The organism is Spongiibacter thalassae, from assembly GCF_012272835.1.
GTDB lineage: Bacteria > Pseudomonadota > Gammaproteobacteria > Pseudomonadales > Spongiibacteraceae > Spongiibacter > Spongiibacter thalassae.
This window is the reverse complement of sequence record NZ_JAAWWK010000002.1, coordinates 743,150-798,087: the sequence shown is the minus strand read 5'-3', so window position 1 is coordinate 798,087 and position 54,938 is coordinate 743,150. Positions and strand designations below refer to the sequence as shown.

Below are 54,938 nucleotides of genomic sequence, written 5' to 3'. Positions count from 1 at the left end.
GTGCCAGGCTCGTCAACATCGGGATTTTTCTGGGCGGCAAGAACAATTGCTTTGTCGCTGGCCATTGCCAGCTCCAGGGCACGAATAGACTTATCGCGACCAACAAACAGGGGAATTACCATGTGGGGGTACACCACTACGTCCCGCAGGGGCAGCAATGGAAACTCCAGATTTTCGCGCTTTTCAGCCATTAGTTCGCCTCGTGTCCGAAATGCAATACCACCAAAGCCACTGATGTTACGTTTATTGGCGGCGCTATGGTTCTAAGATGGGGATTTGGCTAGACAAATACAAGACTTGACTTGTAAAGAAACTGACAAAAAAGCCGCCCTTAAGGCGGCTTTGGTAGAACTGGTCAAATCCCCATCACTCTTCAGGGGCAACCTTGCGCTGATCGCTGTACACCAATATCGGCGCTGAATCTCCCTGAATAACCGAACTGTCGATAACCACCTTGCTGACATTGTCACTCGACGGCAAGTCGTACATGGTATCCAGCAGTACCGACTCCAGAATCGACCGCAGACCCCGAGCACCGGTTTTTCGAGTCATTGCCTTTTCGGCAACTGCACGCAAACCATCGTCGCGGAAATCGACTTCGACCCCTTCCATGTCAAACAGCTTCGCGTACTGCTTGGTCAGGGCGTTGCGCGGCTCGGTGAGAATACTCACCAGCGCGTCGATATCCAGCTCTTCCAGGGTTGCAATAACCGGCAAGCGGCCTACAAATTCGGGAATCAGACCGTAGCGCACCAGATCTTCCGGCTCAACCTCGGCCAGTACTTCGCCAACGTTGCGCTTTTCGTTCTTGCTTTTGACTTCTGCACTGAAACCGATACCGCCTTTTTCTGAGCGGTCGCGAATTACCCGGTCCAGGCCGGCAAAGGCGCCGCCGCAGATAAACAGAATGTTCGAGGTATCCACCTGCAAAAACTCCTGCTGCGGATGCTTGCGCCCACCCTGGGGAGGCACCGAGGCCACCGTTCCCTCGATAAGTTTCAGCAGCGCCTGCTGAACCCCTTCTCCGGACACATCCCGAGTGATCGACGGGTTATCGGATTTCCGTGAAATCTTGTCGATTTCATCGATATACACGATGCCCATCTGGGCTTTTTCTACGTCGTAATCGCACTTTTGCAGCAGCTTTTGAATGATATTCTCAACATCTTCACCAACATAGCCCGCTTCGGTCAAGGTTGTCGCATCGGCGATAGTGAAGGGAACATCAAGCAGTCTGGCGAGGGTTTCCGCCAGCAGTGTTTTACCACTCCCTGTCGGTCCCACCAGAAGAATATTACTCTTACCCAGCTCTACGTCATCCTTGCCGTTACCGCCGTGGCGCAGGCGCTTGTAGTGGTTGTACACCGCTACAGCCAGCACCTTTTTCGCGCGGGATTGGCCAATGACATATTGATCGAGGGTGCTGTTGATTTCCTTCGGGGACGGCAGCTTCTCACGGCTGGTTTCGCCGGTGGATTCCTGCACTTCCTCGCGGATAATATCGTTACACAGATCTACGCATTCATCACAGATAAACACGGAAGGGCCAGCAATCAATTTGCGTACTTCGTGCTGACTTTTGCCGCAGAAAGAGCAATACAGCAACTTGCCGTTGTCGTCTGCGCCGTCTTTACTACTCATTAATTTCCACCTTGTCGACTTTTAGGGCGAATTTCCACCTGATTATAAAGATGACCCCTTTTGCCCTGATTTGCAAGTTTAGCGGGCGCAGCGTACTGCGCCCTGGGCATTAACGCGAGGTTAATACCTCGTCAACCAGGCCGTAGTCACAGGACTGCTGAGCGTTCATAAAGTTGTCGCGCTCAGTGTCCCGGGCAATGGTTTCGTAGTCTTGACCGGTGTGCTCCGCCATCAGGCGGTTGAGGCGCTCGCGGATAATCAGAATTTCGCGGGCTTGAATATCGATATCTGTGGCTTGCCCTTGGGCACCGCCGCTAGGCTGGTGAATCATGGTGCGCGCATTGGGCAGAATAAAACGCTTGCCCTTGGCCCCACCACTCAGCAAAAACGCGCCCATGCTGGCCGCCTGACCAATACACATGGTGCTCACGTCAGGCTTGATAAAACGCATGGTGTCATAAATTGACAGCCCCGCAGTGACCGAGCCACCCGGCGAATTGATGTACAGATGGATATCCTTGTCGGGGTTTTCTGACTCGAGGAAGAGCATCTGCGCCACAATCAGGTTGGCCATGTGATCTTCAACCGGGCCCACCATAAAAATTACCCGCTCCTTGAGCAGACGGGAATAAATGTCGTAGGAGCGTTCGCCGCGAGCGGTTTGCTCGACGACCATTGGGATAAGACCCAGGCTGGTGATAGTGCTGTTGCTGCTTCCGTCAATGGAGTTGCGGGACATATACTCAATTCTCTTCGTGGCGTGAACTGACTGTTAAGTTATGGCATCCCAGAAAAAAATCAAGCGACGGAGCCGGAGCCCAGTCGCTTAACGAAGACCACCAAACAGGTGAGTTTAGTCTTCTTCATCTTCCTTCGCTGGTGGCGACATAACTTCTTCGTAACTCAAAGTTTCTTCGCTAACCTTCGATTTTTCAAGTAGTTTTTCAACTACTTCTTCTTCGATGACCATGCCTTCGATCTGCTGTAGCTGCTCGGGCTGGCTCATATACCAGTTGATCACCTCTTCCTTGTCCTCATAGCTCGACGCCATTTCTTCAAGGGCCGCGCGCACTTTGTCGCTGTCGGCGGTGATTTTTTCCGAGGTAATCAGCTCATTCAGCACCAAACCCAGCTTGACGCGGCGCTCGGCATTTTCACTGAACAGCTCATCCGGCAGAATGTCCTTGGGGTTGATCTTTTCTGCCAGGGCACCGAATTGCTGCATTTGCTGGTTGCGCAGTGCGTCGATTTCCTGAGAAACCAGCGCCTTGGGCACCTGCAGGTCAGAATGCACTTCAAGCACTCCATCCATCACCTGGTTTTTAATACGCATTTTCACGGCGTTTTTCAGTTCGCGCGCCATGTTCTTTTCAACTTCAGCGCGGAAGGCCTCTTCGCCACCCTCTTCAACACCGAACATTTTGAAGAACTCATCGTTCAGCTCGGGCTTGATACGTTCATTGACCGAGTTCACAGTAATTTTGAACTCAACCGCAGCGCCTTTCAGCTCTTCGCTGTGGTAGTCCTCGGGAAAAGTCAGTGCCAACACTTTCTCTTCACCGGCAGACATACCGACAATACCGTCTTCAAAGCCAGGAATCATACGCCCGGAACCCAGTTCCAGATCAGTGCCCTCGCCCGCGCCGCCGTCAAAGGCTTCGCCATCTTTGGTACCAAGGAAGTCGATATTAACCTGATCGCCTTCCACTGCGGCGCGCTCAACAGCCTGCCAAGTGGCGCGCTGCTGACGAAGGTTGTCGATCATTTTATCCAGGTCAGCGGCGGTGATTTCAGCTACCGGCTTTTTCACTTCAATACTGCTGTAGTCTTTCAGCTCGATCTCAGGAAACACTTCAAAAGTCGCAACGAACTCGATGTCCTTGCCTTCTTCCATGCTCTTCGGCTCGATCTCGGGGCGGCCAGCGGGCTTCAGGCCCTGCTCGCGAATCGCCTCATAGAAAGAGTCATTCATAACCTGGCCCAGCACTTCCATGCGAACGGACTGACCGAAACGCTGACGCACCACTTTCATGGGAACTTTGCCTGGACGGAAACCGTTCAGTTTGACGGTTTTGGCGGCTTCTTGCAGGCGGCTGTCCACTGCACTATCAACACGGGATGACGGGACACCGACGATTAAGCGACGCTCGAGACCAGAGGTCGTTTCAACTGAGACTTGCATGGAAGTTCCTCAAAAGCGATCTAACATACAGGCAGTGATATAGAGAGGCTGCCCGTTATCAATAAGAATTCTTTGAAATGGTGCGGATGGAGAGACTCGAACTCTCACGCCTCGCGGCACCAGAACCTAAATCTGGCGTGTATACCAATTTCACCACATCCGCACACCACAAACCGTCTAAGTATTTGAATTAACACGGTTTAAGCGTGAATTATCCAACCACGGCTGAATAAGGTCGCAAATTGTGCCACAGGGCCAGCCCGCGATCAAGCGTAGCCCTGTAACTCCGGCCAAGAAAGGCCGGAAAGGTGAGTCGAGCGCTTAAACGCGCTCGATGATCGTGCTGATACCCTGCCCCATACCAATACACATGGTAGCAAGGCCGAGGGTCGTGCCCTTTTCTTCCATCACGTTCAGCAGAGTGCCGGTGATACGGGTACCGGAACAACCGAAGGGATGACCGAGGGCAATAGCGCCACCATACAGATTGACCTTATCGTCCATCTTGTCGAGCAAACCCAGGTCCTTGAGGACAGGCAGGGCCTGTGCCGCGAAAGCCTCATTCAGCTCGACAGTGTCGATGTCGTCCATGGTCAAACCGACCCGCTTCAAGGCTTTTTGGGTAGAAGGCACCGGGCCATAGCCCATAATAGAGGGATCAACACCCGCCACCGCCATGCTGCGGATTTTAGCCCGCGGCGTTAAACCCAGGTCCATTGCACGCTGGCCAGACATGATAATCATGGCAGAGGCGCCGTCGGCGATCTGTGAGCTGGTGCCTGCGGTCACCGTACCGTTTTTGGGATCGAAGGCCGGACGCAGCTGTGCCAGGCTTTCCAGGGTCGTTTCCGGACGGATAGTGGTGTCAGCCTTGACCAGCATCTTGCGACCGTCTTCGTCGTGACCGGCGATAGCAATAATTTCCCGGTCCAGATGCCCTGCTTCCCGCGCCGCTGCCGCCCGCAGGTGAGAGCGCAGACCGAACTCATCCTGCTGCTGACGACTTATGCCATGCAGCATGCCCAGAGCCTCGGCAGTCATCCCCATCATGCCCGCTGCCCGCGCAACGTACTTGCTGGCCTGGGGGTTGGGATCAACACCATGATTCATGGCCAGATGGCCCATGTGCTCCACGCCGCCGACCAGGAAAGTATCCCCCAGACCTGCGGAGATAGAGGCCGCCGCGGTGTGCAGCGCTGACATTGAGGAGCCACACAGACGACTGACAGTTTGAGCAGCCACTTCGTGGGGCAGCTTGGTCATCACGGACATCATTCGAGCGATATTCCAGCCCTGCTCATTGGTCTGGTTAACACAGCCCCAGATCACGTCCTCGAACAAGGCCGGATCGACACCGGGGTTGCGCGCCAACAGGCCATCAACCAATTCCGCTGACATGTTTTCCGCACGCACATTGCGGAAAACACCATTTTTGGAACGCCCCATTGCTGTACGGGCGTAATCCACAATCACTACATCATTTGCTTTGAAGTTCATGTTCCAGTCTCCGCCCGATTATTTAAAGAAAGATTCGCCGTTAGCCGCCATCGCACGCAGGCTGTCTGTCACCTGGTACAAGGGACCGAGGTCGGCATAGCGATCGGCCATCTCGACAAAGGCCTTCACCCCCATCTGGTCTATGTAGCGCAGCGCGCCGCCACGGAAAACCGGGAAACCTATTCCCATAATCAAGCCCATATCGGCATCAGCCGGGTTGCGCACGATGTTTTCATCGAGGCAGCGTACCGTTTCAATGCACATTGGAATCAGCATGCGGGCCAGAATGTCGTCGTCGGAAACCTCAACTGTCTGCTGCTTAGCCTCTGCCGCCATCGCCAGCGCGGTGTCGTCCTCAGTTTTCCTGGGCTTGCCACGCTTGTCTTCTTCGTATTTGTAGAAGCCGATGCCGTTTTTCTGGCCAAAACGGTTGGCCTCGAACATCATCTGGGAAATGCCCTTGAAGGGATGACGCATGCGATCGGGGAAACCTTCTGCCATCACTTCGGCAGCGTGGAAGCCGGTATCGATACCGACAACATCCATCAAGTAGGCCGGCCCCATGGGCATGCCGTAACGCTCCATCACTTTATCAACATGGCGGAAGTCAGCACCGTCGCGCACCAGCATGTCGAAGCCTGCAAAATAAGGGAACAACACACGGTTGACGAAGAAGCCCGGGCAGTCATTCACCACAATGGGAGTCTTGCCCATTTGCAGGGCGTACTTCACTGTACGCGCCACCGTCTCGTCGCTGGTTTTTTCGCCGCGAATGACCTCAACAAGAGGCATGGCGTGCACTGGATTAAAGAAGTGCATTCCACAGAAGTTCTCAGGTCTTTCAAGTGCTTCTGCAAGATAACTAATGGATATAGTAGAAGTGTTCGACGCCAATACAGCGTCTTTGCGAATATGCTTTTCGGTCTCAGCCAGAACGGCGTGCTTGACCTTCGCATTCTCAACGACAGCCTCGACAACAACATCGACGCTATCAAAGCCGTCGTAGGTGAGCATCGGACGAATACTGCTCAACACAGACGCCATTTTATCCGGGGTCATGCGGCCTCGGGAAACACGCTTGGACAGCAGCTTGCCAGCCTCCTTCATACCCAAAGCAAGGCCGGATTCGGCGATGTCCTTCATCAGAATTGGCGTGCCTTTATAAGCTGACTGGTAGGCGATACCACCACCCATAATACCGGCGCCCAATACCGCCGCCTGCTTGACGTCGCCGCCCTGCTTGGCCACGGTTTTGGCGTACTTGCTTACGCCCTGCTCATTCAGGAACAGACCGATCAATGCGTTGGACTGGGGCGTGCGAACCAGCTTGATGAAGTGCTCGATCTCGACCTCAATGGCCTCTGCGCGATTCAAGCCACAGTTGCGCTCCATGGATTTCACCGCAGTGAGAGGCGCAGGCATGTTTTTACCCGCTTGCTGGGCCACCAGTGCCTTACCAGTGGTAAACGCCATCATGCGCTCGATGTCGTTCAGTTTCACCGGCGTGGTTTTCTCTACGCGGCGAGCCTGGTAGTCAAAGTCTCCGGCGATGACCTTTTTCAACAGGTCAATCGACGCGTCCTTGAGCAGTTCCGGCGCAACAACCGCATCCACACCGCCGTCTTTCAGCGCCGCATCGGGTTTTTGCTGATTACCGGTTGCCACCCACATTGTCGCGTTATCGCAGCCGATCAGGCGTGGCAGACGCACGGTGCCGCCAAAACCGGGGTTGATGCCCAATTTAACTTCCGGCAGACCAACAATGGCAGAGGACGACATCACCCGGAAGTCGCAGGCCAGACACATTTCATAGCCGCCACCCAGAGCAACGCCGTTAATTGCAACTACAGTGGGCACCGGCAGGTCTTCAAAGGCATTGAAAACATCATTGGCCTTGCTGGCCCATTCGCGCAGTTCTTCGTCTGGCAGTTGAAACAGTTCGGTAAATTCGGTGATGTCGGCCCCGACGATAAAGACATCCTTACCGCTGGTAACCACCACGCCCTTGAGCCCGGGAGCTGCTGCCAAGGCACTGGTCGCCTCGCCGAGTTCCTGCAGGGTTACGCGGTTAAATTTGTTGACAGAGTCGCCTTGAAGATCGAAGCAGAGCTCCGCGATACCGTCTTCCAGAAAGCTTGCGCTTAACGCCTTGCCTTGATAAATCATTGTTTTCCCTCTGTTCGAGTAGTGGGCGGCGGCATTTGCCTGAAGCAACATGTTTACCATGTAAACATTCGGGAGCTAAAGCTACCGGAATCTGCGTTTCATGGCAAGCGCAACGGGCAAAGGCCGTGTCAATTAGCTATTCAGTCAAGCACTCAGGATCGAAGCGGTAGCCCTCACGCAGCCAAGTGGCCAGCTCCACCGCAGCGGGATGGGCTATCTCATCACACCGGGCCGCTAGCACTTGCTTTTCGGCGCCGCTCATCCCATCCAGGCCACGTCGCTGAAAATCCTGCCAGTGTCGCTGTAACAAGTCCGCCAGTGCGCCGGGAAGTGATGCCAACGCGCTGGCCAGGCGCTCGTCAAAGGACTCCGCCTGTGCAGTATAGACCTTTGGCAGATCCTGCAAGACCGGAAGGGATAAATGGAACTGATTCATTGGGTTGACGTAGTGGCCACTGCACAACCGGGACAGGGCCGCCGGGCGCCCCTGAAAAGGAGAGATATTCAAAAAACGGCTGCTGCGCCGACCGTCATTCACCGGATAGTTATCCCACAGCAGTGGCAGCCGGCCGAGTTTATCGGCGGCAGCGCGCATATCCTGCTCACTGTAGGCCTCGCTGATAACCCTGGAGCCAGTCCACAACAGGTCAATATCGGCGCTAAGGCCGTCAGATAAGTCGGCAAAATACCCCTGCGGGCAGGCACCGAACAATTCTTCAAGTATCGGATCGTCGCTGTAGTAACTGGGGCACACGGCGAGCTGCAACTCAGGACAGTGATGGCGCACTGTATCAACCACGGCCAATTGATTGGTGGCAAGATGGGGATTCCCCGCCGGCAGATCATCAAACAAAATCCACAGGCGGTTTGGCGACAACACCTGAATTTCATCCAGTTTTTGCCGCAAGGCATCGCGGTCACCCTCCCGATAGTCCGCCTGAAGGCCAACCGGAGACAAGCCCAAACCCCATTCAATGCCAGTTTCGCAGCATGCCTTAGCCAGGGCGGCGAGATTTTCTCGCTGGACCGGGGTAAAGGGAGTGCGCCACTGACTGCGCAAACTGGTGTCGCCCTTGGGCGCATAGAGATAGCTGCGATAGCCCCAGGATTTCAGCAACGGCGGCAACGACAAGCGCTGCGCCCAGCTCCATTGACGGCCGTAGAATCCTTCTATGACCCCCAAGTGAAAGCTCACTGTTCACCCCCGGAAATAGCGAGAGGCAAAAAATGCAGCCTTGCGTACACTGACGGGAATGGCCTTGCCGCGCACGCTGGCAAAGACCGACACTCCGGCGTTCAGCGCCTCGGTGCTGATGTAGGCCATGGCAATTGGTCCACCGACGCTTGGACCGAAGCCTCCGCTGCACACCCGCCCCACCTTTTGACCGCCTTCGTCAATGATGTCGCTGTCTTCACGTACCGGCGCCCGCCCTTCAATATCCAGCAGCACCCGTTGTTGCTTGATTTTATCGTCATGCAGCAATTGTGCTTCAACAGGCTGATCGCCGATATAGCCCCCGGCCCGCTCACCACCGGGTCGGCGAATTTTTTGTATCGACCACAGCAAGCCCGCTTCAACCGGTGTAATCGATTGATCCATATCGTGACCATACAGGCACAGCCCCGCCTCCAAACGCAGAGAGTCCCGCGCACCGAGACCTATCGCTTCCACCTCGGGCTCCTCGAGAAGACGGCGGGCGAATCCTTCCACATGGGCATCGGCAAGGGATATTTCAAATCCATCTTCCCCGGTATAACCCGAGCAACTCAGCCATAGCGGCAGGCCCTGCCACTCCATGAAAGCGGTATCCATAAAGGTCATGTTCGCCACGCCGGGCAGCAGCCGCGTCAACGCCTCTCGTGCCTTAGGCCCCTGCAGGGCGATCAACGACTGCCCACTTAACAACTCCAATTCGATATTGGCCGGCAGATACTGGCGCAGCCACTGTGCATCGTCTTCCTTACAGGCAGCGTTCACCACCAGCAGGTAATCGTCGCCCCGATTGGCGATCATCAGGTCATCGCGAATGCCGCCCTGTTCATTCAGTAGCAAGCCATAGCGTTGCCGACCAACCGGCAGGCCAATCACATCCTGAGGAAGTATGGCCTCAAGTGCCTCGGCGATCCCCTGCCCCGTCAATCTGATCTGCCCCATATGCGACACGTCAAACAGCCCAGCCTCAGCCCGAGTATGCAGATGCTCTTTTTTGACGCCCAAGGGATACTGCACCGGCATGTCGTAGCCGGCAAAGGGCACCATCCGGGCACCCAGTTCGCGGTGCAAGGCGTTGAGCGCAGTGGCTTTCAGGGCGGTATCAGTCAAGGGTAAATCTCCAGCCAGGGGTGGCAAATGATTAGTTTAAAGGGCAAACAGCTGATTGAAATTGGCTGTCGTGCGCTCGGCAACTTCTTCCAGGGTCAGCCCTTTTATCTCGGCGACACAGGCTGCGACCTCACAGACATACTTTGGTTCGTTCTTTTTACCGCGAAAGGGCACCGGCGCGAGATAGGGAGAATCGGTCTCGACAAGCAGCCGATCCATCGGCATTTTTTTTACCACATCGCGCAGTTCCTGGGCATTTTTAAAGGTGATGATGCCGGAAAAAGACACGTAATAACCCATTTCCATGGCCGCACTGGCCATTTCCCAGGACTCGGTAAAACAGTGCAATACCCCTGCGGTGGCCGGGTCGCCGTGCTCGCGAATCAGCGCCAACGTATCTTCCCGCGCCTCACGGGTATGCACGATGACAGGTTTGCCACACTGCGCTGAAGCCTGTAAGTGGTGGGCAAAGCTCTCTTGCTGGGCGGACTTATTGTCGCTGCTGTAATAGTAATCCAGCCCGGTTTCACCGATCGCCACGACCTTGTTCTGCGCGGCGAGCTCCAGCAGGGTCGACACCCCACAGACCTCATCACTGATATCCAGCGGATGAATACCGACAGAAGCATAGATATTGTCGAACTGCTGGGCAATTTCCACCACGCGACCGGCATTGTTCAGGTCAATACCGATACACAGCATGCGCGAAACACCGCGCTCTTCCGCCGCCGCAATGGCGGCGCCCAAATCGCCGTTATAGGGAGATAGATCGATACGATCCAGATGACAGTGACTGTCTACCAGCATAGAAAACCTGACAAGTAATGAAATTTATAGGAGTTACATGGTGTGAGTCGGTTTTTCCGACTCGATGATACCGGCGAGATAGGATTCGATTTTCTTGTTGGCCTGCAATTCATCGCCGATAAATTGTACGCCGATGCCCGCCGCCCGATTACTTTGCGCACCGCGAGGGGTCACCCAGACCACCTTGCCTGCCACCGGGATTTTCTCACCCTCGTCCATCAAGGTCAGCAACATAAACACCTCGTCGCCAACCCGATAGGGCTTGGTCGTGGGCACAAACAGCCCACCATCGCGAATAAATGGCATGTACGCCGCATAGAGCACTGCTTTATCACGAATCGTCAGCGATAATATGCCGTTGCGAGCGCCCTGTGGTCCACTCATTACACTACCCCTTTGCCGTCTTCACTCGCCATTCTAGCATACCCCGCGACACCTAGCGCCGCAGGGCAAACCACTCCAGTAGCAGCTTTTCTACCATCAGCCGCTTGTTCAGGTTTGCACCCCGTTGAATTTTTGCCCGAAGCTGCAGGGCCTCATCGTAGTGCTCAAATACCGCCACCGGCGGAATACCGAGAAACGCCTGCCAGCCCTCTGCAACCGGCTCGCCGGTATTGTGGTGACGAATCAGCGCAACCAGGCGCCGCAACCACCATTCCAACAGTGTCAGGGGTTCGCCTCCCTGCCACTCCTCAGCCAATTGCAGCACCGACTTGCTCCCTGCCGCAACTGCAGACAGCCCCTGGTCGAACTGAAGGCTTTCGTTCAAGCTGTCATTTTCGAACATCGCCCGGGCCGCCAGCGGCCGCCCTCCGGCCTCGGCAAGCACGACCCTGGCCTGAGCGTCGTCACCCACGTAGTTCTTTAACCAACTCAGCGCCGCCGCTTCAGGAGGAATACCAAAGTTCATTTGCAGGCAGCGGGAGCGGATCGTCGGCAATAACTGGCTGGGGGCGTGGCTTAGCAGCACAATTACGGTGTCGCCTGCGGGTTCCTCCAGGGTCTTCAACAGGGCGTTTGCGGTAAAGGCGTTCATCGCTTCGGCCGGGTATACCAGTACGAGCTTTTTTCCGCCCTCGCGAAAGGCGCTCTGACCGGTAAACTGCTGCAGCACACGAACCTGATCAACACCTATCTGCCGTTTGCCCTCGTGGGGGCAGATGACCTTCAGGTCGGGGTGGCTGCCCTGGCTGCGCAAATTACAGCTTTTGCACTCTCCGCAGCACAAATGCTGACGGGGCTGTTCACACAACAAGCCCGCCAGCATCGCATCGGCAAAACGTTTTTTGCCGGTATCCGCCGGCCCGGAAAACAGCAGCGCATGGGGCAGGCGCTGTTCCTCCAGCAACTGGCAGACCTGCTGCCACTGGGGCATTTGCCAGGGATAGGCCATTACCGCGTCGCTCATGCAGACGCTCCCGATCCGTCGACAAAGCGCTGCAATACCTGGCCAATGTCTCGTTGCACATCGGCCAGCGGCTGACTGGCATCGATAATGCTAAAGCGTTGGGGGTCGGCCTCGGCCAGGGCCAAATACCCGGCCCGCACCCGCTCAAAAAAACTGTGCTGTTCCTGCTCGAAACGGTCGAGCTCTCCCCGCTCTCCGGCGCGGGCCATTCCCACCTCCACGGGTGCGTCCAGCAGCAGGGTCAGATCCGGGCGCCGCGCGCCCTGAACCATCTGCTGCAGCTGCTCAATAGTGTCCCGGGAAAGTCCTCGGCCATAGCCCTGGTAAGCAAAGGTGGCATCGGTAAAGCGGTCGCAGAGCACCCAGGTACCGGCCGCCAGAGCGGGCTCAATTTTGGTGTGCAGATGCTGCGCCCGGGCGGCGAAGACCAGCAACAATTCACTCAACTCTGTCATCCCCTCGTCCCGAGGCCGCAGTAATAACTCGCGAACCTCCTCCGCGAGGGGGGTCCCGCCGGGCTCACGGGTCTGGATAAAGGGAATACCGGCATCGGTTAACCAGTCAACAATAAAGGCAATATTGCTGGACTTACCGACCCCCTCGCCGCCTTCAAGGCTGATAAAACGTCCGCGCAGTTCCCCCATCATTCTTTCCCATCCTCACTGACCGGCGGCGGACTCGAACGGTAATCCCGACGACGCCCCCGCTTTTGGTAGCGATCTACCGCAGCTTCGTGCTCTGCCAGCGTTCGGGAAAATTGATGACTACCATCACCACGGGCAACGAAGAACAGTGTTTCGCCATCGGCCGGGTGCAGTGCGGCGTGAATAGCCTCTCTGCCGGCCAACGCAATCGGGCTGGGCGGCAAGGCGTCGATGCGGTAAGTATTGTACTCATTGCTGCCGTCTTTTAAGTCGCGACTGCGCAGGTTCCCTTGATAGCGATCACCCATGCCGTAGATAACGGTTGGGTCGGTTTGCAGGCGCATACCCAGATTCAGACGGCGAACAAACACCCCCGCTATCTCCGCGCGCTCAGCGGCCACCCCGGTCTCTTTCTCCACGATCGAAGCCATAATCAACGCCTCATAAGGGTTTGCATAGGGCAAGTCGGGACTGCGCGCCTGCCACTCTTCCTCCAGTACCGCAACCAAACGGCGGTAGGCACGACGTAAAATCAGACTGGGGCTATCGCCCCGCCGATAATCATAAGTATCCGGGAAAAACAGGCCTTCCGGGTGTTCTGCCAAGGGGTCGTCAATACCCAGCTGGGCCCAAAAGCCCTCGCCCGGCGCTAGCGACTCCTCGGCCAACAGTTCCTGTGCCGACAAATAGCTCAATACCTGCTGCAGATTCCACCCCTCTACCAGCGTCAGCTGATGACGCACGACATCGCCATCGCGCATCATATCCAGCCACTGGCGCACGGTGGTGCCGCTGCTGATCCGGTATTCCCCGGCGCGAATTCCGGTTTGCTCCGGGAACAGACGACCATAGATTTTCAGCACGCCTTCCTGTTGCAGCCAGCCGCGCCGGGCCGCTTCGTTCATCGTCGCCGAAAAGCCGGTACCGGGTTCCAGAATAAAGGTTTCCTGGTCCCCCGATATCGTCAATTCGCGGTCAAAGTAGGCATCCACGTAGTAAGCGGCATACAGCACGGCAAAAATCGCCGGAAATAATAGCGCGCCAAAAAGACGAATAAATTTAAACATGAAAACTGGATTCAAAGCTGGCTTGCAGTTGGCGGCTCACAGGGCCGATTTCCTTATGTACGCAGCCAACGGATGTGACTGGCCAAATTCCGAACACACTGTTACATAGAAACAATTCATCCGCACTGACAATATGGGACGGAAAGAGCGTACACACCTTAACAGGCTGCGACAAATCCGCCGCAGCCGCGATGATTTTCTCGCGCATAATACCGCGGACGCCACTTTTGAGCAGTGAGGGGGTCAGCAGAATACCGTCACGCACGGCAAACAGATTGCTGCGCCCGCCCTCAATCAAGGCGCCGCTGGTATCGAGCATTAACCCCTCGTCGGCCCCGGCGCGCTGAATTTCCCTGGCCGCCAGCACCTGCTCGAGGCGATTGAGGTGTTTGATGCCGGCGAGTTGATAGTTTTCCGACAGACGGGTGGTGCAAAGAATGACCTTCGCCCCATTACGCCACACCGCAGACACCGGGGCCGGCCACAGGCTCAACAGACGCTCGCTCGCTCCACTTGCACCGTGGTATCCACGGCCTCCAGCGGCGCGAAACAGTTGAATTTTGAGCACACCGCGTCCCTGACTGCGGCGACTGACGGCTTCGACCTCTGCGCCAATTAACTGCTCGTCGCAATGCAGGCCCAGTTTGGCCGCTGCCTGCGCCATGCGGCGCAGGTGCTCAGTGGACCACAGGGGTTTGCCGTCGATCACCAGCAGTGTTTCAAACACGCCGTCGCCATAGGCCAGCCCACGGTTTTCCGCCAGTTCCGGCGCCGCCGCTAGACCATTGTGCAAACAGTACTGAACCGTCATCGGCTAACGCCGCCCGAGGGTCAACATCAGCTCAGTCGCCCAAACAGCAGGCTGCCGTTGGTACCGCCAAAGCCGAAGGAATTCGACATCGCATAGACGATCTTACGCGCCTGGGCCTGGTGGGGCACATAATTTAAATTGCAGCCATCGTCGGGATCGTCCAGATTAATTGTCGGGGGAGCGACCTGATCCCGAATTGACAACACCGAAAAAATCGCTTCAACAGCGCCCGCCGCACCCAGCAGGTGGCCAATCATCGATTTGGTCGAACTCACCGCAACCTTTGCCGCCGCTGTACCCATCAACTCGCTGATAGCGCGGCTCTCAGCGACATCGCCTGCAACCGTCGATGTACCGTGGGCATTGATGTAATCCAGCGCCTCGGCATTGACCGCGGCATCGCTCAACGCTGCTTGCATCGCCGCGCGGGCGCCACGCCCGTCCTCCGGCGGTGAGGTCATATGAAACGCGTCGCAGCTCATACCGAACCCACAAAGCTCGGCGTAAATATTGGCGCCGCGAGCCTTGGCGCTTTCCATTTCCTCCAGCACCATCATTCCCGCGCCATCACCCAGCACAAAACCATCGCGCCCCCGATCCCAGGGGCGACTGGCCGCCTCCGGGTCGTCGTTGCGGGTAGACATCGCCCGCGCGGCACAGAAGCCCCCCAAGCCCACAGGGGTGGTCGCCATTTCAGCCCCGCCTACCAACATGGCATCGGCGTCGCCATAAGCTATCATTCGCGCCGCCATGCCAATATTGTGGGTACCGGTGGTGCACGCAGTGGTAATTGCAATACTGGGCCCTTGCAGGTTATGGCGAATGGCCAATACCCCGGCAATCATATTGATGATGGCTCCGGGCACCGTAAATGGCGACAGCTTGCGCGGGCCGCTGCCCTCAATGGTCATGCGGCTCTGTTCAATCAATCCGATTCCGCCAATACCCGAGCCAATGGCTGTACCAATGCGCGGAGCACTCTCATCTGTAATATCGAGCTTGGCATCGGCGAGGGCCTGTTCAGCCGCTGCCACGCCATAGTGAATAAAGGGGTCAAAGCGCTTGGCTTCCTTGGCTGCCATGTAGTCAGCAACGGAAAAATTTTTGATCGACGCACCGATCCTGGTCGAGAACTGGGATACATCGAAACCGGTAATCGCCCCAACACCGCTGCGCCCATCAAGTATGTTTTTCCACGTTTCTGCGACTGTATTTCCCAGAGGACTCACCATCCCAAGGCCAGTTACCACTACTCTACGCTTTGACATGCACGCCCCCTAATCATGTACAAAATTATTCATGCCCAATACGATAAAAACTTGCCCTTGCGATTCGCAATCAGCTCTCAAGGCTGATTTATTGCGTCAATCGCAGGCATAAAAAAAGCCGCCCTATCTTCATAGCAACGGCTTTTACAAACGGCAACGCCGTCAGAGATTGCGTATTACTGCAGATTTTCTTTGATGTAATCGATAGCGAGCTTCACAGTTGTGATTTTCTCGGCTTCTTCATCAGGAATCTCAGTTTCGAATTCCTCTTCAAGTGCCATTACCAGCTCAACGGTATCCAGAGAATCCGCGCCCAGGTCTTCAACGAAAGAGGCAGACTCTTGTACGTCGTCTTCCTTAACACCGAGTTGCTCTGCAACGATTTTCTTGACGCGCTCTTCAATGCTACTCATGGTCGTAAATGACTCCTAATTAATTTTAAAGTTTGTAGTGCCCCATTTGCCGCCCCGCATAGCGGTCAGGTCAACCGGGGCACTCACCGAAATCGTGATGCCTAAGCTCAGCACTTGGGCGCTAATTCTACCTCGACTACCCATGCTTGTGCATAGCAAATTCTGAAAATTTCACATTTTGACAAATAAATGCTTAATTAACAGAAGTTTACGCCATATACATGCCGCCGTTTACATGAATGGTTTCGCCGGTTATGTAGGCCGCCGCATCGCTCACCAAAAAGGCAACAACACCGGCAATTTCCTCTGGCTCACCCAGGCGCTGCAGGGGAATCTGACCCTTGAGCGCATCGCGCTGGTCATCGCCCAATTTTTTGGTCATATCGGTATCAATAAAGCCCGGGGCAATACCATTTACAGTGATGCCCCGTGAACCGATTTCCCGCGCCAGTGCGCGGGTAAACCCGTCCATCCCGGCTTTTGCCGCAGCGTAGTTGGACTGCCCGGCGTTACCCATCGCGCCCACCACAGAGCTGATATTTACAATACGGCCCCAGCGCGCCTTGGTCATACCGCGCAGGCTCGCCTTGACTACGCGATACAGCGAGTTCAGGTTGGTGTCGATCACATCGAACCACTCGTCCTCTTTCATCCGCAGCATAATATTGTCTTTGGTGATTCCGGCATTGTTCACCAGAATGGTTGGCGCACCAAATTCCGCAGAAATCGCTTTAAACACTTCGTCTACCGACTCTGCAGACGCTACGTTAAGCATCATGCCACGACCCTTGATCGACGCGCCGGCGAAGGTTTCGCTGATGGCCTGAGCACCCGCTTCTGAGGTCGCAGTACCAACAACCGTAACCCCGGCATTACCCAGCGCCAGAGCGATGGCCTTACCAATGCCACGACTTGCGCCAGTGACCAGTGCTACTTTATCTGTCATGAGAAATTCCTTGTTCAAGCGTTTATAGCGGCCAGCGTCGTTTCGAGCGATGCCGGACATTCAATATTCAAACAGGTCAGTGATTTTTGTACGCGCTTATTCAAGCCGCTGAGCACCTTACCCGGACCACTTTCCACTGTCGTGGTCACGCCGCTGGCGGTCATCGCTTCAACGCAGGACACCCACTTGACCGGGCTGTAAATCTGCTCAACCAGCAGCTGCTTGATCTTTGCGGGATCGCTCTCGGTTTGCGCGTGAACATTGTGCACAACCGGAATTTGCGGCGCAGCAAAGCTGATATTTTCCAGTGCCTGCTCAAGCTTTTCGCCTGCCGGACGCATCAGAGAGGTATGGAAAGGCGCGCTGACGGGAAGCAACATTGCGCGCTTGGCGCCCGCTTCTTTGAGGGCAGCGGTGGCGGCCTCAACCGCCGCCACATGACCAGCGATAACAACCTGGCCGGGAGAGTTGTAATTCACCGCCTCGACAACACCGCTGGTTTCTGCGCAGATTCGCTCAATGTCGCTGTCGCTCAAGCCCAATACAGCGGCCATAGCTCCCTCGCCAACCGGCACGGCGGTCTGCATAAACTGCCCACGAGCACGCACCAGACGCACTGCATCGGCAAAATTGATGACACCGGCACACACCAGCGCCGAGAACTCACCCAGGCTATGTCCAGCCATCACTGCCGGAGACATACCGCCCTGCTCGCCCCACAGACGCCATACCGCCACACTGGCGGTCAACAGCACAGGCTGGGTCGTTTCGGTCAGATTCAGTTGCTCCTGTTGCCCGTTTTGCACAAGATCCCACATATCGTAGGACAGGGCTTCCGAGGCTTCATCGAAGGTGTGCTTGACACTCGGGTAGGCCGCAGCGAGGTCGGCGAGCATACCCACCTTCTGCGACCCTTGGCCAGGAAATACAAAAGCAAGAGATTGCTTATCCATAACAGCATCCTTTTTGTTTATCGCTGAGATTTATCATTACTTATCTACGGCAGTGCGCCATAGTTTCTGTATACACACTATTGCGCGACGGGCGTTGGCGGATTTTCCTCAGCCAACTCCGCCGCGATCTGTCGGGAAAGATCGACACTGACTGCACGAGCAGCCTGGCGCAGGGTGGTCAAAAAGCTCTGGACATCGGAGCCACCGTGCCCCTTAACCACCAGCCCCTTCAAGCCCAGCAACACCGCGCCATTATAACGCCGGGGATCGTTGGCCCGCTGCATACGCCTCAGCACCGGCTTTAACAACATACCGAGCACCGCACCCATGACACTCGCTGACAATTGCGCCTGCAAGCGCCTGCGAATAAATGAGGCAACCCCTTCACTGACCTTCAGCGCCACGTTTCCCACAAAGCCGTCGCAGACCACCACATCGACACCATCGCCAAAGATATCCCCCCCTTCCACAAAGCCGATATAGTTCAGGTGGGGGTTCGCCGCGATCAAATCACCCGCCTCACGAACCACCGGGGTACCTTTTATTAATTCGGCGCCAATATTCAGCACACCAACGCGGGGGGCGGCCCGGCCGTCGATCACCCTCGCCAACGCCGACCCCATTACCGCAAACTGGGCCAGATCCCGCGCAACACACTCGGTATTGGCGCCAAGATCCAGCATATAGGTATGGCCGTTATCAGAGGGAATCGGCGCGCACATCGCCGGTCGGCGCACATTGTTCATGCGCTCCACAATAATGCAGCCCATGGCCACCAGCGCTCCGGTATTACCGGCGCTCACCACCGCCGAGACATCGCCGTCGCGGAGCAGACCCAGCGCAATCGCCATAGAGGACTCACGCTTTTGACGCAGAGCCACCGCGGGCTTTTCGTCCATGGCAACGGAATCTTTGGCGTGGAGGATATCGAGACGAGAGGAATCGTAGCTCTGCGAGCGCAGGGCTTCAGCAATTGCTGTGCGATCACCGACAAGGGTGATATGAAGGTCTGAATTCTCGTTCAGCGCAAGAACGGAGGCGGGAACCGTAGAACGGAGACCGAAGTCTCCGCCCATTGCATCAACAGCTAGGCGCAGTGATGCCACGCAAATATTAGTCGTCTTTGCCAGCGACTACTTTGCGGCCGCGGAAAAAACCGTCCGCAGTAACATTGTGACGCAAGTGCTTCTCACCGCTGGTCTGATCGACCGACAGTGCTGCGCTGGTCAGTGCGTCATGTGAACGACGCATACCGCGACGAGAACGGGTCTTTTTACTTTTCTGAACAGCCATGGTCTAACAATTCCTCGTTAACTAATCTCGGGGTTTAATGGACCCCAGCACAGAAAAAGGCGATTCGCTTTTTTCTTCACTTCCGGCGCCTTCCGGCGCGGGGTATTCTGTTGGCCCTGTGGCTTTGCAATCAGCGATATCGTGATAGTTGACAAAGGGCGTGCTGATAATCAGCTCGTCCTGCAGCAACTCCTCAAGATCCAGCAACTCCTCTCCCAAAATAACTGCATCCAGATATTTGGGCAGAGCCTTTGCCTGCTCTTCGGTCCACACTATTGCCAATGCAAATTCCGACACAACCTCAATGGGCATCGCTGTAAGGCAGCGTTCACAGGTAACTTCAACCTTTGCCAGCGCGTGTCCATCGATCCGGTAAAACCCCTGCTCCCCCCGGAACAACTTGAGTTCTGCGAGTACCTCACCTTCAGAAGAAGCGAGGCCCTCGGCAAAACGGCCAAGTTGCTGAACGGTTGCAGTCGCGTTAATTTCCGCATTTGTGATACACAGTTTGCGGGCATCAACCTGCTTTGGCAGAGGCTGTCTTTGCATAAGCGCGCAATCATAGGGATTCACCCCAGAGTTGTCAAAACAAAATGCCGTGTTTTTAGGTGCTTAGCGGCGCATTTCGCGCGATCAGCGGTCAATTGTCAAAAAGCTGGCGCCACTACAGCAATACGCGCCACAATCGCCTTTCAAATCACGATCCCGACACCAACCAAAACGACGCCATAACAATGACGCAAACACCCACTCCCTCTATTATTCTGGCCTCTGGCTCGAGCTATCGCCGCGCCCTGCTGGAAAAAATAGGCCTTGCGCCGGAAATACAGCCTGCGAACATTGACGAAACTCCGGCAGCGAACGAACCTCCCGCCACACTTGCACTACGCCTGGCTCGGGAAAAAGCGGCCCACGTCGCCCAGTCCCGGCCCGCAGGCCTGATCATCGGCAGCGACCAGGTAGCGGACTTGAACGGCAGCCCGCTGGGCAAGCCGGGCACCGCTGCCAATGCGATAGAGCAACTGCACAGCTGCTCTGGACAAACGGTTATATTCCACACGGGATTATGTGTCATAAACGCGCAAACCGGGCGAATTCAGCAGAGTTGCGAACAGGTCGCCGTACACTTTCGCACCCTGAGCAGCGAACAGATCAAGCGCTACGTTGCCGCGGAACCCGCACTCGACTGTGCAGGCAGCTTCAAGGCCGAGGGGCTCGGCATCACCCTGTTTCACCGCATCGAGGGGACAGACCCCAACACCCTTATCGGCCTGCCCATCATCCGATTGGTGGAATTTCTCGCCAATGAAGGCGTTGCCCTTCCCTAGCCCTTGCCAACAGGCCGTCGAGCAATTCAGCGGCCGCGATCAACATAGGCAAGCAAGCCATCGAATTGATCCACCACTCCGAGTGGATTCCAGCGCCGCAGCCGTTCTGGCTCATGGGCGCCATAGGCAACACCCACAGAGGGCATCCCTATGCGGGCTGCCATTTCCAGGTCGTACTCGGTGTCACCCACCATCAAAGCTGCCTCCGGGGCCACAGAGAACTCATCGCACAGCTCTTGAAGCATCAGCGGATCTGGCTTCGACGCCGTCTCATCAGCGCAGCGACTCGCTGAAAACAGCGCTGCCTGGGGAAGATGGGAAAACACTCGATTCAAGCCCTTGCGGCTTTTTCCCGTCGCCACACACAACTGATGGCCACGCCCTGCCAACTCCGCAAGGGTTTCTGCCACTTTGGGAAACAGCGAGCAGGGCTGCTGGTCCGCCGCCACAAAGCTGTCCACATAGCCAGCGCGAATCGCCGCCACCCCCTCCGCCGACTCACCAGGGAAAAGTTGCTGAATCGCCAGGCTCAACTCCAGGCCGATAATATTGCGCACCGCCGCATCGGCGGGCGGCTCAAGCGAACAGGACAGCGCCGCATCACGCATACTGGCAAGAATCTTCTGCTCGGAATCCATCAGCGTGCCGTCCCAGTCAAAAATCAGCAGCATCAGAACTCCTCTCCGACATCACCCAGAATCCCTCTCAGCTCCGCAGGCAGTGGCGCGGTAACGGCAATTTTCTTGCCAAACAATTCAAAGGACAGAGCATGTGCATGTAGAAACAAACGCCGCAGACCCCGCTCACGAAACAACAGGTTTTGCTGATCGTCGCCATATTTATCGTCACCGAGAATGGGATACCCAGCATACTGGCAATGCACCCGAATCTGATGGGTTCGACCGGTGATCGGTCGGGCCTCCACGAGACTGGCCCCCTCTATTCTGGCCCGCACCCGGTATTCGGTCAGGGAATATTTACCCTCAAGCCCCGCCCTGACCATGCGCTCACCGGACTGCAACACGTTTTTCTGCAAGCGCACCTTCACCTGCTCCTTACGCACCGGCCAACTACCCGCTACCAAGGCAAGATAGCGCTTATCAACCGAATATTTTGCCTTCAGAAGCTCATGTAACTCTTTGAGATGCTTCCTTTTCTTTGCCACCATCACACACCCGGAGGTATCGCGATCCAATCGGTGAACCAACTCCAGTTGACGCTCGTCGGGAAAAACCTGGCGCAGCGACTCAATCAGCCCCAGCGATATCCCGCTACCACCGTGAACTGCCAGCCCCGAGGGCTTGTCGATCACCATCAAGCCCTCATCTTCGTACAAAATACGGCTGCGAATATCCTCGGCCAGCGACACCGGCACCGCCGCCACCTCTCTTTCGGCCACCCGAACCGGAGGAATACGCACAACATCCCCCGCCAACAGCTTGTAGGGCGGCTTGGCCCGCGCCTTGTTTACTCGCACCTCGCCACGGCGCAAAATGTTATAAATCCGAGACTTGGGAACGCCTTTTAATTCTCGCATTAAGAAATTATCCAGGCGCTGCCCGGCAAAATCTGCAGAAATTGTCACGAATCGTACAGCCGGGTTTCCGGCTACGTCAGAGTCCACTTAAAATCCTCTATAAATCATTGAGATAACAATGCATAACTGCTATATTCGCGACGGTAGCCGTTGGGTCCGGTTCCCGCCACAGCAGGGCTGTGTTGCAAGGGAAAACCGCCGACCGCCTACCCCAGAAGGCCACTATGCCGGGATTATGGCAGGGCCTCAAAATTTTTGAACAAGCAGTGTACCGGCGGCATTCTAGCTTTTAGCGCAGTGCCGGTACATAAACAATGTGCTGCCGCGATTTGCCAGCACCGCAGATGTGATAGAACTCTGTTAAAGCGACGTACATAAGACGTTACCGATATTTGGCGCGTATACCCTGGTGCCTACTGTATTAGACGAACGACGATCAGCGCGAAGTCGCGCCGAGTAAGAGCGGCAAAAGAACGCCGCAAACCAATGAGAACACTGCCAACATTGGCCAGCCGCCCAAAAGGCGCGCGCAACTCATTGCAACGCTTATAGATGCTCAATCACATGAGCGGCCTGTTAAATCCCGGCTTTTGGGATTTTTTAGCTCATGAAAAGAATGTTAATCAACGCGACTCAACCAGAAGAGTTGCGTGTTGCCCTCGTTGACGGGCAGCGTCTTTACGATCTGGATATAGAAAACCGCACCCGCGTACAAAAAAAGGCCAACGTCTATAAAGGCAAGATCACCCGCGTAGAACCCAGCCTTGAAGCCGCCTTTGTTGATTTTGGCGCCGAGCGTCACGGTTTCCTCCCCCTCAAAGAAATTTCCCGCGAATACTTTTACCGCGCCCCCTCCGACGTTAATGGCCGCGCCAAAATCAAGGATCTGGTCAAGGAAGGCACTGAGGTTATTGTTCAGGTCGAAAAAGAAGAGCGCGGTAACAAAGGCGCTGCACTGACCACGTTTATCAGTCTTGCCGGCCGCTATATGGTGCTGATGCCCAATAACCCCCGCGCGGGCGGCATCTCACGTCGCATTGAGGGCGAAGAACGCGCCTCCCTGCGCGACGCACTCAACAGCATTAATATCCCGGAAAGCATGGGCGTTATCGTGCGCACCGCGGGTATCGGTCGCAGCTCCGAGGAGCTGCAATGGGACCTGGATTACCTCCTTCACCTCTGGTCAGCCATCAAGCAAGCCGGCGAAGACCGCAAGGCACCGGTGCTGATCCTGCAGGAAAGCAACGTCATTATCCGCGCCATTCGCGACTATTTACGCGACGATATCGACCAGGTACTGATTGATTCCGACGAATCCTACGACGAAGCCATGCACTTCGTCGAACAGGTCATGCCACACTTCAAGAACAAAGTACGGCGCTATCAGGACGCGGTCCCCCTGTTCAATCGCTACCAGATCGAATCGCAGATCGAGTCGGCCTTCCAGCGCGAAGTTTCCCTGCCCAGCGGCGGCTCTATCGTTATCGACCCCACTGAAGCTCTGGTATCGATCGACATCAACTCCGCCCGCGCAACCAAGGGTGGCGATATCGAAGAAACCGCCCTGCAGACCAATCTCGAAGCCGCGGACGAAATCGCCCGACAGTTGCGATTGCGGGACATAGGCGGCCTGATCGTCGTCGATTTCATCGACATGATGGCGGCAAAAAATCAGCGCGAAGTGGAAAACCGCATTCGCGATGCCATGGAAGCCGACCGCGCACGTATCCAGATCGGGCGCATTTCACGCTTCGGCCTGCTGGAAATGTCACGTCAGCGGTTGCGCCCCTCTCTGGGTGAAACCAGTGCCAAAGTCTGCCCTCGCTGCAGCGGTCAAGGCACAATTCGCGACACCAAATCCCTTGCACTTTCTATTCTCCGCCTGGTTGAAGAAGAAGCCAACAAGGAAAAAAGCGCAGAAATACGCGCGGTTGTCCCGGTTAACGTGGCGTCCTATCTGCTTAATGAGAAACGCACCGCTATCTACGCCGTTGAACAGCGCTCCAATGTTCGCGTCGTCGTAATCCCCGCGCCGCACCTGGATACTCCCCATTTTGAAGTGATGCGCCTGCGCGAGAACGATATCGAAGGCGAGAGCGAAGTCAGCTACAAAATGGCTCCCGAAGCGGAAACAGCAGAAGAAGTCCACGCCAATGAACTCGGCGCAGCACCCGCTGCCCCAGCCGCAGTAGTGAGAACACTCGCACCCAAGGCTCCTGCCCCCACACCCGCCGCAAGCGCCCCGGAGGCACCTGTTGCCGCGACAGAAACCCCGCAGCAGCCCGGCTTTTTCAGCAAACTCGGCAAAGGGCTGGCAGCCTTCTTTAAAGGGGAAGAGCCCGCCCCCGAACCGGAAGTCAAACCAGAACCCAAGCCCGCGCCCCGCAATCGCGGCGGCAACAACAACGGCAATCGCGGCGGTAACAACCGCAACCGCAATCGCAATCGTCGCCCAGGTGGCGACCAGCGCCAACGCGGCAACCGCCGTGACAATGACGAAATTGTTGATAACCGCCAGAGTGACAAATCCGGCAATGCCGGCAACGAAGGGCGTAACGAAAGCCGCAACAAATCTGGCGACGAGCGCAACGAAGGACGCAACAACAGTCGCGGAGAGCGCCGTCCACGCAATAATGACAACCGCCAGGACAAAGGCAATCGCAACGAGCGCAACGACAATAGCAACGAAACCAAAGTAGACAACACCGACACCGGTAACAGCAACGACACCGGCAATAGCGAGAACAGCTCTGGCGGCAATCGCCCCAAACGCCGTGGTAACCGCAAGCCACGCGGCCCGCAAGAGCGCAAGCGCACGGCGGCACCGGTTGAGGATAGTACCGAAACCAACAACGCCCCCAACGATGCCGGGCAAGCGCCTCAAGCTGAGCGCGCACAGGAAAGCAAGGCTGAGGTGAAACAAAACACCGCCGCCGACAACCGCGACCAGCAACCCAAGGCATCAGCACTGACGCAGGACGGAGCTGAAAGCGTTGCCAGCAGCAAGGTAGACGAGACCCCTGCCTCGGCAGCAACACCAGCCGCCGAAGCAAAGGAAGCGCCGAACGCCGCTACTGACAAGCCCACCGAGGCTGCCGCAGCGCCAGAAGCCCCCAAGCCCGTCGAAGCTCCCAAGCCTGCCGAAACCGAGGAAGCAGCGGCTGCTGACGAGGAAGCGCCGGCTCCAGCCAGCGAGCCCGAGACGGTAGCAGAAGTTCCTCAGGAGCAGGCCGCACCAGCGGAGCCCAAGAAGAAAGAAGCCCTGCCGGAAGCGGTCAATGACAGTCCCGCTGTCGAAGCCCGTAAGCCGGCACCTGCTGCCAAGGTCACCCTGCAAAATCAAGGGGAACAGCCCGGCAAGGCCGAACTTGTGCGCCCGGAAGGCCGCGCGGCCAATGATCCAAGGGTCGCCCCCAAACCGATTACCGAGGTCAAAATTGACACCGGCAGTCCTCAGCCACCGGTTCTGGACCCCAATGTGATGGCGCAGCCGGACCCCAATCGTCCGAAAATGCCACGGGCCGCCAACGATCCCAGAAACTGATCGAGTCGCGACCTCAGCAAGCGTAGTTCGCGGCACTCGCCACGGACTGCGCCGCTACCCGAACCCGGCCCAGCGCCGGGTTTTTTCGCTCAAAATTTCGCCACATCAAACTGATTTATAAGTCTTTTTTGCAATACCGCTTGTTTCGGAAATAAACCTATGTATAATCTCGGGCTTCTGCGGAGGGGTGGCTGAGTGGTCGAAAGCACCGGTCTTGAAAACCGGCGACGGGCGACCGTCCCAGGGTTCGAATCCCTGCCCCTCCGCCATTTAATCCCCTTTCAATACCCCTCTCGCTCAGCGTAAATTCAACGTCAACACCATCACCCCCATATTGAATTTTCAGCTTCTGCCCCCATCTAATGAATATCTATAAGTAGTACTGGCAGCCCGTGGGTAACGCTTGATTTAAGCCCCCCGGTGACAGACTATATAGACTTCTGAAAGGCTCTTTCACTACGGAGATCAACATGCAAGAGAAATCAGTATTTCAATCGACCGCCGCAATAGGCCAGCAGTCTGTTGAAATCAGCAAGGTACTGCGCAACACCTATATGCTGCTCGGTTTGACGCTGCTTAACAGCGCTGCGTTTTCAGCCATTGCAATGGCTCTGAACCTCGGCCGCGGCACCGCGCTGGTATTGTCTCTGCTCGGTTTCGCTATGCTGTTCGTGGTAAACGCCACGGCCAACTCCAGCAAGGGCCTCGCCGCCATCTTTGTTTTCACCGCCTTGATGGGTGCCTCCATTGGCCCGATGCTGCAAATGTATCTGGCACTGCCCAACGGCGCAGAACTGGTAATGCAAGCCCTCGGCGGCACCGCATTGGTCTTTTTTGGCTTGTCTGCCTATGCCCTGACCACCCGCAAGGACTTCTCCTTCCTCGGCGGCTTTTTGATGGTCGGACTGCTTGTTGTGGTAGTCGCGAGTATTGCCAACATCTTTTTTGCGGTACCAGCGGTTTCCCTGGCTATTTCAGCAGCAGCGGTCTTCATTATGTCCGGCCTGATCCTGTTTGACACCAGCCGTATCATCCACGGCGGTGAGACCAACTATATCCGCGCCACCGTCGCGCTGTACCTCGATATTTACAACCTGTTCGTCCATTTGCTGCACCTTCTCGGTATTTTCGGCAGCGACGACTAAGGCCCCACCCCACCCCGTCATGGGGTGGGGACTCCCCCTCTTTCTCCCATGTCTGTCTTTGCACTGATGGTCAGCGCTCATCCCAACGATCGAGCCAGTCTTCATGCCCTGCAACTGGCCCGCGCGGCCTCCGCTGGAGGCCACTCTCTGGCGATGGTGTTTTTCATTCACGATGGCGCCAACATTGCCGACAACCGCCGCGACACCCCCCTCAGCGACCAGTGGCGAGCGCTGGCTGAACAAGCGCACTGCGAATTGGTGGTGTGCAGCGGCAGCGCCAATGAGAGAAATATTCTAGACACCCCTTCCGCCCGCCGGCAGGGTTTGGCACAAGCCACGTTGCGGGAGGGCTTCGTCATTGGAGGTCTGGCCCAATGGCAGGCCGCCGCATCGACCGCCACTCGAACCCTCAGACTGGGGGCTTGATGCTTATTCTGATAAGCCAGGCGAAACTGGCCAAACCGGCAGCGGACCTTGCGTTGACCGCCATCGCCTTTGGCGAGACCGTCGACCTCGTGCTCTGGTCTGCCGCTCTGGAAGCCCTGCATCAGCAGGAAATCACGACGCGACTTGCTGAATTTGGTATCGACCAGCTCTACATCCTTTCCTTACCCGGCGAGAGCACATCGACGGAGGACAGCGTTGCACCGCTCCGTCTTTTACCCCTGTCCGCAGAAGAGCTTCGCAGTAAGATACTCGCGAGCGACCGCATAGAGGCCTTTTGACTTGATATTGCATATTATCCAGTCTTCCGAGGGGTTCCGTCGCGGCCTAGCGTTATTCGCCGAAGACGATACACTGGCGCTACTCGGAGAGGCGGTCACCCTGCTCAATCATCCGACGACCCTCGACTGCCTGGGCAGGTCTGTTTACGCCCTTGCCACAGAGCTCGAGGAATTCTCCATTGCCCCCCACTCGGGGATTAAAGCCATCGATTATTCCGTACTGATCGACCTTTGCGAACAGCACAGCCATTGCTTGAGCTGGTAGAATCCCTCCCTCGCACTATCGCTTTAACTACCCCAGGATTGGACAACTCTATGACAGAACATCCCTTCGCCCCCTATGTGCGTATTCTCGGCAAGGGCAAGTCCGGCGCCCGTTCGCTGACCCGCGAGGAGGCCAATATCGCGATGGGCATGATTCTGCGCGGCGAGGTCGATCCAGTGCAGCTGGGTGCATTTCTGATGTTATTGCGGGTCAAGGAAGAAAGCGCCGAGGAACTGGCGGGCTTTGTCACAGCCGTACGCAGCCACTGCAACGCTCCGGAAATTGCCATCGACCTCGACTGGGCCAGCTATGCCGGCAAACGTCGCCAACACCCCTGGTATTTATTAGCAGCCCTCGCACTGGCCGATAGCGGATTGAAAATCGTCATGCACGGCGCCGCGGGCCATACCGCTGACCGCGTGTACAGCGAACACCTGCTGCGGGAGCTGGGCGAGACAGTGACCGACAACTGGGAAGACTGCGCGGTGGCGGTTGCCGAGCGCCGCTTCGCCTATGTTCCCCTCCGTCAGGTTTCTGCGCCGCTGCAAGATATTATCGAATTACGCAACCTGTTCGGTCTGCGCTCCCCTGTACACACTCTCTCGCGGCTGCTGAATCCGCTTAACGCCCCCTACTCTGTGCAAAGTATTTTCCATCCTGCCTACGGCGACAGCCACCAACGCGCGGCGCAACTGCTCGGGCAAGCTCATGCGGCGGTCTTCAAGGGGGAGGCAGGGGAAGCCGAGCGCAAACCCGAAGCCACCTGCACCGTTAAATATGTACACAACGGCGAACTCAGCGAGTGTGAGTGGCCGCGGTTGTTGGAGGGGCGCCAGCCCTGGCAGGAACAGCTGGATGTGGGCACCCTGCGCGCAGCCTGGTGCCACAACGACCTCAGCGACTATGGCCATAACGCCATTCTCGGCACCATCGCGATTGTCCTGCAACTGCGAAACCCCGACTGTTCGCCCGATGAATGCCTGCAACAGGCCGCTGAAATCTGGCAGAACCGAGATCTGCAGCGCCTTCAAACGAGCAACTGATAATGAGCATTACCCCTATTCAGCCCGAGGCATATCCGCAGTTGCTGGCAGATAAAGTCAGCGACTTCGCCAGTTTATTTGCCGACCTTGGACTTCCTGCCCCAAAGGTTCATCCCTCCCCGGCTGAGCATTACCGCATGCGCGCGGAATTTCGTATCTGGCACGACAACGACGAGCTGTACTACGCGATGTTCGATCCCGCCCAGCCGAAAATTCCGGTGCGAATCGATTATTTTCCCACCGCCTCCGCCAGCATATGCAGGTTGATGCCGGTGCTACGCCAAGCCTTGCAAAATAACGAACATCTGCGCCACCGGCTGTTTCAGATTGAGTTTCTCAGCACACTCAGCGGCGACATGATGGTTACACTGATTTATCACCGCAAACTTGACGACACCTGGCAGGCCGCAGCCGAGGGTCTTGCACAGGATCTGAACATCACCATCATCGGACGCAGCCGCAAACAAAAGCTGGTACTAAGTCGTGACTATGTCGAGGAATGCCTGCCGATCGCTGGCCGGGAGTATCACTACCGTCAGTACGAGGGCGGCTTTACTCAGCCCAATGCACACATCAATTGCGCGATGATTGAGTGGGCTCTGGCCCATCTGGCGGGCAGCGAGTCCCGTGACCTCGTCGAGCTGTACTGCGGGAATGGCAACTTTACCGCCCCTCTTGCCGGGGCTTTCCGCCGCGTGTTGGCGACAGAAATATCGAAAACTTCAGTCAAGGCCGCCCGGGAAAATTTTGCACTGAACCACATCGACAATGTGGAGATCCTGCGCATGTCCAGCGAGGAATTTACTGCGGCATTAAATGGCGAGCGGGAGTTTCGCCGTCTGGAGAATATCAATCTTGCGGACTACACCCTCGACACCATTCTTGTCGATCCCCCACGGGCGGGCCTCGACGACGCCACCCGCGCCCTGGTCGCCCGCTTTAAACGTATTCTGTACATCTCATGTAACCCGCACACCCTGCATCGGGACTTGCAACAATTACACAAAACCCACCATTGCGAGCAGCTCGCGATGTTTGACCAGTTCCCCTACACTGAACACCTTGAGTGCGGCGTTTTACTGACTGAAAGAGATGAGCTATGCCCGTCAAGCTGACAGAACATGAAATAGAAGACGCGTTGAAAAAGCTACCGAACTGGCAGCGTGAGGGCGACACCTTGCGGCGGGAATTCCAGTTCAAAAACTTTCTCGACGCCTTTGCCTTTATGACGAAAGTCGCCATTTGCGCCGAAAAAATTGACCATCATCCCAATTGGTCAAACTCGTACAATAAAGTGGTTATTTCACTTACCACCCACGACGTGGGTGGCCTCACCCCCCGTGACCTGGCACTGGCGGAAGCGATAAACCGGGAAGCACCTTAGGCACTACTCACAGTACCGCCACCCCCAGCTCGGTCAGGCGCCTGCTGAGGTAGTCGTCCAGCACCTCGAGCTCTTCAGGGTGGACATCCACCACGGCGATATTGTGCGCTTTACAGTGTTTTTCACGCTCAAGCCGAGCGGCGAGCTGGTCAGCATGTTCCTGGCCGCTCCACAACTCGATACTCGCCGTGGCCTCCGGCAGGTAAAAATCGCACACGGAATTGGCGGCACCCAGTGGAAACTCTACCGCATAACGCAGCCCAGCGAGAAACAGCCAGTTTGCGACGACGGTGCGACCATAGCTGTCGTGGCGATTGCCATCAATACTGCACCAGGTGGAAGGATCACTGAGGTCAATATTGTCCCGTTTTCTCAAGGTGAGCAACGCCGGTTGCTGAATAATATCCTCCGGCCACATAACATAGACTTGACCGGATTGCGGATTTTCATACAGCTGCGCGCCGTGTTTGACCCCGGCCGGCGTCGGTTCCCACCCCCGGCGTCCCGAGCGAATCCACCCCATCACACTCAGGTAGCGATTGACCTGGCGGGCACTGACCGACAGGCTGCGGCCAATATCAGCAGGAGCAAGGCTGCGCTGGCTTTCCATTGCGCGCAACAGCGGGTGGTCCACAATGGTCGCCGGCCAAACGATATAGCGCCCATAGCGCTTGCTGTTGACATAGCGCCCCCCTTCGAATTCACCCTTCGCGGTTAACTCCCAGGTGTTATCAACATTGCGTATCCAGCCATAGTCCTTGAGAGTGGCAAACAGCTGTTGCAGTGGCAGCTCAAGTAAACGCGCCAGTGCCGATGTCGAGAGACCATCCCGAGCCATCGTATCACACCGCCGGGTAGCGGGCCTTGAGCCCGCGATAGACGGCATCGGCATAGTCCTGTGCAGAGGGGTCCAGACTGGCTAACACCTCGACAAGGTGGACATTGTCTTCACGTCCCTGCCAGATTTTGATGTAGCTGCCGTCTTTATAGCCGTGATCCTGGCGGAAGAAGTTGAGCACGTTCTTGCCCACGTATTGGCGGTACAGACTGGTAAAATCCAGATCCACCGCGTGCAGCAAATCCCGAAACACAACAACGGAAAAGCTTTTTCGCGACAGCGCATCGGCGGCGAGGGCCTCGGTGGCAAGCAACACATTCGCAGCATGGGGGCGCGGGCTCGCGTCAAGTTCATCGATCATTTCCTGAGCAATCTCCGCCGCCGCCACGCCCGGACGAATCAGGGCGCTCATACCAAAGTGCCAGATATCAACCACTTCCATTTGCACCTGTTCGATGTCAGCGTGCTGCTTTTTCCACCATTTATAACCCTGGTGATCCATCAACTCTGCGCATTCTATCCACACCGCGCGATACCACTCGAAGTTCTGCGCAGGCCATTCGGGATGCACGCGCTGGTTCATCCGATCCTGCATTTCGAGCATGGTGGTAAAGGCTTGAAGGTATTGTTGATGAGACACTGCCCGCTCCTGATCAAAAGAAATGGGCTCCATCATACAAGCATGGACGCAGGCGATACAGAAGGTTTGTGTTTTTTGGAGGGTGCCTGACAGGCTGTTACGTGTTGCCTTGGACTCCGGCGAGGCAAGCCTGATCCAGCAAAAAGTTGGGGGTTACCCTGAGTACCTGCCGCATTAAGCCAGTATATTTCACCGCAAGGCACCGCGGATATAAAATCGGCAGTCAATCAGGACTTCGCAGGACGATAGCGGTTCCCCAACACCATCAGATAACCCATCACCTTGAGATCAACACTTTTACGCATATCGCGCTCTACTCGCTGACGAATAACATTGGGTAACTGGGCTTCAAAATTTCCACCGTAGACCACCCTATCCTGCTCGGGAATAAGCACCACTGACGATGCGGGGCCGTGCATGGAATAACGTTTACACCGGTTTATACGGGGCTGCCACATAACTCTAACCTCTGAGATAAGAGCACTCTCTCAAGCGCAGCGCTCAACGACCTGCCCGAGACTGCATCGCAGCAGGCGCCCGCAGGAAAAATCAACGATGGGCACCGTGCCACCGTTGGCGAGAGAGGACACCAGTGCAGGGGGCAGGTCCAACAGACAAATCATATTCCGGGGAGACTCTGCGTAAGGAAAGATCACCATCAGATCGTAGGCCACACCGCCGTGGGTGCCTTCACGCTCGCACAGTTCAAACTCGGCCGCCTCAAGATGAGTCGGAAACGCCCGGTCGAGCCCCAAATGCCCGACAACGCCGTTATCGTCGTACCCAATTAAATAACTCGCGACCAACATGGCATATTCTTCCACCAACAAAACATGCCCTGATTGTTCGCTTTCGCGGCCACATTTGCTATCCGTTGTACTACCTACCGGACTCCGCGTATGGCGAAAAAAACGGCTTATTGCCGCGGCAGTCGCAGGTTTTCAGCCTGCAGTGACGGGCGGCAATTACTGCGCCAGGGATTGATATCCAGACCGCCTCGACGCAGGTACCGAGCATAAACGGTCAATTCGCAGTCTCCGGCCAGATTGATGATGTCGCAGAAAATTTGTTCCACGCACTGCTCGTGAAAGTCGTTCTTCTGACGAAAGGCAATCAGGTAACGCAGCAAGCCCTCCTCGTCGAGCATGGGGCCATTAAGTTCGATAGCAACACTTGCCCAATCCGGCTGCGCAGTGACCGGACAGCGAGAGCGCAGCAGATCACTGAAATAGCGCTGCTGGCCACTGCCGCCGGCCAACGCCAGCAGCCCCGCATTTGGCGAATAGCAGTCAACGTCGATATCAAGCCGGTCAAGACACACACCCGACAGGGACTGCAACGGCAAATCCTCGCCCCATCCAGCCGGGGTATACACACTCACCTCAACAGGGGCGCCACAAGCCGCTGACAGGTCCTTGGCCAACACCTCCCGCAAAGACTCTACATTATCGAGGCGATGCTGGTTAAAGGAGTTGAGATACAATTTGAACGACTTTGACTCGACAATATGGCTGGAAGATGCGGGAAAGCGAAACTCCGCACAGGCCACCTGAGGCTTGCCCCGGGAATTAAGCCAGGACAGCTCATAGGCATTCCAGATATCTACCCCGTCGAAGGGCAACACCGCGCCAATACCGAGTATATCGCGCCCAGTGAAACGGGGAATCGGGTGGAGAATTTCCGGCCGGTATTGCTCCGGGTAGCTGACACTCTCCCCCAACGGGCCGTGACTGATGTGCTCCATTACTCGTATCTCCTACTGCCGCAGACGCGTGCCGCTGCGCAACAAATACATACAGTAGGCATAGGCCAGCACCGTAAAGACCCCGACCATCGCGAAGGCAACACCAATATTGACGTCTGATACACCGAGCACGCCATAGCGGAAGGCATTAACAATATAAAGCATGGGGTTCAGCCGCGACACGTCGGCCCAGAACTCCGGCAGCATATCGATGGAGTAAAATACACCTCCCAGGTAGGTCAGCGGTGTCAGCACAAACACCGGCACGATGGAGACATCATCGAAATTATTGGCAAACACCGCGTTAATAAACCCCGCCAGCGAAAACATGACAGAGGTCATCAGCACAATAGTTATGGTGACACCGATATGCTGAATATTCAGGTCGGTGAAAAACAGCGACAACAGCGTCACGATCAGGCCAACCAGCAAGCCTCGGGCCACACCACCGAGGACAAAGCCCCACAGCACGGTGTTGTTCGACATGGGCGAGACCAGAATTTCCTCAACAAATCGCTGAAATTTGGCGCCGAAAAAGGACGACACAACGTTGGAATAGGCATTGGTAATCACTGCCATCATAATCAGTCCGGGAACCACGAACTCCATATAGGTGAAGCCACCCATTGTGCCAATGCGCGAGCCAATCAAGGTGCCGAATATCACAAAATACAGCGACATTGTGATGGCCGGAGGCAGCAGGGTTTGCATCCAGATGCGTAGAAAACGACGCACTTCCTTGCGCACGATGGTGACAAAGGCGATCCATTGTTCTGCAGCGGTCATGTCGATTTATCCCTCTGGTCGGTGTTACTTCTTTGCCAAAAGAGACACGAACAGCTCTTCCAGTCGGTTGGCTTTATTACGCATACTGCTGATTTCAATGCCCTGCTCACTAAGCAGGCGGAACACCTCGTTCAGCGAACCGCCCTTTTCCAAGGCCACCTCCAGCATATGGTCGTCCACTCGCTCCACTGCATAACCGGGCAGCGACAGCGCCTCGGGCAGGCACGCCGTGCTATCGAGAATAAACACCTCCCGGTGGAGCTGTTTCAACAGCGCCTTCATATTGGTGTTTTCCGCGATTTCGCCACTGTCAATAATGGCGATGTTACGGCACAGACTTTCGGCTTCTTCGAGGTAGTGGGTAGTCAGAATGATGGTGGTACCGCGGCGGTTAATATCTGCCAGAAAGGTCCACATCGACCGGCGCAGCTCAATATCCACCCCGGCCGTCGGCTCGTCGAGTATCAGCAGGCGCGGCTCGTGTACCAGTGCCCGGGCGATCATCAACCGACGCTTCATCCCACCCGACAGCATGCGCGAGGCGACCTTGCGCTTGTCCCACAGATCCAGTTGCCTCAGATAGGCCTCGGCCCGTTCAGCGGCGAGAGAACGGCTCAGACCGTAATAGCCTGCCTGATTGACAACGATATCCCACACGGTTTCAAAGCTGGAAAAATTGAACTCCTGGGGCACCACGCCAATGTCTTTTTTGGCATTGGCGAGGTCATCGTCAATCGATTTACCAAATACCCTTACTTCGCCGGAAGTCTTTTTCACCAGTGAACAGATAATGCCAATGGTAGTCGACTTTCCCGCGCCATTCGGGCCGAGCAAGGCAAAAAAATCACCTTCGTTCACATCGAGGTCGATGCCCTTCAGAGCCTCGAAACCATTGCCATAGGTTTTGCGCAATCCCTTGATTTCCAGGGCTTTGCTCATAATGAATTCCCAATATTATGTAACAGACAGAAAAGCACGGGGGCGTATTTTGCCACGGTGGCCGGATCGAATACACTAAAGCCTGTTAACACTGATTGGACCTACCGTGACTACAAGCCGACACCGATACTACCAGAATTTATACGATGAACTGTGCCTGGTCTGCGTAAACCAGCTGAGCGATTATGCACCGGAGGGCAGCGATACTGCAGAATTCCTCAACCGGGTGCGCACTCTGCAGTCTTCCCTCGGCGACCCCGACAGCGCCCAGGAGGGACAGGCATTACTGAGTCAGATCGTCGCCAGCTTTCCGCTTATCACCCCGCAAATGCACCGCGACCTGCTGTGGTTTTTTGGCGGCGACTGCCTCCACTATCTGAGCGACGAGGAGTTGGACAAATATCAGCTGCTGGAAGAGCGCTACTATGAAGCCGGCAGTGATGGCGACGACGGTCTCTATCGCAATCTTCGCGCCCAAACCTTTGGCCTCCACTGAGGCCCCGCAACTCCCCTCGGAGCTGGCATCCATTTTTTCCGGACAAAAAAAAACGAAGCTATAGAGCTTCGTTTTTTATTTGGAGCGGGATATCGGGTTCGAACCGACGACCTGTACCTTGGCAAGGTACCGCTCTACCAACTGAGCTAATCCCGCGTTTTAACACTTTTCCGGTGAACACACCTGCGCTACACCTGACTATCTTTTTGAATTTACTGCCTTTTATGGCACGGAATAATAATTCCGGTAAATTCACGTGTCAACAGGCTTAACACCTGTCTGACGCCTTTAGTCGCCTTGCCGCACATCGTCGACAGTGCTGAATAAATGGCGTCCCCTAGGGGACTCGAACCCCTGTTACTGCCGTGAAAGGGCAGTGTCCTAGGCCACTAGACGAAGGGGACGCCGCAAACCTCCCAACCGTGTTAGCGGCTGAAAGCGGCGGCAATTTTAGATATCTCCCCTGACATCGTCAAGGACTGAATAGCCAAAATCAACCGCATTCGGCTGGGGAAAAGTATGGCTTCTTCTCCCCGGCATTACCGGACCGTCAGCTCCGATAGTGCGAAATAAATGGCGTCCCCTAGGGGACTCGAACCCCTGTTACTGCCGTGAAAGGGCAGTGTCCTAGGCCACTAGACGAAGGGGACGCCGCAAACCTTTCAGGCCGCGAGTCACTTGTTGCCTGAAAGTGGCGCGAATTTTAGGGAGCCAGGCCGCCCCCGTCAAGTCGCTTTTTGTCGCGGAGGTGAAATATTTTAAATTTAAGTTAAATCCGTTTGTTTTTTACGCAAACTGCACAGATTTTCGTCAATCTTCGTCTTTATCCAGTGACAGCGACAGGGAGTTAATACAGTAACGCAGCCCTGTGGGCGCTGGTCCATCGGGAAACACATGGCCAAGATGGGCATCGCAGCGGGCGCAGACCACCTCTTCCCTCACCATACCGTGACTGGTATCCCTGTTTACTGCAACGACCTCCTCCGCGACCGGCTGATAGAAACTGGGCCAACCCGAGCCGGAGTCGTATTTGGTGGCGGCATCGAACAGCACCTCTCCGCAACACCGACACAGATATTTGCCCGGAGAATGCTCGTTGTAATACTCACCGGTAAAGGCGCGCTCGGTGCCCTTCTCCCGGCACACGTGGTAGGCGTCGGCACCGAGAAGCTCCCGCCACTCGTCCGCTGTTTTAACGACTTTTTCCATCAAAATCACTCCATTGTCGGTTTGCCAAAGGGTACACTATGCTTCTGAATAGCCGACGATTTTTTCCGTCGGCACACTGCCCTGCCCGCACGTGAACGCGGGTAACCCAAGCATGTTTGCAAGAAGGCTATTATGTCTCGTTACTACAAGTCCAGTAAGCTCAGCGATGTATGCTACGACATTCGCGGACCGGTGTTACAGCGCGCGAACGAACTGGAAGAAGAAGGCTACCGTATTCTGAAGCTGAATATCGGCAACCCGGCCCCCTTTGGTTTTAACGCCCCGGACGAAATTATCCAGGACGTGATTCATATGCTGCCGGAAAGCGAGGGTTACAGCGACTCCAAAGGTCTGTATTCAGCGCGCAAGGCGGTGATGCAGGAATGCCAGAAGGTGGGCATTCCCGGCGTTGAAGTCAATGACATTTACCTGGGTAACGGCTGCAGTGAACTGATTACCATGGCAACCCAGGCCCTGCTGAATATCGGCGACGAAGTCTTGATTCCCGCACCGGATTACCCGCTGTGGACCGCAGTGGTCTCCCTGAGCGGCGCTAAACCCGTGCATTACCTCTGCGACGAAGACAACGACTGGCAGCCCTCGCTGGAAGATATTCGCAGCAAGATCACCGACAAAACCCGGGCAATTGTCATTATCAACCCGAACAACCCCACCGGCGCAGTTTATAGCCGGGAGATGCTGATCGAGCTGGTGACTATCGCCGAGGAATTTGGCCTGGTGGTATTCGCCGATGAGATTTACAGCAAAATCCTCTACGACGATGCCGTGCATATTCCCCTGGGCAGCTTGAATCAGAATGTGCTGTGCCTGACCTTTAACGGCCTGTCCAAGGCCTATCGCCTGGCGGGTTTCCGCAGTGGCTGGATGATCGTGTCCGGCGCCAAGGATCAGGCAGAAGACTATATTGAAGGGCTTAATATGCTGTCTTCGATGCGCCTGTGCGCCAATGTTCCTGCCCAGCACGCGATTCAAACCGCGCTCGGCGGCTACCAAAGTATCAACGAGCTGATTCTTCCCGGCGGCAGGCTGCTTGAGCAGCGCGATCTCGCCTGGAAAATGCTCAACGACATTCCCGGCGTCAGCTGCACCAAGCCCGCGGGCGCACTGTATATGTTTCCCAGGCTCGACCCCGAGGTTTACCCGGTGGCCAATGACGAACAGCTGGTACTGGATTTGCTCAATCAGGAGAAAATTCTGCTGGTACAGGGCAGCGGCTTTAACTGGCCGACCCCGGACCATGTCCGCATTGTCTTCCTGCCCAACAAGCTCGACCTGGCCGACGCGATCGAGCGCTTTGCCAACTTCCTCAAGGGCTACCGTCGCAAACTCCGCGCGGTCAGCTAGTCTCGCCCTCAAGCCGATAGTGCAGCACTTTCAGTGCGCCGTCGGCGCTCTTGTCGGGAAAATCTGCTCTCCCCGGCAGGCGCGCTACCAGACGCGCTGACGGGCACTCCGCCGCCATCACCTCGCGCAGGAACTGCTCGGGCATTAGTGGAGAATTGAGGCAGGCCAGAATATCTCCCCCTTCACGGCACAGTTCAGGCAGTTTGCGCGCCAGGCGGGCGTAGTCCTTTGCCGCATCAAAGCTGCCCGGCTGTCGCGAGGGCGGATCGCAGATCACAATGTCGAAGGGGCCTTCGCGACGGAGCCGTCCCCAGGAGCGGAAAATATCGTGTCCCAGATAGATGGTGTCGCCCTCCTCAACCCCATTAAGTTCATGGTTGCGCTTGCCTCGACGCAGGGCCGCCTTGCTCATGTCGATATTGACCACGCCATCGGCCCTGGCGGCGTGGGCGGCAACGGAAAACGCACAGGTGTAGGAAAACAGATTAAGTAGCCGCGCCCCTTCCGCCCGCTCCGCCAACCAACGGCGGGCGGGCTGCATATCCATGAAATAGCCAATATTCTGCTGCCCACCCAGACTCAGCTCAAAGCGCAGGCCGTTCTCGACAGCGTACATCTCATCGGGCACATCACCCCAGAGCGGCTCACAGTCATTGCCACGGAGATAGCGGTGTTGCACCAGAGCCGCATCCACAACACCGCCAAATCGTGCTTTAAGCTGATGACAAAACTCCCCCCAAAATGCTTCCGGTGGCTGTCGATACAGCACGATCCACAGCACTGGCGAAAAATAATCGACCGTCAACCACTCCAACCCGGGATAACACTGGCCCCGCCCATGAAACAGCCGTGTCGCCTCCGGCGCTTCGGAAAATATCGACGACCAGTCTTCCACCCTCGCCAGTTCGGCAAAATCGTCGAAGGTCGGCGGAGTAATAATACTGTCACTCATAGTCAATCCTGTTGTGTATTCGAAATCGGAGTCGCGGTGTCCGCCGACTGTTCGTCATCGCCGAATTCCAGACCGACGCGATACATCACCTGATCCCGATAGCCGGTAATTACCGGAATATACCCACGCCACTCGCAATCCAGCTGAGGGTCGTTGGTGTCCACCAACAGGGGGCGCCCCTCAAGGCGGCTCAGCTTGCTTTTGCTGGCCACTACACGAAAGCGATCTCGACCGATACGCCGGATTAAGCCGGGGGTAAGTTGTTGGTTGCCACGCCCGAGAATATGCCCCTGTCCACCGATCGCGGTGATATAGGCGTACACCTCGCCATGATGAGCGTCCAGCGCCGCGGCAATTTGCGCAGCGTTAGCGTCACTGACCAGGCACTTCCCGCCCTTCACCAGGTCAAAACCCAACAGCGTGTTGGGCAAGCCCATAGCCTCCATCAGACACTCGGTGGTGCTCCCGGGACCGATAATATACAGGGCGTCATCGTCGATATTTTCCAGAAAATCCTCGGCGATATCCGCCAACACCAGCTCCTCGACCTCGCGCCCCCCTTGTTTGACCTGCTGGAGAAAGCCGCCCAACCTCGGCACCTGCATTTCACCGTAATGCTTTGCCCGCACCTGCCCCCGGCGGAAAGCTGCCTCGTCAATATCCCGAACCTCGGCAGAGGCGACTTCAACCAGACCACCGCGGATCAGTGCATCAACAATTTCCGCGGCGGCCTCCGGACTCACCGCATACACCCCTGAGTGCATCTTTACCCCCGCGGGAAGGCCGAGCACTGCTTGCTGTTCGCCGACCGCCGAGCAAATATCCCGCGCGGTGCCATCCCCACCGACAAACAACACCAGATCAACCCCATGCCCCTGTAGCGCCTGAGCCGCACGCCGACTGTCTGCGGCAGTGCTCGGTTCGTCCTGCGCTTGCCCAAGGGCGGTAAAGGACAAGGCCGCTGCCCGTGCCCACTCGCCGGCCATTGCGCCGTCAAAGCCATACACTCCAACACGCCCGCCGTGGCGCTGGGCAATCAGGCTCAAGCAACGCTGCGCACGTTCACCGGCGCGACTGATCGCGCCGGCCTTCAGCTCAGCCGGCAGATCGTCGCTGCCCTTGAAACCCTCCGGTCCGCCCAGCCCGGCGTAAGGGTTGACGATAAGCCCGAGCTTAAACACCTTTGCTCTCCGTTAAGGACATAACAACCATGAAACCTCCAACATATACGATCAATTACTTACCCCTTTGCGCTGGTAAATATTCGCCCACTGGTCTTCACTGAACCCATAGGGTAAAAACTCCTCCTTTGTTTTTACCCATCGCGGCATCAGGGGAACACTATGGCGTCATACTTTCAATTACTCAGCACCGACCTGGCAGAGCTGAAAAAAGCGCCCTGCCTTGCCCAGCATGTGTTTCAACAGCGCTACGGTGCCTCTCTGGTCGATGACGACGGTCGGGAAATCCCCATCAGTAACGACGCCATAGACAAATGCTTGCAGGCATTGGCTGGCAGCAATGACGAGTTTATCTGTGTCCTTGCAAGGCGCTCAGGACATTAAGCTGAGCCTTATCGACAGCCCCATCGAATACAAACTCACAACGACTCAACTCCCGACGCGGCGGATAGTGCTTGCGCAGGGCATCGAAAGCCCCACCGGGGTCATCTGCCCCCAGGCTGGCCAGAAAACGTTGATGATCCTCCTTCGGGTTGTAGGCCGACAAGGCCGCCGCCTGCCAGGGTTCCCCACAATCCTGCACCGACACCTGCGGCGCGGTTAATGCCGCAGCGACTTCTGACGGCCAGCTCTGTTCTTCGCTCACCCCAAGCACATTCGCCAGCGCCTCAGCCACCATCGCCGCGCCCTTGAACTTGCCGTCGAGGCTGTAGCCGGCGATATGTGGTGTGGCGATGGCACAGCGCGCCGCCAGTTCGGCGGACACCACAGGCTCCCCCTCCCACACATCCAGCACCAGCTGAATATCCGGCCTCAGGGCAGCTAACTCCAGCAACACGCCGGTGGCCACTACCTCTCCGCGCCCGGCATTCAGCAGCAGGGCACCCTTTGGCAGTCTCAGCAACTGTTCCAACGACAGCAGGTGATAGCTGGGAAATGGCCCGGTGCGGGTCAACGGCGCGTGCAGGCACAGCACATCACAATGAAGTACTTCGTCGATGCCCACCAGACGTGGGTCACTTTGGGCATCGATCAGCGGATCATAGGCGACACAGCCGATACCCAGGCCCGACACCCGCTCGGCCAGCCGTCGCCCGACATTACCGTAACCAATGATCCCCAAGCGTCCTCCCCCCAGCAGCCGGGCCATGTAGTCATCGACCGCGCACAGCGAGCAGACGACATAATCCACGACAGAATCTGCATTACTGCCTGGTGCTGTACACCAATTAATAGAGCGCGACTCTAAATACTCAATATCCAGATGGTCACTGCCAATGGTGCAGGAGCCGACAAAGCGCAGCTTTGTCGCCTTGGCAAGCAAGGCGGCATTGACCCGGGTTACCGAGCGGACAATCAGCACATCGGTATCGACCAATGCCTCCGGGGACAGACCCCGGCCGGCAAAGGTGACGACGCTGCCAAATCGGCTGAAGAACGCCTCGGCCATCGGGATATTTTCATCGACAAGTATATTCACACCCTAAAACCTCATTCTGCTGAAATCTGCGCACAGCGGCGCAGCAAGCGTTGCTGGTAGTCCCTGGAAAACCCGACCTCAAGGCAAAACGCTCGCAGCCCTTCGCTATCTACCGGACGCCGGGCCAGCTCTTCCGGGCACCCCGCCACTGCGACATCCCGTCGCAATCGGGTGAGCTCGCGGTAGAGAAACACTTCGCTGCGCTGACTGGCGAATTTCGCCGCCAGTGTCGCCGCGCCGCGCACCGGTAGCAGGGCCAATTGATCCAACTGCCCATAGATATCCTCCAGTGAGGAGAACCGCTGGAATATCGCCTTGGCGGTCTTCTCACCCACTCCCTTCAGGCCGGGAATATCGTCGCTGGCATCGCCCAATACAGCTAGATAATCCGCCAGTCGCGCACAATCGAGTTGCCGTTCCTGTTGCCACAGGGCGCGACTTCGGGGCGGCTCGCCAATATGCCACAGCTCGTCGCTATCTCCAGTCAAGACCTGGGCCAGATCCTTGTCTCGACTGATCACGGTTACCGGCCAGTCCATGTTCTGAGCCACCGCTGCCGCGCTGGCAATCAGGTCATCAGCCTCAAATTCAGCGCTGGAGAAGCAGGGAATACCCAGCAGTTCCGCCACTCGCCGACAGCATGCCAACTGAAAGGCCAGGGCCTCGTCCGGCAAGGCGCGACGCGATTTGTATTCAGGATAGAGGGCCTCGCGAAAGCCGCTGCCCAGACTCTCGTCAAAGGCCGCCATTAGATGGTCGGGCTTGCGCTGACGCAGCAGCGACAACACGGTATCGATAAAGCCCTCCACCGCATTGAGGCCAAAACCCTCGGGGCTGACAAAGTCGCTGCTACGGGAAAAATACGCCCGAAAAATATAGATCGATGCATCCAGGCAGTAGAGTCTGGGCGCCGTCATCGGCACAGCGCGCGCAGGCTTATGCCCTGCATCACGGCGTTCAGTGAGACGCCATTGGCGGCGCAGAGGGCGCGGAACAACTGCTCCGCCCTGGGCGGCAAGCCCACCCGCTGATAGGCTTTAGCCCGCTGCCAGACCGCCAGTTTGAAAGGAAATTCATCCCGTTTCCCCGCGCCCAGGTTGTCGATACTGACCTGGAAGTCGAGGCCGGCCGCCAGAGCGAAAAACCACTCTATCGCCTGAGGTGTTGCCTCCACCCGTTCAAATTCCCGCTGCCGCTCGACTGAACGGCCATCGGGCTCATACCAGTAACCATAGTCGGCGAGCTGCCGACGCTGCTCGCCCGCCACACACCAGTGGGCGGCCTCGTGCAGGGCACTGCGGGGAAAATCTTCGCGATAGTAGACCCGGTGAAGGTCGCCCGCCTCCCCTGGCTGGTAATAGGGTTCATCGGCCCCACCCACCAGTTCACAGCGATAGCGCTGTCGAAAGCAGTCGTTAAACACCGCCTCGATGTGGCGGCACTGCGCCAACTCGCTGACGGCTTCCTGCAACAGCCCGTTCGCGGCACACTGATTAATCATTGTATAACAGTCCGCATTTACCCGACTCCGCCGCGGGCTGGCAGGGCTGCTCACCCAACCACTGGAGATAACTCGGGCTGAGAAATTCGGCTCCTGCTAATAAATGGGCCAGATAGCGGTCTTCGGGAAGTAACCCGGCACACACAAAGGCCGGGTTGGCCACATAAATCCAGGTGGCCACCGCCCCAGCGGCGGTATCGACCAGCATCCGCTCGCGGCTGTAACGCACCGGAGTCCCTTCAAATACATCCATTTTATCCAGTTCAGCGTCATCACTCAGTGTGTACAACACCCCCTCGACACCACCACCGGTAGCCGCCACAACATTGGCATAGGCCACCCCCGGGCAGGAATGGGAATGCTTGTTAAACCGCAGCGCATAGCCCCGCAGCGAGGCTGCCTCGGCATGGACGAAATGCAAGCCACGTGCACGCATCCGCGCCGGATTCATATTCGAGCCGTAGGCGAAATAACAGGGCTTATTCTGAAAACTTGTCATTAAAAACTTGGCAAATAGCGAAAGTGAAGGTAATTTTATCAGAAAGGGATACCACCGCACTGGTTGTCGCATCCCGCGCCGCCAGGTGGATTGCCCCGCTACGTGAGGAAATGCTATGACTCCACGTAACCCCGGCCCTTCTTCGACGGCGAAGATTCTCCCCTTTCCTGCACAACGCTCCAAAACGGAGCAACGCAAAATTTTACGACTCTCCCCCGAGTACGATGGCCAGTGTCTGCTTTACAAACATCAGGCCCTGTCCAGTGAAAAGCTCTACGCCATCCGCATTCTTTGCTGGGCACGTCTGGCCGATGGCCGCACCGTGGCCCTGGTGCCCTGGCTCGGTGGCGTCTCCCGCTGTATAGACCTCGACAACCCTCAAACCGGGCAGGCCAGCGGCTACTACGACCCCAAAACCGAGCGCTGTTATTCCGCGGTGCCAAATCACCATATTACGGCGCTGGACACCGTACTGGAAAACGCTCCGCCAAGCCGAACTACCAATAGTCAAGCAGTTCAGGAAATTCCCGATATGATCGGCAGTCACGCGGCCATCCTCAACGACGAGCAGGAATACGTGCTCGAATCGGTGGTCAGCTGGCAGCTTTGCGACAACGGCGAGATGAAGGCCATGCTCGCCGACCCGAAAAAAATCACCCAGCTACCGGTATTGGCGGGGGACCCCTGCCTTTACGCTGCCCAGGACAACAGTGGCTTCCGCTACTACTTCCAATACCACATAGCCAATCAGATAAAGAATGGCGGCGCAATGAGCACCCGCGCGCTGAACAAGTTGCTGCATCCCTGATAACTCAGGCCTTGCGCACCCAGTAACGGTACTCGCCGTCGGCGTCGTCCTGCGCAAGCAGTTCGTGTCCGAGAAAATTGCAAAATTTGGGAATATCCCGAGTGGTCGCCGGGTCAGTGGCAAGAATTTCCAGCACCTCGCCCAGGGCGATGTCGCGGATTTTGTTGTGCAGCAGCATTACCGGCTCAGGGCATGTCAGACCGCTGGTATCGAGGTGGTGGTCTGCATCAACTGGTTTCGTCATTTCCCTACCTGCGCGGAAGCTACAAAGCGCCCTATTGTCCCCAGCTCGGCCGGAATTGCAAGGGCCGCCAACCGCTACGAATCCCGTGGCAGAATCGACCAACTCTCGGTTTCGGTACAGAAAGCGATATACGCCTGGCCTTTCTCCAGCGCCCTGCGCAGCTGGGCAATCTTTTGCTCGCTACTCAGCTCAACCTCGCCGTAGTCGGTACCGTCACGACTGACCATTTCCTCGAGCATGCCCTGAAACGCATCGTCGCTCAGTTTTTGCCAGGGAATTTCTACAAAGTCACTCATTACATCGTTTCCGGGAAAATGTTCGGGCCATCATGCTGCCACACGACTACATGATGGGCTTGATAAATTTCAGGGTCATGCGATCACTCTCGCCAATTCCCTGATAATACTCCCGCTGCCGGTCGCCGAGGCGCAGGCTGGGCGGCAATGTCCACACCCCCTTGGGGTGGTCGCGGCTGTCCTTGGGATTGGCATTGATCTCGCTGGAGGACAACAGCAAAAACCCGGCGTTCCTGGCGAGCTCTATCACCAGCTCCTCGGTAACATAGCCGGAACTCACCATCCTCTCAAGGGACGTGCCGGGGTGTGCACGGTGTTCCACTACACCAAATATGCCGCCGGGCTTGAGCGCCTGGTAGGCCGCTGAAAATACTGCCGAAGCCGTGCCTGCCTTTAACCAGTTATGAACGTTGCGGAAGGTCAGCACACTATCGGCCGTTTCAGCGTCAATCAGTTGCACATGCTCTGGCGGCTCCAGGGCGGTGACCCGCACCCGATCATAGCGGGCCGGATCACCGGCCAACATGGCATCGTACTGCCCCCGCGAGCGCCGGTAGAAAGCCACCGGACTGTCGGCGGCAAAATGAGCGGCCACCAGTTTGCCACAATCACGCAGTGCCGGCGCGAGCACTTCGGTATACCAGCCGCCACCGGGCCACAGCTCCACTACGGTATCGCAGGGTTTCACTCCGAAGAAGGACAGGGTTTGTCTGGGGTGGCGGTACTGATCCCGCTGCCGAGCGGCCTCGGAGCGATGCTCTCCCGACAGCGCCGCCGACCAGTCCAGCGAAGGGGTATCGGCCCAGACGAGCTGACTGAAAAGCAGCAGCGCGGTTACAGCGTAGTTAATTCGGCGCACGATCATCGTCCTGTAAATGTTGTTGAACACTGTCAATTTTATCCTGCAATGACTGGGAGCGGTCGGTGCGGCTACCAATCTTGAGCTGGGTGTGAATTCGCGGCGCGCCCATCGCGTGCAGGCGTTCGTGGCAGTCCTTGATCGCCGCCATCACCTCATCCCACTCCCCCTCGATATTCGTCCCGTAGGCATGGAGCTGAAAGCTCAGGCCCCGGGCGCGTAATATACGATGGCACTCTGCGATATATTCGCCAAAGGACGGCGTGGTGCCGAGCGGTATCACACAGAAATCCACATGGATAAACATCTCTCCCCTCCCCCTTGGCTATTTTTGTACGCGGTCAGCGCACACGGGTGATTTGACGTTAAAGATATCGTATCGTTACAACAATATCTCGGGTAGCACCGATAACTACCCCACCGAGAACCTGACAAAAAGGCGACAACATTGAACACCTCCCTGGTTTTTACCTTTATCAGCAAGGATCGCCCCGGCCTGGTCGAAGCCCTTTCCGAGCGCATTGCCGAGCACGACGGCAGTTGGCAGGAAAGCCGCATGATTCAATTGGCGGGCCAATTCGCCGGCATTGGCCGCCTGAGCCTGCCCGCCACCAAGCTGGCCGCCGTTCGTGACAGTCTTTCCAGCCTCAGCGGAGAAGGCATTATTGTCAGCTTCGACGACAGTGAATCCGAGCCACCTGCACCACTCGAACAGGGCAGCTGCCAGATGCACATTCTGGGCAACGACCGTCCCGGTATCGTCCGGGAGGTGAGCCGCGCGCTGAAGCTACGCAAGATCAATGTGACCGAATTAAACTCCAATATCACCAGCGCACCGATGACCGGCGAGGCCCTGTTCGAGGCCTATGTCAAAGCGGATATGCCGCCGGGCTGTGATATTGACGAGCTGGAAGAAGCCCTGGAAGAAATTGCGGAATTGCTCAGTATCGATATCGACATAGAGCCGAAATAAGCCAGCGTGTCCCCGGTGCGGGGCGGCTCAGCGCCCTCTGCCCTGCACCCATTTGAACAGAAACACCACCAGAGCAGCGCTTATCACTATGACGGTTACACCGAGCAGACAGGCGATTAAGTAGCCGATAATTTCCGACCACGGTACATCAAAGCTCCACACCGCAGAACATACCAGCATCACTGTCGCCAGCACCGCAAGTACCGGGGTGCGGTAGCGTTTAAACTTTGCCAGATAGTCGGCAAACAAATTCAAGATCCTTACGTCCCCAGTCGGGCGCGATTAGGCGAAACTGTCTTCACGAACCCATTCACAGCGCAGGTGGCCGAGCTCCTCTCCTGGCGCATGATAGTCCTTCTCTGACTGCCATACAAAGGTATGGCTGCCATTGTAGGCAGTTTGCAGATGAACCGTCGCCGACACCCAATACATTTTGGTCAACATGCGCTCAAACAAACGCAGCCACTGATCCCATTCATGCTCAATGGCTTTATAGGAGCTACCAAAGTGAATTACGTCAGTTTGGCAGTCGCCAAATTCCAATGCCCGACGGGGCATGGAGAACATCTCTCGACACAGTAATGGCCAGTCTTCAACCCCGGGCAGGGTGTCGGTGATTTGGCTATTCACCTCACGACGGAGCTGAATGTCTTCGGCGTCACCGACAAACGACATATCAGTAATACAACCGTATACCACAGATTCCTGCGCCATGTTTTCCCCTGCTAAATCCACACAAAAACAATGACGTGCCAACACTTGGTTTGGATCGTCGACAACAGTCTAGCCCAGGCTTAGACGCGCTGGCGACTGTCGTCAGCTGCAGTTGTGGCAGGCATCTCGAAATAGCGCCAGGCCAATACTCCGGCAATGGTTGCTGCCAATGTCGCCACCCAAAAACATCCCACCGGATAGGTGTCCCAAAAGCCGCCACTGAACAGTGCCCCCGCCGCGCCACCGGCACCAAAACTCAGACCGCTATACAGGGCCATGCCCTGGCCGTGGTGGGAGGTAAAAAAGCGACGAATCACCTCCACCGCCACCGCATGGGCACTGCCAAAACTGGCAGCATGCAGACACTGGGCAAACACCAGCACCGGCAACACCTCGGCAAAGGCGGCGATAAGTGCCCAGCGCAGGGCGCTGAGCAGCAAGCTCACCACCAGTAGTGTGCGCAAGGTATAACGGGCCAGTACGCGATGCATAAAAATAAACAACACCACCTCTGCGACCACTGCCAGCGACCACAGCATACCGGTCACCGATTTACTGTGGCCCTGGCTTTCGAGGTAAATACTGAAAAAGGTGTAATACGGGCCGTGGGAAAACTGCAGCAGCATACTGGTGGCGAAGAAACACAGCACCGCCGGTTTCATCACCAGTTTCACAAGGCTCTCCGCCCCGTCATCAGTGTTTTTTACCGGGTCGGACTTTTCTCCGACCAACAGGCTCGACAGCCAGATGGCCGCCAACAGCAGGGAAATAAGATAAAGCAGATGTACGATGGGGTGGTGGTCGAACCATGCCCCTGCGGCCATTACCGCAATGATAAAACCTATCGAGCCCCACACGCGGATGCGGGAGTATTCACCGTAGCGCCCCGGCAAGTGGCTCAGGGTCAATACATCAAATTGGGACAGCACCGCGTTCCAGAAAAAGCTGTAGCTCACCACCACCAACGCCAACCACCAGAAGTCCTGGCTGATATAGACCAGGGCAAAGGCCACCGCAGCAAGAAAACTGCCTAGACGAATAATCCGGGTACGGCAGTGGTAGGTGTCAGCAAGCCATCCCCACAGACTGGGGGCAACGACTTTGGTTATCATGACCAGCGCCGAAAGCACACCGATTTCGCCGGAGCTGTAGCCCAGCGATTTCAGGTACAGAGACCAATAGGGCAACCAGGTGCCCAGCAACGCGAAATAGAAAAAATAAAAGCCCGATAGCCGCCAGTAGGGAATACTTCCCGCCATCAGCAATCAGTTTCGCGAAGCGGGAATGACCGGGGTTGAGCAGTGCACATCGGCGTTCTGGCCGCGATTGCGCAACAGATGGTCCATCAACACAATGGCCAGCATCGCCTCAGCAATCGGAATCGCGCGAATGCCCACACAGGGGTCGTGACGGCCAGTGGTAATCACGTCGACTGGCTGCCCCTGCTGGTCGATGGTGGCGCCGGGAATCAAAATACTGGAGGTTGGCTTCAGAGCGATATGGGCGACAATATCCTGTCCACTGGAGATACCCCCCAGCACCCCACCGGCATTATTCGAGGTAAAGCCCTGAGGAGTCAGTTCATCACGGTGCTCGCTGCCGCGGGCCTCCACACAGTCGAAGCCCGCGCCGATTTCCACGCCCTTGACGGCGTTAATACCCATAAGAGCGTGGGCGATATCCGCGTCCAGGCGATCGAATACCGGCTCACCCAGGCCCACCGGCACCTTGCTGGCAACCACCGTGAGCCGTGCACCGATGGAATCCCCGGACTTGCGCAGGGCCTGCATAAAGGTTTCCATCTCCGGAATTTTATCCGGATCGGGACAAAAGAAGGGGTTGGTTTCAACCACATCCCAATCAACTTTTTCCGCTTTAATCGGCCCCAGCTGGGACAAATAGCCCCTCACCTCGACCCCGTGTTTCTCTGCCAGGTATTTTTTGGCCACGGCACCGGCCGCCACACGCATGGCCGTTTCCCGGGCCGAAGAGCGCCCGCCACCACGGTAATCACGCAATCCGTACTTCTGCTCGTAACTGTAATCGGCGTGCATCGGGCGGAAACGGTCTTTGATCTTGCTGTAATCCTTGGAGCGCTGATCCTGATTTTCGATCAGCAGGCCTATTGACGTACCGGTGGTTTTTCCCTCGAACACACCGGAGAGAATCTTCACTTCGTCGGCTTCCCGACGCTGGGTGGTATAGCGCGAGGTACCGGGTTTGCGGCGATCAAGGTCGCGCTGCAAATCCGCCTCACTCAGCGCCAGTCCGGGAGGGCAACCGTCAATAATTGCACCCAGCGCAAGGCCGTGGCTCTCGCCAAAGGTGGTGACGGTGAATAACTTGCCAATGGTATTTCCGGACATGGGACTTCTCGAATAGGTAAACGTCGTGGCGGATTATACGTGAAACGGCGGCCTGCGTCAGAGCAAGTCCGCCTCCACCAGCTGCTCGCGGCTGAGGACGAATACACCGTGCCCGCCCCGCTCAAAATCCAGCCAGGTAAAGGCCAGTTCGGGAAAGGCCTCCTCAAGGGCCACCCAGCTATTACCTACTTCCACCACAAGTTGGCCACCGGGGTTAAGATGGTTGGCCGCTTCGCGCAGAATTTGCCGGGTCAGATCGAGGCCATCATCGCCGGAGGCCAGGCCAATGGCCGGCTCGCGGCGATATTCCTCCGGCATCTCCGCCAGGTCACGGGCATCGACATAGGGTGGGTTGCTGACAATCAGGTCGTAGCATTTGCCGTTGAGCCCGCTGAAAACATCAGACTCAATCGCAAAGACCCGCTCCTCCAGCTCGTGGCGACGAATATTTTCCCGCGCAACCGCCAGCGCATCGGTGGAAATATCCACTAAATCCACCACGGCGTCCTCAAAGGCGTAAGCGCAGGCAATGCCGATACAGCCGCTGCCAGTGCACAGATCGAGAATCCATTCCGGGTCTTCGTCCAGCCAGGGGTGAAAACTCTGTTCAATCAATTCAGCAATGGGTGAACGGGGCACCAGCACTCGCTCGTCCACAGCAAAGGGTAAGCCGGCAAACCAGGCCTCCCCGATCAGGTAAGCGGCGGGCAGGCGCTCTTGTATGCGCCGGCGAAACAGCTCCAGAATCCCTTCCCGCTCCACCGGCGTCAACCGCGCATCCAGCAGGCTGTCTGGACTGTCAAAGGGCAGCGCCACGGCGTGCATCACCAATAAGCGCGCCTCATCCAGGGGGTTATCGGTGCCGTGGCCAAAGAACAGGCCGGCGCGACTGAACTCGCTGCTCCCCCAGCGAATATAGTCGCGAAGTGTCTCAAGATACTGGCTGACGGCGGTATCGACCACGGTGTTCCCCTTGCTGGCTGAGCGCGACTAACAGGCTGGTGCGCGTAGAACGAAAGCGTGGCAGTTTACACTCACAGCGACCCGCACCCAAGCCCGCCTGGCGCCCCGCTGACACAACAATTGGCTGCAAAAATGAATGACACTTGGTTATCCCCATTGGCATTTGCTACCATTGCGCCCCTACACGTTCACGAATAAAGAGATTCCGGTGGAAAAAGCATTCGCAGACATCATTGATAAAATTGGTGAAGACCCGACCCGCGACGGCCTTCTCGACACGCCCAAACGGGCGGCAAAAGCCTTTGAGTTTTTAACCGAAGGCTATCGCCTCTCTATCGACCAGGTTGTCAACGACGCCCTGTTTGAATCTGACGCCAACGAAATGGTCGTGGTTTCGGACATCGAGCTTTACTCGCTCTGCGAGCACCACTTGCTGCCCTTTATTGGCAAGTGCCACGTGGCTTACATTCCCAATGGCAAAGTGCTGGGTCTGTCCAAGGTCGCCAGAATTGTTGACCTGTATGCTCGCCGCCTGCAGATACAGGAAGGCCTGACCACGCAGATTGCCAATACTGTGCAAAAGGTAACCGGCGCCGAGGGTGTGGCGGTAATTATTGAAGCCCGCCATATGTGCATGATGATGCGCGGCGTGGAGAAGCAAAACTCGGTGATGCGTACCAGCGCCATGCTCGGCGTATTCAAGGACAACCAGGCCACCCGCGCAGAATTTCTGGCGCTGATCGGCAAGTAAAACCTGGCTGGTCAAGGCCGTCTCAGCATTGCGCTGCTGCGGCCTGGCCCACCTTGGCTCGCCACTCTGGCCCGCTACCCTGGCTGGCCCGTTAAGAACTTGCCCCCAGAATATGCTCCACCAGAGCTGCAGCAACACACTCCGCACCAACATCCATATGGCCGTGATGGTCTCCGGGAAAACGACGGCAGGAAAAAAACTGTTCGATCTCGGGAAAGACCGAAACGATACGCTCTGCCATGCCCTGCTCGGCACCGAGAAATTGCGCCGGACACACCAGCGCCACGATCACCTGACGCCAATCTTCGCCGCTTAACTTCAACGGTGATGCCATCGTCAAACGGCGGTCACTGCGCCAGCGCAATCCGCCATTTTCGTCAGCTACGGTGCCCCGTTCAACGATCCTTCGGGCCGAGCTTTCCTGCATCGGCATTGAACGACGGCGCGCAGCAACAGCCTCATCCAGCCCGGAGAACGTGCGTGCCACCCCTGGTTCGGCGGTGTAGTCACGCACATAGCGCGACAATTGGCTAATCGCCTTGTCGTCGAGATTGCCCCCGGCAAGGAGACCATCAATACAGCTCAGACTCGTCACTCGATTCGGCAGCGTCGCGGCGAGCAATGTCGCAATCATCGCGCCACGGGAATGGCCGACAACGGCAAATTTTTCCCACCCAAGGGCGTTGGCGACACCAACGATGATCCGCAGATCATCCCAGATGGCGTAACTGCCCGCAGGGGGTTTGTGGTCGCTCAGGCCGTGGCCCGGCAGATCCAAAGCCAATAATTGCAGGCCGGATTGAGCCTCTCCCACGGCATCAAAGCTCGCCGCGTTATCGAGCCAACCGTGCAGGGCAATCGTTGGATAACCATCGCCCCACATTTTCCCGGCGATAGATAAGCCCTCGACGGTGTAACGACACATCTGCGGGGAATTCACTACATCAGACACGCCGCTCAGCGCCCGTTGTGCTGGTAGTTGGGATAGTGGCGCAGCCACACCAGCGTGCCACACCCCCGCGCCGGAACGTCGGCGTCGATACGGGCCATACTGGCAGTCTGCAGCCCCCAGTAGGAGGCTCGCTCCCCTTCCCAGTGGGCAATGGCGTTGCTGAGCAAGGGATTGTGTCCGACCAGCAGCAGTCGTTCACCTCGAAAGGTCGCCAATAACGGGTCCAGGTCCGCCACCGGATTGTCCGGGGTCAACGACGCCTTGCTACGCTGCGGGCACTGCCACCGGGCGTTGACGATTTCGGCCGTTTGCTGGGCCCGGCGATAGGGACTCACCCATAGCTCATCGGGACGCCAGTCGCCCTCTGTCAACCACTGGCTGGCGGCCTCCACTTCAGCCCTTCCGCGCTCGGTGAGTTCCCGCTCCATATCGGTCGGAGCATCCCAGGAGGCCGCACCGTGTCTGAGTAATACAATTTCCATTAATCCTGCCGCATCGTAAATTCAACATCGCGGTTTTGCTCCGCCCACATCATCCCGCCGATGACTTCGGACAGGGTTTTGCCCTCGTAGATAATGCCGTAAAGGCTTTGCACCAGCGGCATATAGATGTCGAGCTCGTCGGCCTGCTCCTTGAGCAGACGCAGGGTATTGACCCCTTCGGCTACTTGCCCCAGTTCGGCGACGACTTCGTTGAGATCGCGCCCCTGACCAAGGGCAAAACCAACCCGGTAATTGCGGCTCAATGGCGAAGTACAGGTAACAAATAAATCACCCACCCCGGCGAGGCCAAGAAAGGTCAGGGGGTCGGCCCCCTGGTGTACCGCATAGCGGCTCATCTCCGCGAGGCTACGGGTTACCAGCATACTGATGGTATTGTGGCCAACACCAAGGGCCGCAGCCATACCGGCAACAATGGCGTAAACGTTTTTCAGTGCCCCGGCCAGTTCCACCCCGTAGACATCGCCACCGGCGTACACACGAAAATAGGCGCTCTGTAAGAGGTCCTGGATACAGCTGGTCAACGCTTCGCTCTTGCTGGCAATGACCGTACCGGTGATTTCCTTTGCGGCGAGTTCTTTCGCCAGATTGGGACCACTCATTACCCCGATGAGCACGTCTCCCAACTCCTCCGCCAGAACCTCGCTCATCAACTTGTTAGTGCCGCTCTCGATACCCTTGGTGGTACTGACCACCATCGTGCCCTCAGCCAACAGCGGTGCAACCTGCCGCGCCACGTCCCGCGACGACTTGCTCGGCACTGCCATAAAAACCACATCGCAGCCGGCCACGGTCTGTGCCAGATCGCTGTTCGCCTTCAACCCAGGGTGCAGGGGAATATCCGGTAGATAGGCACTGTTGGTGTGCTGCTGATTCACTTCCTCGACGCGTTCCGGGTTGCGCATCCACAAACAAACGTCATGTCCTTTGTCGGCGATAATATTTGCAATCGCGGTGCCAAAACTGCCGCCGCCCAATATTGCTACACGATGTTTTCCCGTCATGGTCATCCCTTCGTTATGCTTTTCGCAAGTTTATCATCGCACAAACAAAAAAGGCGGCAAATCTGCCGCCTCGAGTCCTGCAAACAGGGAATGCTACGCGCTCAATTCCAACAGTAACTTATTCAGTTTGTGCACGTAATCAGCGGGGTCATCCAACTGTGCGCCCTCGGCCAGATGAGCCTGGCTGAACAGAATTCCCACCAGATCGGCAAAGCGATCCTCGTCGGGTTCATTGTCCAGCTTCTGCACCAGCGGGTGCTCGGGGTTCAGCTCAAAAATAGGCTTGCTCTCCGGCACGGCCTGGCCTGCCGCTTCGAGGATACGGCGCATTTGTGCACCCATGTCGTGGTCACCAACCACCAGACACGCGGGAGACTCGGTCAGGCGAGCCGTGGCACGCACTTCCTGCACCTTGGTCTCAAGTACCTTGCTTACCCGTTCAATAAGGTCCTTGTGCTCTTCGGCCAGGGTTTCCTTCGCCTTTTTCT

Annotated in this window: 64 protein-coding genes, 6 tRNA genes and 1 pseudogene (2 of these 71 running past the window's edge); 16 read left to right on the top strand and 55 right to left on the bottom strand. The window is 56.7% G+C overall.

All coding sequences use genetic code 11. From position 1 onward, the window contains the following. The 22 genes from lon to HCU74_RS07795 all read right to left on the bottom strand — a co-directional run. Positions 1–191, bottom strand: partial view of an endopeptidase La gene (gene lon, locus HCU74_RS07900; RefSeq protein ID WP_168449842.1) — the start only. The gene continues 2,236 nt to the left of window position 1, outside the view; 191 of the gene's 2,427 nt are visible here — the first part of the coding sequence; its start codon is at positions 189–191; its stop codon lies off the left edge, out of view. Between the two features lie 175 nt (positions 192–366). Then, positions 367–1,641, bottom strand: a complete 1,275-nt coding sequence (gene clpX, locus HCU74_RS07895) for an ATP-dependent Clp protease ATP-binding subunit ClpX (protein ID WP_168449841.1) — start codon at positions 1,639–1,641, stop codon at positions 367–369. A 109-nt stretch (positions 1,642–1,750) separates the two neighbouring features. Beyond that, complete coding sequence (gene clpP / locus HCU74_RS07890; protein ID WP_282596015.1) at positions 1,751–2,380, bottom strand: ATP-dependent Clp endopeptidase proteolytic subunit ClpP; 630 nt, start codon at positions 2,378–2,380, stop codon at positions 1,751–1,753. A gap of 114 nt (positions 2,381–2,494) precedes the next feature. Next, positions 2,495–3,823, bottom strand: coding sequence for a trigger factor (gene tig / locus HCU74_RS07885; protein WP_168449840.1), 1,329 nt, complete (start codon positions 3,821–3,823; stop codon positions 2,495–2,497). A 78-nt stretch (positions 3,824–3,901) separates the two neighbouring features. Next, positions 3,902–3,986: transfer RNA gene (locus tag HCU74_RS07880), tRNA-Leu, on the bottom strand. A 158-nt stretch (positions 3,987–4,144) separates the two neighbouring features. Further along, a complete protein-coding gene (gene fadA, locus HCU74_RS07875; RefSeq protein WP_168449839.1) occupies positions 4,145–5,320 on the bottom strand; it encodes an acetyl-CoA C-acyltransferase FadA in 1,176 nt (391 codons plus the stop codon). Between the two features lie 18 nt (positions 5,321–5,338). Further along, positions 5,339–7,486, bottom strand: a complete 2,148-nt coding sequence (fadB, locus tag HCU74_RS07870) for a fatty acid oxidation complex subunit alpha FadB (RefSeq protein WP_168449838.1) — start codon at positions 7,484–7,486, stop codon at positions 5,339–5,341. Between the two features lie 136 nt (positions 7,487–7,622). Then, entirely contained in the window at positions 7,623–8,681 is a 1,059-nt protein-coding gene (locus tag HCU74_RS07865) for a beta-N-acetylglucosaminidase domain-containing protein (RefSeq protein WP_168449837.1), read from the bottom strand. 3 nt (positions 8,682–8,684) lie between these two features. Continuing rightward, the gene (gene gcvT / locus HCU74_RS07860; protein WP_168449836.1) at positions 8,685–9,809 is read right to left on the bottom strand and encodes a glycine cleavage system aminomethyltransferase GcvT; all 1,125 of its coding nucleotides are present in this window, start codon (positions 9,807–9,809) and stop codon (positions 8,685–8,687) included. Positions 9,810–9,845: 36 nt separating this feature from the next. Then, complete coding sequence (locus HCU74_RS07855) at positions 9,846–10,616, bottom strand: TatD family hydrolase (RefSeq protein ID WP_168449835.1); 771 nt, start codon at positions 10,614–10,616, stop codon at positions 9,846–9,848. Between the two features lie 33 nt (positions 10,617–10,649). Next, positions 10,650–11,000 (bottom strand): PilZ domain-containing protein, encoded by a 351-nt coding sequence (locus HCU74_RS07850; protein WP_168449834.1) that lies wholly within the window; start codon positions 10,998–11,000, stop codon positions 10,650–10,652. 52 nt (positions 11,001–11,052) lie between these two features. Continuing rightward, entirely contained in the window at positions 11,053–12,024 is a 972-nt protein-coding gene (holB, locus tag HCU74_RS07845) for a DNA polymerase III subunit delta' (RefSeq protein ID WP_168449833.1), read from the bottom strand. Next, on the bottom strand, positions 12,021–12,671 hold the full coding sequence (tmk, locus tag HCU74_RS07840; protein WP_246864483.1) for a dTMP kinase: 651 nt from the start codon (positions 12,669–12,671) through the stop codon (positions 12,021–12,023). The genes holB and tmk overlap by 4 nt, the downstream gene beginning before the upstream one ends. Next, complete coding sequence (gene mltG / locus HCU74_RS07835; protein WP_168449832.1) at positions 12,668–13,735, bottom strand: endolytic transglycosylase MltG; 1,068 nt, start codon at positions 13,733–13,735, stop codon at positions 12,668–12,670. Before mltG ends, tmk begins: the two co-directional genes overlap by 4 nt. After that, complete coding sequence (gene pabC / locus HCU74_RS07830; RefSeq protein WP_168449831.1) at positions 13,728–14,546, bottom strand: aminodeoxychorismate lyase; 819 nt, start codon at positions 14,544–14,546, stop codon at positions 13,728–13,730. The genes mltG and pabC overlap by 8 nt, the downstream gene beginning before the upstream one ends. A 26-nt stretch (positions 14,547–14,572) precedes the next feature. Next, on the bottom strand, positions 14,573–15,814 hold the full coding sequence (gene fabF / locus HCU74_RS07825) for a beta-ketoacyl-ACP synthase II (protein ID WP_168449830.1): 1,242 nt from the start codon (positions 15,812–15,814) through the stop codon (positions 14,573–14,575). 176 nt (positions 15,815–15,990) lie between these two features. Then, positions 15,991–16,227, bottom strand: a complete 237-nt coding sequence (acpP, locus tag HCU74_RS07820; RefSeq protein ID WP_022957235.1) for an acyl carrier protein — start codon at positions 16,225–16,227, stop codon at positions 15,991–15,993. A 208-nt stretch (positions 16,228–16,435) separates the two neighbouring features. After that, a complete protein-coding gene (fabG, locus tag HCU74_RS07815) occupies positions 16,436–17,173 on the bottom strand; it encodes a 3-oxoacyl-ACP reductase FabG (protein WP_168449829.1) in 738 nt (245 codons plus the stop codon). A 14-nt stretch (positions 17,174–17,187) separates the two neighbouring features. After that, positions 17,188–18,126, bottom strand: a complete 939-nt coding sequence (gene fabD, locus HCU74_RS07810; RefSeq protein ID WP_168449828.1) for an ACP S-malonyltransferase — start codon at positions 18,124–18,126, stop codon at positions 17,188–17,190. A gap of 77 nt (positions 18,127–18,203) precedes the next feature. Then, complete coding sequence (gene plsX / locus HCU74_RS07805; protein ID WP_168449827.1) at positions 18,204–19,232, bottom strand: phosphate acyltransferase PlsX; 1,029 nt, start codon at positions 19,230–19,232, stop codon at positions 18,204–18,206. A 7-nt stretch (positions 19,233–19,239) separates the two neighbouring features. Further along, positions 19,240–19,419: a 50S ribosomal protein L32 gene (gene rpmF / locus HCU74_RS07800; protein WP_168449826.1), complete on the bottom strand. Its 180-nt coding sequence runs from the start codon at positions 19,417–19,419 to the stop codon at positions 19,240–19,242. A 21-nt stretch (positions 19,420–19,440) separates the two neighbouring features. Further along, positions 19,441–19,968: a YceD family protein gene (locus HCU74_RS07795; RefSeq protein WP_168449825.1), complete on the bottom strand. Its 528-nt coding sequence runs from the start codon at positions 19,966–19,968 to the stop codon at positions 19,441–19,443. Between the two features lie 185 nt (positions 19,969–20,153). On the opposite strand from HCU74_RS07795, the gene HCU74_RS07790 reads away from it, so the two are divergent. Continuing rightward, a complete protein-coding gene (locus HCU74_RS07790) occupies positions 20,154–20,747 on the top strand; it encodes a Maf family protein (protein WP_168449824.1) in 594 nt (197 codons plus the stop codon). A 26-nt stretch (positions 20,748–20,773) separates the two neighbouring features. On the opposite strand, the gene HCU74_RS07785 is transcribed toward HCU74_RS07790, so the two are convergent. Together HCU74_RS07785 and rluC are read right to left on the bottom strand one after the other, a co-directional pair. Then, a complete protein-coding gene (locus HCU74_RS07785) occupies positions 20,774–21,418 on the bottom strand; it encodes an HAD-IA family hydrolase (protein ID WP_168449823.1) in 645 nt (214 codons plus the stop codon). Beyond that, positions 21,418–22,371 (bottom strand): 23S rRNA pseudouridine(955/2504/2580) synthase RluC, encoded by a 954-nt coding sequence (rluC, locus tag HCU74_RS07780; protein ID WP_168449822.1) that lies wholly within the window; start codon positions 22,369–22,371, stop codon positions 21,418–21,420. The genes HCU74_RS07785 and rluC overlap by 1 nt, the downstream gene beginning before the upstream one ends. A gap of 520 nt (positions 22,372–22,891) precedes the next feature. On the opposite strand from rluC, the gene rne reads away from it, so the two are divergent. Next, positions 22,892–25,828 carry a ribonuclease E gene (rne, locus tag HCU74_RS07775; RefSeq protein WP_168449821.1) on the top strand — a complete coding sequence of 979 codons (2,937 nt, stop codon included), beginning with the start codon at positions 22,892–22,894 and terminating at the stop codon, positions 25,826–25,828. Between the two features lie 181 nt (positions 25,829–26,009). Continuing rightward, a tRNA-Ser gene (locus HCU74_RS07770) sits at positions 26,010–26,097 on the top strand. On the opposite strand, the gene HCU74_RS07765 is transcribed toward HCU74_RS07770, so the two are convergent. Next, positions 26,025–26,112 (bottom strand) — tRNA-Arg (locus tag HCU74_RS07765). The two genes, HCU74_RS07770 and HCU74_RS07765, sit on opposite strands and share 73 nt — an antisense overlap. A gap of 186 nt (positions 26,113–26,298) precedes the next feature. On the opposite strand from HCU74_RS07765, the gene HCU74_RS07760 reads away from it, so the two are divergent. From HCU74_RS07760 to HCU74_RS07730, 7 genes are read left to right on the top strand one after another with little or no spacing between them, the layout of a single operon-like run. Then, the gene (locus tag HCU74_RS07760) at positions 26,299–26,973 is read left to right on the top strand and encodes a Bax inhibitor-1/YccA family protein (RefSeq protein WP_168449820.1); all 675 of its coding nucleotides are present in this window, start codon (positions 26,299–26,301) and stop codon (positions 26,971–26,973) included. 48 nt (positions 26,974–27,021) lie between these two features. After that, positions 27,022–27,399, top strand: coding sequence for a DsrE family protein (locus tag HCU74_RS07755; RefSeq protein WP_168449819.1), 378 nt, complete (start codon positions 27,022–27,024; stop codon positions 27,397–27,399). Beyond that, positions 27,399–27,698, top strand: coding sequence for a hypothetical protein (locus HCU74_RS07750; RefSeq protein WP_168449818.1), 300 nt, complete (start codon positions 27,399–27,401; stop codon positions 27,696–27,698). The genes HCU74_RS07755 and HCU74_RS07750 overlap by 1 nt, the downstream gene beginning before the upstream one ends. Position 27,699: 1 nt before the next feature. Further along, positions 27,700–27,963 carry a DsrH/TusB family sulfur metabolism protein gene (locus tag HCU74_RS07745; protein ID WP_168449817.1) on the top strand — a complete coding sequence of 88 codons (264 nt, stop codon included), beginning with the start codon at positions 27,700–27,702 and terminating at the stop codon, positions 27,961–27,963. A 50-nt stretch (positions 27,964–28,013) separates the two neighbouring features. Further along, positions 28,014–29,006, top strand: coding sequence for a glycosyl transferase family protein (locus HCU74_RS07740; protein ID WP_168449816.1), 993 nt, complete (start codon positions 28,014–28,016; stop codon positions 29,004–29,006). A gap of 2 nt (positions 29,007–29,008) precedes the next feature. Continuing rightward, positions 29,009–30,121, top strand: coding sequence for a tRNA (uridine(54)-C5)-methyltransferase TrmA (gene trmA / locus HCU74_RS07735; protein WP_168449815.1), 1,113 nt, complete (start codon positions 29,009–29,011; stop codon positions 30,119–30,121). Then, on the top strand, positions 30,106–30,390 hold the full coding sequence (locus HCU74_RS07730; RefSeq protein WP_168449814.1) for a 4a-hydroxytetrahydrobiopterin dehydratase: 285 nt from the start codon (positions 30,106–30,108) through the stop codon (positions 30,388–30,390). Before trmA ends, HCU74_RS07730 begins: the two co-directional genes overlap by 16 nt. Before the next feature lie 7 nt (positions 30,391–30,397). Here HCU74_RS07730 and HCU74_RS07725 read toward each other — a convergent pair whose 3' ends face one another. The 7 genes from HCU74_RS07725 to HCU74_RS07695 all read right to left on the bottom strand — a co-directional run bounded on the left by HCU74_RS07725 (position 30,398) and on the right by HCU74_RS07695 (position 35,337). Beyond that, on the bottom strand, positions 30,398–31,228 hold the full coding sequence (locus HCU74_RS07725; RefSeq protein WP_168449813.1) for a hypothetical protein: 831 nt from the start codon (positions 31,226–31,228) through the stop codon (positions 30,398–30,400). Between the two features lie 4 nt (positions 31,229–31,232). Continuing rightward, a complete protein-coding gene (locus HCU74_RS07720) occupies positions 31,233–31,868 on the bottom strand; it encodes a dUTP diphosphatase (protein WP_428480335.1) in 636 nt (211 codons plus the stop codon). Positions 31,869–32,095: 227 nt separating this feature from the next. After that, positions 32,096–32,326 (bottom strand): hypothetical protein, encoded by a 231-nt coding sequence (locus HCU74_RS07715; protein ID WP_168449812.1) that lies wholly within the window; start codon positions 32,324–32,326, stop codon positions 32,096–32,098. 30 nt (positions 32,327–32,356) lie between these two features. Then, the gene (locus tag HCU74_RS07710) at positions 32,357–32,677 is read right to left on the bottom strand and encodes a hypothetical protein (protein ID WP_168449811.1); all 321 of its coding nucleotides are present in this window, start codon (positions 32,675–32,677) and stop codon (positions 32,357–32,359) included. 107 nt (positions 32,678–32,784) lie between these two features. After that, the gene (queF, locus tag HCU74_RS07705) at positions 32,785–33,612 is read right to left on the bottom strand and encodes an NADPH-dependent 7-cyano-7-deazaguanine reductase QueF (RefSeq protein WP_168449810.1); all 828 of its coding nucleotides are present in this window, start codon (positions 33,610–33,612) and stop codon (positions 32,785–32,787) included. 12 nt (positions 33,613–33,624) lie between these two features. Continuing rightward, positions 33,625–34,398, bottom strand: coding sequence for an ABC transporter permease (locus HCU74_RS07700; protein ID WP_168449809.1), 774 nt, complete (start codon positions 34,396–34,398; stop codon positions 33,625–33,627). Between the two features lie 24 nt (positions 34,399–34,422). Next, entirely contained in the window at positions 34,423–35,337 is a 915-nt protein-coding gene (locus HCU74_RS07695; RefSeq protein WP_168449808.1) for an ABC transporter ATP-binding protein, read from the bottom strand. A 106-nt stretch (positions 35,338–35,443) separates the two neighbouring features. Between HCU74_RS07695 and HCU74_RS07690 the strand changes: the two genes are divergently transcribed. Beyond that, positions 35,444–35,833: a PA2817 family protein gene (locus HCU74_RS07690; protein ID WP_168449807.1), complete on the top strand. Its 390-nt coding sequence runs from the start codon at positions 35,444–35,446 to the stop codon at positions 35,831–35,833. 80 nt (positions 35,834–35,913) lie between these two features. Here HCU74_RS07690 and HCU74_RS07685 read toward each other — a convergent pair. The 4 genes from HCU74_RS07685 to msrB form a co-directional block, all read right to left on the bottom strand. Continuing rightward, positions 35,914–35,989: transfer RNA gene (locus tag HCU74_RS07685), tRNA-Gly, on the bottom strand. A 172-nt stretch (positions 35,990–36,161) separates the two neighbouring features. Beyond that, positions 36,162–36,237: transfer RNA gene (locus HCU74_RS07680), tRNA-Glu, on the bottom strand. A 170-nt stretch (positions 36,238–36,407) separates the two neighbouring features. After that, positions 36,408–36,483, bottom strand: a tRNA-Glu gene (locus HCU74_RS07675). 160 nt (positions 36,484–36,643) lie between these two features. After that, positions 36,644–37,042: a peptide-methionine (R)-S-oxide reductase MsrB gene (gene msrB / locus HCU74_RS07670; RefSeq protein ID WP_168449806.1), complete on the bottom strand. Its 399-nt coding sequence runs from the start codon at positions 37,040–37,042 to the stop codon at positions 36,644–36,646. Between the two features lie 132 nt (positions 37,043–37,174). Between msrB and HCU74_RS07665 the strand changes: the two genes are divergently transcribed. Next, complete coding sequence (locus HCU74_RS07665) at positions 37,175–38,407, top strand: pyridoxal phosphate-dependent aminotransferase (RefSeq protein ID WP_168449805.1); 1,233 nt, start codon at positions 37,175–37,177, stop codon at positions 38,405–38,407. On the opposite strand, the gene HCU74_RS07660 is transcribed toward HCU74_RS07665, so the two are convergent. Both HCU74_RS07660 and HCU74_RS07655 read right to left on the bottom strand, forming a co-directional pair. Then, entirely contained in the window at positions 38,400–39,359 is a 960-nt protein-coding gene (locus HCU74_RS07660) for a class I SAM-dependent methyltransferase (protein ID WP_168449804.1), read from the bottom strand. The genes HCU74_RS07665 and HCU74_RS07660 overlap by 8 nt on opposite strands. 2 nt (positions 39,360–39,361) lie before the next feature. After that, entirely contained in the window at positions 39,362–40,540 is a 1,179-nt protein-coding gene (locus HCU74_RS07655; RefSeq protein WP_168449803.1) for an NAD(+)/NADH kinase, read from the bottom strand. 162 nt (positions 40,541–40,702) lie between these two features. On the opposite strand from HCU74_RS07655, the gene HCU74_RS07650 reads away from it, so the two are divergent. Beyond that, positions 40,703–40,924: a hypothetical protein gene (locus tag HCU74_RS07650; protein WP_168449802.1), complete on the top strand. Its 222-nt coding sequence runs from the start codon at positions 40,703–40,705 to the stop codon at positions 40,922–40,924. Here HCU74_RS07650 and HCU74_RS07645 read toward each other — a convergent pair. From HCU74_RS07645 to HCU74_RS07630, 4 genes are read right to left on the bottom strand one after another with little or no spacing between them, the layout of a single operon-like run. Continuing rightward, positions 40,890–42,020 (bottom strand): DUF3410 domain-containing protein, encoded by a 1,131-nt coding sequence (locus HCU74_RS07645; RefSeq protein WP_168449801.1) that lies wholly within the window; start codon positions 42,018–42,020, stop codon positions 40,890–40,892. The genes HCU74_RS07650 and HCU74_RS07645 overlap by 35 nt on opposite strands. 11 nt (positions 42,021–42,031) lie before the next feature. Then, entirely contained in the window at positions 42,032–42,937 is a 906-nt protein-coding gene (locus HCU74_RS07640; RefSeq protein ID WP_168449800.1) for a 5'-3' exonuclease, read from the bottom strand. Next, positions 42,934–43,521: an elongation factor P hydroxylase gene (locus HCU74_RS07635; RefSeq protein ID WP_168449799.1), complete on the bottom strand. Its 588-nt coding sequence runs from the start codon at positions 43,519–43,521 to the stop codon at positions 42,934–42,936. The genes HCU74_RS07640 and HCU74_RS07635 overlap by 4 nt, the downstream gene beginning before the upstream one ends. Next, entirely contained in the window at positions 43,514–44,020 is a 507-nt protein-coding gene (locus HCU74_RS07630) for a gamma-glutamylcyclotransferase family protein (RefSeq protein WP_168449798.1), read from the bottom strand. Before HCU74_RS07630 ends, HCU74_RS07635 begins: the two co-directional genes overlap by 8 nt. Before the next feature lie 115 nt (positions 44,021–44,135). Between HCU74_RS07630 and HCU74_RS07625 the strand changes: the two genes are divergently transcribed. Next, entirely contained in the window at positions 44,136–44,828 is a 693-nt protein-coding gene (locus HCU74_RS07625; protein ID WP_168449797.1) for a hypothetical protein, read from the top strand. 4 nt (positions 44,829–44,832) lie between these two features. Here the strand turns inward: HCU74_RS07625 and tusA are convergent, their stop codons facing one another. The 4 genes from tusA to HCU74_RS07605 all read right to left on the bottom strand — a co-directional run bounded on the left by tusA (position 44,833) and on the right by HCU74_RS07605 (position 46,534). Next, positions 44,833–45,072, bottom strand: coding sequence for a sulfurtransferase TusA (tusA, locus tag HCU74_RS07620; RefSeq protein ID WP_168449796.1), 240 nt, complete (start codon positions 45,070–45,072; stop codon positions 44,833–44,835). A 74-nt stretch (positions 45,073–45,146) separates the two neighbouring features. Then, positions 45,147–45,368 (bottom strand): YheU family protein, encoded by a 222-nt coding sequence (locus HCU74_RS07615; protein WP_168449795.1) that lies wholly within the window; start codon positions 45,366–45,368, stop codon positions 45,147–45,149. Positions 45,369–45,414: 46 nt separating this feature from the next. Next, positions 45,415–46,227 (bottom strand): class I SAM-dependent methyltransferase, encoded by an 813-nt coding sequence (locus HCU74_RS07610; RefSeq protein WP_345889667.1) that lies wholly within the window; start codon positions 46,225–46,227, stop codon positions 45,415–45,417. Continuing rightward, positions 46,214–46,534, bottom strand: coding sequence for an MTH1187 family thiamine-binding protein (locus HCU74_RS07605; RefSeq protein WP_168449794.1), 321 nt, complete (start codon positions 46,532–46,534; stop codon positions 46,214–46,216). Before HCU74_RS07605 ends, HCU74_RS07610 begins: the two co-directional genes overlap by 14 nt. A 141-nt stretch (positions 46,535–46,675) precedes the next feature. On the opposite strand from HCU74_RS07605, the gene HCU74_RS07600 reads away from it, so the two are divergent. Next, positions 46,676–47,200, top strand: a complete 525-nt coding sequence (locus HCU74_RS07600; RefSeq protein ID WP_168449793.1) for a glycine cleavage system transcriptional repressor — start codon at positions 46,676–46,678, stop codon at positions 47,198–47,200. A 27-nt stretch (positions 47,201–47,227) separates the two neighbouring features. On the opposite strand, the gene HCU74_RS07595 is transcribed toward HCU74_RS07600, so the two are convergent. The 5 genes from HCU74_RS07595 to prmB all read right to left on the bottom strand — a co-directional run bounded on the left by HCU74_RS07595 (position 47,228) and on the right by prmB (position 51,243). After that, a complete protein-coding gene (locus tag HCU74_RS07595; RefSeq protein WP_168449792.1) occupies positions 47,228–47,455 on the bottom strand; it encodes a hypothetical protein in 228 nt (75 codons plus the stop codon). Between the two features lie 27 nt (positions 47,456–47,482). Further along, a complete protein-coding gene (locus HCU74_RS07590; protein ID WP_168449791.1) occupies positions 47,483–47,914 on the bottom strand; it encodes a hypothetical protein in 432 nt (143 codons plus the stop codon). 80 nt (positions 47,915–47,994) lie between these two features. Then, complete coding sequence (locus HCU74_RS07585; RefSeq protein WP_168449790.1) at positions 47,995–49,173, bottom strand: MFS transporter; 1,179 nt, start codon at positions 49,171–49,173, stop codon at positions 47,995–47,997. Positions 49,174–49,179: 6 nt separating this feature from the next. After that, positions 49,180–50,280 (bottom strand): chorismate synthase, encoded by a 1,101-nt coding sequence (gene aroC / locus HCU74_RS07580; RefSeq protein ID WP_168449789.1) that lies wholly within the window; start codon positions 50,278–50,280, stop codon positions 49,180–49,182. A gap of 57 nt (positions 50,281–50,337) precedes the next feature. Further along, complete coding sequence (prmB, locus tag HCU74_RS07575) at positions 50,338–51,243, bottom strand: 50S ribosomal protein L3 N(5)-glutamine methyltransferase (protein WP_168449788.1); 906 nt, start codon at positions 51,241–51,243, stop codon at positions 50,338–50,340. Between the two features lie 208 nt (positions 51,244–51,451). Here prmB and folE point away from each other — a divergent pair, with 208 nt between their 5' ends. After that, positions 51,452–51,994, top strand: a complete 543-nt coding sequence (gene folE / locus HCU74_RS07570; RefSeq protein WP_168449787.1) for a GTP cyclohydrolase I FolE — start codon at positions 51,452–51,454, stop codon at positions 51,992–51,994. A gap of 91 nt (positions 51,995–52,085) precedes the next feature. Here folE and HCU74_RS07565 read toward each other — a convergent pair whose 3' ends face one another. The 4 genes and pseudogenes from HCU74_RS07565 to htpG all read right to left on the bottom strand — a co-directional run. Beyond that, complete coding sequence (locus HCU74_RS07565) at positions 52,086–52,994, bottom strand: alpha/beta fold hydrolase (protein WP_168449786.1); 909 nt, start codon at positions 52,992–52,994, stop codon at positions 52,086–52,088. Beyond that, positions 52,952–53,428, bottom strand: coding sequence for a phosphohistidine phosphatase SixA (sixA, locus tag HCU74_RS07560; RefSeq protein WP_168449785.1), 477 nt, complete (start codon positions 53,426–53,428; stop codon positions 52,952–52,954). The genes HCU74_RS07565 and sixA overlap by 43 nt, the downstream gene beginning before the upstream one ends. Continuing rightward, on the bottom strand, positions 53,428–54,450 hold the full coding sequence (locus tag HCU74_RS07555) for an NAD(P)H-dependent glycerol-3-phosphate dehydrogenase (protein ID WP_168449784.1): 1,023 nt from the start codon (positions 54,448–54,450) through the stop codon (positions 53,428–53,430). Before HCU74_RS07555 ends, sixA begins: the two co-directional genes overlap by 1 nt. Positions 54,451–54,543: 93 nt before the next feature. After that, positions 54,544–54,938, bottom strand: a pseudogene (gene htpG / locus HCU74_RS07550) (molecular chaperone HtpG); it runs 1,523 nt beyond the window's last position.

What these genes read in the sequence shown, in the direction of transcription:
- clpX (WP_168449841.1), bottom strand. Translation starts at nt 1,641, where the DNA reads ATGAGTAGTAAAGACGGCGCAGACGACAACGGCAAGTTGCTGTATTGC.
- clpP (WP_282596015.1), bottom strand. Translation starts at nt 2,380, where the DNA reads ATGTCCCGCAACTCCATTGACGGAAGCAGCAACAGCACTATCACCAGC.
- tig (WP_168449840.1), bottom strand. Translation starts at nt 3,823, where the DNA reads ATGCAAGTCTCAGTTGAAACGACCTCTGGTCTCGAGCGTCGCTTAATC.
- fadA (WP_168449839.1), bottom strand. Translation starts at nt 5,320, where the DNA reads ATGAACTTCAAAGCAAATGATGTAGTGATTGTGGATTACGCCCGTACA.
- fadB (WP_168449838.1), bottom strand. Translation starts at nt 7,486, where the DNA reads ATGATTTATCAAGGCAAGGCGTTAAGCGCAAGCTTTCTGGAAGACGGT.
- HCU74_RS07855 (WP_168449835.1), bottom strand. Translation starts at nt 10,616, where the DNA reads ATGCTGGTAGACAGTCACTGTCATCTGGATCGTATCGATCTATCTCCC.
- HCU74_RS07850 (WP_168449834.1), bottom strand. Translation starts at nt 11,000, where the DNA reads ATGAGTGGACCACAGGGCGCTCGCAACGGCATATTATCGCTGACGATT.
- holB (WP_168449833.1), bottom strand. Translation starts at nt 12,024, where the DNA reads ATGAGCGACGCGGTAATGGCCTATCCCTGGCAAATGCCCCAGTGGCAG.
- tmk (WP_246864483.1), bottom strand. Translation starts at nt 12,671, where the DNA reads ATGATGGGGGAACTGCGCGGACGTTTTATCAGCCTTGAAGGCGGCGAG.
- mltG (WP_168449832.1), bottom strand. Translation starts at nt 13,735, where the DNA reads ATGTTTAAATTTATTCGTCTTTTTGGCGCGCTATTATTTCCGGCGATT.
- pabC (WP_168449831.1), bottom strand. Translation starts at nt 14,546, where the DNA reads ATGACGGTTCAGTACTGTTTGCACAATGGTCTAGCGGCGGCGCCGGAA.
- fabF (WP_168449830.1), bottom strand. Translation starts at nt 15,814, where the DNA reads ATGTCAAAGCGTAGAGTAGTGGTAACTGGCCTTGGGATGGTGAGTCCT.
- acpP (WP_022957235.1), bottom strand. Translation starts at nt 16,227, where the DNA reads ATGAGTAGCATTGAAGAGCGCGTCAAGAAAATCGTTGCAGAGCAACTC.
- fabG (WP_168449829.1), bottom strand. Translation starts at nt 17,173, where the DNA reads ATGACAGATAAAGTAGCACTGGTCACTGGCGCAAGTCGTGGCATTGGT.
- fabD (WP_168449828.1), bottom strand. Translation starts at nt 18,126, where the DNA reads ATGGATAAGCAATCTCTTGCTTTTGTATTTCCTGGCCAAGGGTCGCAG.
- rpmF (WP_168449826.1), bottom strand. Translation starts at nt 19,419, where the DNA reads ATGGCTGTTCAGAAAAGTAAAAAGACCCGTTCTCGTCGCGGTATGCGT.
- HCU74_RS07795 (WP_168449825.1), bottom strand. Translation starts at nt 19,968, where the DNA reads ATGCAAAGACAGCCTCTGCCAAAGCAGGTTGATGCCCGCAAACTGTGT.
- HCU74_RS07790 (WP_168449824.1), top strand. Translation starts at nt 20,154, where the DNA reads ATGACGCAAACACCCACTCCCTCTATTATTCTGGCCTCTGGCTCGAGC.
- HCU74_RS07785 (WP_168449823.1), bottom strand. Translation starts at nt 21,418, where the DNA reads ATGCTGCTGATTTTTGACTGGGACGGCACGCTGATGGATTCCGAGCAG.
- rne (WP_168449821.1), top strand. Translation starts at nt 22,892, where the DNA reads ATGAAAAGAATGTTAATCAACGCGACTCAACCAGAAGAGTTGCGTGTT.
- HCU74_RS07760 (WP_168449820.1), top strand. Translation starts at nt 26,299, where the DNA reads ATGCAAGAGAAATCAGTATTTCAATCGACCGCCGCAATAGGCCAGCAG.
- HCU74_RS07755 (WP_168449819.1), top strand. Translation starts at nt 27,022, where the DNA reads ATGTCTGTCTTTGCACTGATGGTCAGCGCTCATCCCAACGATCGAGCC.
- HCU74_RS07750 (WP_168449818.1), top strand. Translation starts at nt 27,399, where the DNA reads ATGCTTATTCTGATAAGCCAGGCGAAACTGGCCAAACCGGCAGCGGAC.
- HCU74_RS07740 (WP_168449816.1), top strand. Translation starts at nt 28,014, where the DNA reads ATGACAGAACATCCCTTCGCCCCCTATGTGCGTATTCTCGGCAAGGGC.
- trmA (WP_168449815.1), top strand. Translation starts at nt 29,009, where the DNA reads ATGAGCATTACCCCTATTCAGCCCGAGGCATATCCGCAGTTGCTGGCA.
- HCU74_RS07730 (WP_168449814.1), top strand. Translation starts at nt 30,106, where the DNA reads ATGCCCGTCAAGCTGACAGAACATGAAATAGAAGACGCGTTGAAAAAG.
- HCU74_RS07725 (WP_168449813.1), bottom strand. Translation starts at nt 31,228, where the DNA reads ATGGCTCGGGATGGTCTCTCGACATCGGCACTGGCGCGTTTACTTGAG.
- HCU74_RS07715 (WP_168449812.1), bottom strand. Translation starts at nt 32,326, where the DNA reads ATGTGGCAGCCCCGTATAAACCGGTGTAAACGTTATTCCATGCACGGC.
- HCU74_RS07710 (WP_168449811.1), bottom strand. Translation starts at nt 32,677, where the DNA reads ATGTTGGTCGCGAGTTATTTAATTGGGTACGACGATAACGGCGTTGTC.
- queF (WP_168449810.1), bottom strand. Translation starts at nt 33,612, where the DNA reads ATGGAGCACATCAGTCACGGCCCGTTGGGGGAGAGTGTCAGCTACCCG.
- HCU74_RS07700 (WP_168449809.1), bottom strand. Translation starts at nt 34,398, where the DNA reads ATGACCGCTGCAGAACAATGGATCGCCTTTGTCACCATCGTGCGCAAG.
- HCU74_RS07695 (WP_168449808.1), bottom strand. Translation starts at nt 35,337, where the DNA reads ATGAGCAAAGCCCTGGAAATCAAGGGATTGCGCAAAACCTATGGCAAT.
- msrB (WP_168449806.1), bottom strand. Translation starts at nt 37,042, where the DNA reads ATGGAAAAAGTCGTTAAAACAGCGGACGAGTGGCGGGAGCTTCTCGGT.
- HCU74_RS07665 (WP_168449805.1), top strand. Translation starts at nt 37,175, where the DNA reads ATGTCTCGTTACTACAAGTCCAGTAAGCTCAGCGATGTATGCTACGAC.
- HCU74_RS07660 (WP_168449804.1), bottom strand. Translation starts at nt 39,359, where the DNA reads ATGAGTGACAGTATTATTACTCCGCCGACCTTCGACGATTTTGCCGAA.
- HCU74_RS07650 (WP_168449802.1), top strand. Translation starts at nt 40,703, where the DNA reads ATGGCGTCATACTTTCAATTACTCAGCACCGACCTGGCAGAGCTGAAA.
- HCU74_RS07640 (WP_168449800.1), bottom strand. Translation starts at nt 42,937, where the DNA reads ATGACGGCGCCCAGACTCTACTGCCTGGATGCATCGATCTATATTTTT.
- HCU74_RS07635 (WP_168449799.1), bottom strand. Translation starts at nt 43,521, where the DNA reads ATGATTAATCAGTGTGCCGCGAACGGGCTGTTGCAGGAAGCCGTCAGC.
- HCU74_RS07630 (WP_168449798.1), bottom strand. Translation starts at nt 44,020, where the DNA reads ATGACAAGTTTTCAGAATAAGCCCTGTTATTTCGCCTACGGCTCGAAT.
- HCU74_RS07625 (WP_168449797.1), top strand. Translation starts at nt 44,136, where the DNA reads ATGACTCCACGTAACCCCGGCCCTTCTTCGACGGCGAAGATTCTCCCC.
- tusA (WP_168449796.1), bottom strand. Translation starts at nt 45,072, where the DNA reads ATGACGAAACCAGTTGATGCAGACCACCACCTCGATACCAGCGGTCTG.
- HCU74_RS07615 (WP_168449795.1), bottom strand. Translation starts at nt 45,368, where the DNA reads ATGAGTGACTTTGTAGAAATTCCCTGGCAAAAACTGAGCGACGATGCG.
- HCU74_RS07605 (WP_168449794.1), bottom strand. Translation starts at nt 46,534, where the DNA reads ATGTTTATCCATGTGGATTTCTGTGTGATACCGCTCGGCACCACGCCG.
- HCU74_RS07590 (WP_168449791.1), bottom strand. Translation starts at nt 47,914, where the DNA reads ATGGCGCAGGAATCTGTGGTATACGGTTGTATTACTGATATGTCGTTT.
- HCU74_RS07585 (WP_168449790.1), bottom strand. Translation starts at nt 49,173, where the DNA reads ATGGCGGGAAGTATTCCCTACTGGCGGCTATCGGGCTTTTATTTTTTC.
- aroC (WP_168449789.1), bottom strand. Translation starts at nt 50,280, where the DNA reads ATGTCCGGAAATACCATTGGCAAGTTATTCACCGTCACCACCTTTGGC.
- sixA (WP_168449785.1), bottom strand. Translation starts at nt 53,428, where the DNA reads ATGGAAATTGTATTACTCAGACACGGTGCGGCCTCCTGGGATGCTCCG.
- HCU74_RS07555 (WP_168449784.1), bottom strand. Translation starts at nt 54,450, where the DNA reads ATGACGGGAAAACATCGTGTAGCAATATTGGGCGGCGGCAGTTTTGGC.